52 protein-coding genes and 1 tRNA gene (1 of these 53 running past the window's edge) are annotated in these 48,122 nt (G+C 63.6%); 20 read left to right on the forward strand and 33 right to left on the reverse strand.

Annotated features, from left to right (window positions below; translation table 11 throughout):
- The 3 genes from CH305_RS01860 to CH305_RS01870 form a co-directional block, all read left to right on the forward strand.
- Positions 1–133, forward strand: partial view of a peptide chain release factor 3 gene (locus tag CH305_RS01860; RefSeq protein WP_249305014.1) — the 3' end only. 1,502 nt of this gene lie to the left of the window's left edge; 133 of the gene's 1,635 nt are visible here — the last part of the coding sequence; its start codon lies off the left edge, out of view; it ends in the stop codon at positions 131–133.
- A 6-nt stretch (positions 134–139) separates the two neighbouring features.
- The gene (gene pnuC / locus CH305_RS01865) at positions 140–793 is read left to right on the forward strand and encodes a nicotinamide riboside transporter PnuC (RefSeq protein ID WP_094608285.1); all 654 of its coding nucleotides are present in this window, start codon (positions 140–142) and stop codon (positions 791–793) included.
- A 146-nt stretch (positions 794–939) separates the two neighbouring features.
- On the forward strand, positions 940–1,605 hold the full coding sequence (locus tag CH305_RS01870) for a hypothetical protein (protein WP_032404894.1): 666 nt from the start codon (positions 940–942) through the stop codon (positions 1,603–1,605).
- A 10-nt stretch (positions 1,606–1,615) separates the two neighbouring features.
- On the opposite strand, the gene CH305_RS01875 is transcribed toward CH305_RS01870, so the two are convergent.
- The 4 genes from CH305_RS01875 to CH305_RS01890 form a co-directional block, all read right to left on the reverse strand.
- The gene (locus CH305_RS01875; RefSeq protein WP_094702322.1) at positions 1,616–2,629 is read right to left on the reverse strand and encodes an enoyl-CoA hydratase/isomerase family protein; all 1,014 of its coding nucleotides are present in this window, start codon (positions 2,627–2,629) and stop codon (positions 1,616–1,618) included.
- A gap of 34 nt (positions 2,630–2,663) precedes the next feature.
- Positions 2,664–3,347 (reverse strand): DUF4166 domain-containing protein, encoded by a 684-nt coding sequence (locus CH305_RS01880; protein WP_032377272.1) that lies wholly within the window; start codon positions 3,345–3,347, stop codon positions 2,664–2,666.
- 112 nt (positions 3,348–3,459) lie between these two features.
- Entirely contained in the window at positions 3,460–5,256 is a 1,797-nt protein-coding gene (locus CH305_RS01885; RefSeq protein WP_032377273.1) for an ABC-F family ATP-binding cassette domain-containing protein, read from the reverse strand.
- Positions 5,256–6,191, reverse strand: a complete 936-nt coding sequence (locus tag CH305_RS01890) for a 4-(cytidine 5'-diphospho)-2-C-methyl-D-erythritol kinase (RefSeq protein WP_032404895.1) — start codon at positions 6,189–6,191, stop codon at positions 5,256–5,258. Before CH305_RS01890 ends, CH305_RS01885 begins: the two co-directional genes overlap by 1 nt.
- Positions 6,192–6,286: 95 nt before the next feature.
- Between CH305_RS01890 and CH305_RS01895 the strand changes: the two genes are divergently transcribed.
- The 3 genes from CH305_RS01895 to CH305_RS01905 all read left to right on the forward strand — a co-directional run bounded on the left by CH305_RS01895 (position 6,287) and on the right by CH305_RS01905 (position 8,709).
- Complete coding sequence (locus CH305_RS01895) at positions 6,287–7,276, forward strand: YafY family protein (protein ID WP_032377274.1); 990 nt, start codon at positions 6,287–6,289, stop codon at positions 7,274–7,276.
- A gap of 12 nt (positions 7,277–7,288) precedes the next feature.
- Complete coding sequence (locus CH305_RS01900; RefSeq protein WP_094702324.1) at positions 7,289–8,104, forward strand: DNA/RNA non-specific endonuclease; 816 nt, start codon at positions 7,289–7,291, stop codon at positions 8,102–8,104.
- A 101-nt stretch (positions 8,105–8,205) separates the two neighbouring features.
- A complete protein-coding gene (locus CH305_RS01905) occupies positions 8,206–8,709 on the forward strand; it encodes a hypothetical protein (protein ID WP_094702326.1) in 504 nt (167 codons plus the stop codon).
- 3 nt (positions 8,710–8,712) lie between these two features.
- Here the strand turns inward: CH305_RS01905 and rsmA are convergent, their stop codons facing one another.
- The 3 genes from rsmA to CH305_RS01920 all read right to left on the reverse strand — a co-directional run bounded on the left by rsmA (position 8,713) and on the right by CH305_RS01920 (position 11,663).
- Entirely contained in the window at positions 8,713–9,588 is an 876-nt protein-coding gene (gene rsmA / locus CH305_RS01910; RefSeq protein WP_094702328.1) for a 16S rRNA (adenine(1518)-N(6)/adenine(1519)-N(6))-dimethyltransferase RsmA, read from the reverse strand.
- Between the two features lie 18 nt (positions 9,589–9,606).
- Positions 9,607–10,734 (reverse strand): resuscitation-promoting factor, encoded by a 1,128-nt coding sequence (locus CH305_RS01915; protein ID WP_094702395.1) that lies wholly within the window; start codon positions 10,732–10,734, stop codon positions 9,607–9,609.
- Positions 10,735–10,835: 101 nt separating this feature from the next.
- A complete protein-coding gene (locus CH305_RS01920; protein WP_037155180.1) occupies positions 10,836–11,663 on the reverse strand; it encodes a TatD family hydrolase in 828 nt (275 codons plus the stop codon).
- 21 nt (positions 11,664–11,684) lie between these two features.
- On the opposite strand from CH305_RS01920, the gene metG reads away from it, so the two are divergent.
- A complete protein-coding gene (gene metG / locus CH305_RS01925; RefSeq protein ID WP_094702330.1) occupies positions 11,685–13,229 on the forward strand; it encodes a methionine--tRNA ligase in 1,545 nt (514 codons plus the stop codon).
- 65 nt (positions 13,230–13,294) lie between these two features.
- On the opposite strand, the gene CH305_RS01930 is transcribed toward metG, so the two are convergent.
- A complete protein-coding gene (locus CH305_RS01930; RefSeq protein ID WP_037156045.1) occupies positions 13,295–14,674 on the reverse strand; it encodes a wax ester/triacylglycerol synthase family O-acyltransferase in 1,380 nt (459 codons plus the stop codon).
- A gap of 171 nt (positions 14,675–14,845) precedes the next feature.
- Here CH305_RS01930 and CH305_RS01935 point away from each other — a divergent pair, with 171 nt between their 5' ends.
- Together CH305_RS01935 and CH305_RS01940 are read left to right on the forward strand one after the other, a co-directional pair.
- Complete coding sequence (locus CH305_RS01935; protein WP_094702332.1) at positions 14,846–15,865, forward strand: alpha/beta hydrolase; 1,020 nt, start codon at positions 14,846–14,848, stop codon at positions 15,863–15,865.
- Between the two features lie 14 nt (positions 15,866–15,879).
- Positions 15,880–16,308, forward strand: a complete 429-nt coding sequence (locus CH305_RS01940) for an SRPBCC family protein (protein WP_094608293.1) — start codon at positions 15,880–15,882, stop codon at positions 16,306–16,308.
- 4 nt (positions 16,309–16,312) lie between these two features.
- On the opposite strand, the gene rsmI is transcribed toward CH305_RS01940, so the two are convergent.
- Positions 16,313–17,137 (reverse strand): 16S rRNA (cytidine(1402)-2'-O)-methyltransferase, encoded by an 825-nt coding sequence (gene rsmI, locus CH305_RS01945; protein ID WP_256983458.1) that lies wholly within the window; start codon positions 17,135–17,137, stop codon positions 16,313–16,315.
- Positions 17,138–17,244: 107 nt separating this feature from the next.
- Here rsmI and CH305_RS01950 point away from each other — a divergent pair, with 107 nt between their 5' ends.
- A complete protein-coding gene (locus CH305_RS01950; RefSeq protein WP_094702397.1) occupies positions 17,245–18,756 on the forward strand; it encodes a dolichyl-phosphate-mannose--protein mannosyltransferase in 1,512 nt (503 codons plus the stop codon).
- Positions 18,757–18,780: 24 nt separating this feature from the next.
- On the opposite strand, the gene CH305_RS01955 is transcribed toward CH305_RS01950, so the two are convergent.
- From CH305_RS01955 to CH305_RS01965, 3 genes are all read right to left on the reverse strand, one after another.
- Positions 18,781–19,203, reverse strand: a complete 423-nt coding sequence (locus CH305_RS01955) for a DoxX family protein (protein WP_032377283.1) — start codon at positions 19,201–19,203, stop codon at positions 18,781–18,783.
- Between the two features lie 66 nt (positions 19,204–19,269).
- Positions 19,270–19,638, reverse strand: a complete 369-nt coding sequence (locus tag CH305_RS01960; protein WP_032404298.1) for a GntR family transcriptional regulator — start codon at positions 19,636–19,638, stop codon at positions 19,270–19,272.
- A gap of 10 nt (positions 19,639–19,648) precedes the next feature.
- On the reverse strand, positions 19,649–20,317 hold the full coding sequence (locus tag CH305_RS01965) for an SDR family oxidoreductase (RefSeq protein ID WP_032404299.1): 669 nt from the start codon (positions 20,315–20,317) through the stop codon (positions 19,649–19,651).
- Between the two features lie 62 nt (positions 20,318–20,379).
- Between CH305_RS01965 and arsC the strand changes: the two genes are divergently transcribed.
- Both arsC and soxR read left to right on the forward strand, forming a co-directional pair.
- Complete coding sequence (gene arsC / locus CH305_RS01970; protein WP_094702336.1) at positions 20,380–20,763, forward strand: arsenate reductase (glutaredoxin); 384 nt, start codon at positions 20,380–20,382, stop codon at positions 20,761–20,763.
- A 61-nt stretch (positions 20,764–20,824) separates the two neighbouring features.
- Positions 20,825–21,325, forward strand: a complete 501-nt coding sequence (gene soxR, locus CH305_RS01975) for a redox-sensitive transcriptional activator SoxR (protein WP_080730484.1) — start codon at positions 20,825–20,827, stop codon at positions 21,323–21,325.
- Here soxR and CH305_RS01980 read toward each other — a convergent pair.
- The 6 genes from CH305_RS01980 to CH305_RS02000 form a co-directional block, all read right to left on the reverse strand.
- On the reverse strand, positions 21,241–22,143 hold the full coding sequence (locus CH305_RS01980) for an SDR family oxidoreductase (RefSeq protein WP_094702338.1): 903 nt from the start codon (positions 22,141–22,143) through the stop codon (positions 21,241–21,243). The genes soxR and CH305_RS01980 overlap by 85 nt on opposite strands.
- Positions 22,144–22,217: 74 nt before the next feature.
- Positions 22,218–22,388, reverse strand: a complete 171-nt coding sequence (locus tag CH305_RS28880; RefSeq protein WP_165430185.1) for a hypothetical protein — start codon at positions 22,386–22,388, stop codon at positions 22,218–22,220.
- A 74-nt stretch (positions 22,389–22,462) separates the two neighbouring features.
- Positions 22,463–23,137, reverse strand: a complete 675-nt coding sequence (locus tag CH305_RS01985; protein WP_032404301.1) for a ScbR family autoregulator-binding transcription factor — start codon at positions 23,135–23,137, stop codon at positions 22,463–22,465.
- A gap of 188 nt (positions 23,138–23,325) precedes the next feature.
- On the reverse strand, positions 23,326–23,760 hold the full coding sequence (locus CH305_RS01990; RefSeq protein WP_242640307.1) for an effector binding domain-containing protein: 435 nt from the start codon (positions 23,758–23,760) through the stop codon (positions 23,326–23,328).
- Positions 23,757–24,212 carry a GyrI-like domain-containing protein gene (locus tag CH305_RS01995; protein WP_032377291.1) on the reverse strand — a complete coding sequence of 152 codons (456 nt, stop codon included), beginning with the start codon at positions 24,210–24,212 and terminating at the stop codon, positions 23,757–23,759. Before CH305_RS01995 ends, CH305_RS01990 begins: the two co-directional genes overlap by 4 nt.
- A 140-nt stretch (positions 24,213–24,352) precedes the next feature.
- On the reverse strand, positions 24,353–25,552 hold the full coding sequence (locus CH305_RS02000) for an MFS transporter (RefSeq protein ID WP_094702340.1): 1,200 nt from the start codon (positions 25,550–25,552) through the stop codon (positions 24,353–24,355).
- An 85-nt stretch (positions 25,553–25,637) separates the two neighbouring features.
- Between CH305_RS02000 and CH305_RS02005 the strand changes: the two genes are divergently transcribed.
- The gene (locus CH305_RS02005) at positions 25,638–26,528 is read left to right on the forward strand and encodes a LysR family transcriptional regulator (RefSeq protein WP_094702342.1); all 891 of its coding nucleotides are present in this window, start codon (positions 25,638–25,640) and stop codon (positions 26,526–26,528) included.
- A 129-nt stretch (positions 26,529–26,657) separates the two neighbouring features.
- On the opposite strand, the gene CH305_RS02010 is transcribed toward CH305_RS02005, so the two are convergent.
- The 7 genes from CH305_RS02010 to CH305_RS02040 form a co-directional block, all read right to left on the reverse strand.
- Positions 26,658–27,539 (reverse strand): glycosyltransferase family 2 protein, encoded by an 882-nt coding sequence (locus CH305_RS02010; protein WP_179278148.1) that lies wholly within the window; start codon positions 27,537–27,539, stop codon positions 26,658–26,660.
- Between the two features lie 241 nt (positions 27,540–27,780).
- Positions 27,781–28,317 carry a DapH/DapD/GlmU-related protein gene (locus CH305_RS02015; protein WP_052058785.1) on the reverse strand — a complete coding sequence of 179 codons (537 nt, stop codon included), beginning with the start codon at positions 28,315–28,317 and terminating at the stop codon, positions 27,781–27,783.
- A 125-nt stretch (positions 28,318–28,442) separates the two neighbouring features.
- A tRNA-Ala gene (locus tag CH305_RS02020) sits at positions 28,443–28,515 on the reverse strand.
- A gap of 55 nt (positions 28,516–28,570) precedes the next feature.
- Entirely contained in the window at positions 28,571–29,440 is an 870-nt protein-coding gene (glpR, locus tag CH305_RS02025; RefSeq protein ID WP_094702346.1) for a gephyrin-like molybdotransferase receptor GlpR, read from the reverse strand.
- Between the two features lie 145 nt (positions 29,441–29,585).
- Complete coding sequence (locus CH305_RS02030) at positions 29,586–30,233, reverse strand: GNAT family N-acetyltransferase (protein WP_032404305.1); 648 nt, start codon at positions 30,231–30,233, stop codon at positions 29,586–29,588.
- A 72-nt stretch (positions 30,234–30,305) separates the two neighbouring features.
- Positions 30,306–31,565, reverse strand: coding sequence for a gephyrin-like molybdotransferase Glp (gene glp, locus CH305_RS02035; RefSeq protein WP_032377296.1), 1,260 nt, complete (start codon positions 31,563–31,565; stop codon positions 30,306–30,308).
- 33 nt (positions 31,566–31,598) lie between these two features.
- Entirely contained in the window at positions 31,599–32,552 is a 954-nt protein-coding gene (locus CH305_RS02040; protein WP_032377297.1) for a UTP--glucose-1-phosphate uridylyltransferase, read from the reverse strand.
- 107 nt (positions 32,553–32,659) lie between these two features.
- Between CH305_RS02040 and CH305_RS02045 the strand changes: the two genes are divergently transcribed.
- The 4 genes from CH305_RS02045 to mscL all read left to right on the forward strand — a co-directional run bounded on the left by CH305_RS02045 (position 32,660) and on the right by mscL (position 35,027).
- Positions 32,660–33,256, forward strand: a complete 597-nt coding sequence (locus CH305_RS02045; protein WP_094702348.1) for a 5-formyltetrahydrofolate cyclo-ligase — start codon at positions 32,660–32,662, stop codon at positions 33,254–33,256.
- Between the two features lie 143 nt (positions 33,257–33,399).
- Complete coding sequence (locus CH305_RS02050; RefSeq protein ID WP_032377299.1) at positions 33,400–33,756, forward strand: FmdB family zinc ribbon protein; 357 nt, start codon at positions 33,400–33,402, stop codon at positions 33,754–33,756.
- Positions 33,757–33,844: 88 nt separating this feature from the next.
- Positions 33,845–34,507 carry an SAF domain-containing protein gene (locus CH305_RS02055; RefSeq protein ID WP_032404307.1) on the forward strand — a complete coding sequence of 221 codons (663 nt, stop codon included), beginning with the start codon at positions 33,845–33,847 and terminating at the stop codon, positions 34,505–34,507.
- 43 nt (positions 34,508–34,550) lie between these two features.
- Complete coding sequence (mscL, locus tag CH305_RS02060; RefSeq protein ID WP_094608298.1) at positions 34,551–35,027, forward strand: large conductance mechanosensitive channel protein MscL; 477 nt, start codon at positions 34,551–34,553, stop codon at positions 35,025–35,027.
- A gap of 128 nt (positions 35,028–35,155) precedes the next feature.
- Here mscL and CH305_RS02065 read toward each other — a convergent pair whose 3' ends face one another.
- From CH305_RS02065 to CH305_RS02100, 7 genes are all read right to left on the reverse strand, one after another.
- The gene (locus tag CH305_RS02065) at positions 35,156–35,599 is read right to left on the reverse strand and encodes a hypothetical protein (protein WP_094702350.1); all 444 of its coding nucleotides are present in this window, start codon (positions 35,597–35,599) and stop codon (positions 35,156–35,158) included.
- A 146-nt stretch (positions 35,600–35,745) separates the two neighbouring features.
- Complete coding sequence (locus CH305_RS02070) at positions 35,746–36,546, reverse strand: MspA family porin (RefSeq protein WP_094608301.1); 801 nt, start codon at positions 36,544–36,546, stop codon at positions 35,746–35,748.
- Between the two features lie 772 nt (positions 36,547–37,318).
- Complete coding sequence (locus CH305_RS02080) at positions 37,319–37,816, reverse strand: molybdenum cofactor biosynthesis protein B (protein WP_032377304.1); 498 nt, start codon at positions 37,814–37,816, stop codon at positions 37,319–37,321.
- A gap of 89 nt (positions 37,817–37,905) precedes the next feature.
- Complete coding sequence (locus tag CH305_RS02085) at positions 37,906–39,465, reverse strand: S1C family serine protease (RefSeq protein ID WP_094702354.1); 1,560 nt, start codon at positions 39,463–39,465, stop codon at positions 37,906–37,908.
- A gap of 102 nt (positions 39,466–39,567) precedes the next feature.
- Positions 39,568–41,037 carry a HAMP domain-containing sensor histidine kinase gene (locus CH305_RS02090; protein WP_032404311.1) on the reverse strand — a complete coding sequence of 490 codons (1,470 nt, stop codon included), beginning with the start codon at positions 41,035–41,037 and terminating at the stop codon, positions 39,568–39,570.
- Positions 41,037–41,723, reverse strand: a complete 687-nt coding sequence (locus CH305_RS02095; RefSeq protein ID WP_032377306.1) for a response regulator transcription factor — start codon at positions 41,721–41,723, stop codon at positions 41,037–41,039. The genes CH305_RS02090 and CH305_RS02095 overlap by 1 nt, the downstream gene beginning before the upstream one ends.
- A 55-nt stretch (positions 41,724–41,778) precedes the next feature.
- Complete coding sequence (locus CH305_RS02100) at positions 41,779–42,393, reverse strand: trimeric intracellular cation channel family protein (RefSeq protein WP_032404313.1); 615 nt, start codon at positions 42,391–42,393, stop codon at positions 41,779–41,781.
- Between the two features lie 111 nt (positions 42,394–42,504).
- Between CH305_RS02100 and CH305_RS02105 the strand changes: the two genes are divergently transcribed.
- Positions 42,505–42,786 carry a PASTA domain-containing protein gene (locus CH305_RS02105; RefSeq protein ID WP_032404314.1) on the forward strand — a complete coding sequence of 94 codons (282 nt, stop codon included), beginning with the start codon at positions 42,505–42,507 and terminating at the stop codon, positions 42,784–42,786.
- Between the two features lie 150 nt (positions 42,787–42,936).
- On the forward strand, positions 42,937–43,953 hold the full coding sequence (corA, locus tag CH305_RS02110) for a magnesium/cobalt transporter CorA (RefSeq protein ID WP_037175428.1): 1,017 nt from the start codon (positions 42,937–42,939) through the stop codon (positions 43,951–43,953).
- A 64-nt stretch (positions 43,954–44,017) separates the two neighbouring features.
- Here corA and CH305_RS02115 read toward each other — a convergent pair whose 3' ends face one another.
- The gene (locus CH305_RS02115; protein WP_094702356.1) at positions 44,018–45,736 is read right to left on the reverse strand and encodes a metallophosphoesterase; all 1,719 of its coding nucleotides are present in this window, start codon (positions 45,734–45,736) and stop codon (positions 44,018–44,020) included.
- A gap of 536 nt (positions 45,737–46,272) precedes the next feature.
- Here CH305_RS02115 and CH305_RS02120 point away from each other — a divergent pair.
- Positions 46,273–48,084: a hypothetical protein gene (locus CH305_RS02120; RefSeq protein ID WP_094702358.1), complete on the forward strand. Its 1,812-nt coding sequence runs from the start codon at positions 46,273–46,275 to the stop codon at positions 48,082–48,084.
- Positions 48,085–48,122: the final 38 nt, after the last annotated feature.

The raw sequence follows: 48,122 nt of genomic DNA on the forward strand, positions 1-48,122 counted from the left end.
TGGGGTCGAAATCTTCACCCGGACGGACGGGGCCCTGCTGGCACTCGTCAGCGACAAATGGCGCTTGCAGTACATCCAGAAGGAAATGCCGGAGTTGACCCTCGAACCGCTCGTCGCCGCGGGCGATCAGTAGCACCTTGTGCTGATCGATCTGCTCGATGCCGAATTCAGCGTGTTCGGCCACCCCGTGCTGTGGCGTGAGGTGGTCGGCAACGGCTTCGGGCTGCTCTCGGCCATCGGTGGGATGCGACGCGTCGTGTGGGCGTGGCCGGTGGGCATCATCGGAAACGCGTTGCTGTTCACCGTGTTTCTGGGCGGCGTGTTCCATACACCGCAGGCACTCGATCTCTACGGCCAAGCCGGACGCCAGCTGATGTTCATCGCCGTGAGTGTCTACGGGCTGGTGCGCTGGATGCGAGATTCCAAGCGATCGGGGGCCGCTGTGCTCCCGCGGTGGGGTACTGCGCGAGAACGGACCGCCATGCTCGTGGTCGCGGTCGTCGGCACGGTGGTGTTCGCGCAGCTCTTCGGCTATCTCGGCTCGTTCGGCAAATGGGCCGACGCGTGGATCTTCACCGGATCGATGCTGGCCACCTTCGGAATGGCGCGCGGACTCACAGAGTTCTGGCTGATCTGGATCGCGGTGGACGTAGTAGGGGTACCGCTGCTCGTCGTCGCCGGTTTCTACCCGTCCGCGGCTCTCTACGTGGTGTACGCCGCGTTCGTCGCCTGGGGTTTTGCCGTGTGGTTCAGGATCCAGAACAAATACATCGGTCGAAAAATAGCGTCTTAAACAATCGTGATGCTACTCTCAGTGTGTCCGAACAAACTTAGAGTACGTTTTGGCGTGCTCGACGCCGAGTGAGTCGTCCTGATCGATATCCGATCGTGACATCTCGGCACCGAGTCACCTGGGAACACGATGAAGTGGAAGACGACATGACGACACAGGGATCGAACTACCCATTGGCCGGGATCAAGGTCGGTGGCGCTCCTGCGCATCGTTTGGCGACGCCGCCGAAGTCCGGCTCCACTTCGCCCACCAGTGCCCGCACCGATTCTTCGGCGGCAGCGCCCGCCGAGAAGGCGGTCGAGGCCGCAACCACCGAGAAATCGGCCGAAGCGGCCACGCCCACCGAGAAGGCGTCCGCAACAACGCCTGCACCAGCAACGTCGTCCGTTACGGATTCAGCGACCCCCCGCGCGGATCGACGTCGTCCAGAGAAGCCCGCCACGGAATCGAACGAGGTTGAAGTGACTACAAGCGATCAGATCTCAGAACACGGCCTGCCCACCAACGGCCGCTCCACGTCTCACGGATCGACCGGCTCCACGCCGACGCTCGGGCGTGGCCAGGCTCCCGACCGTCGTACCGCCATGGGCGTCGCCTCGGTACGCATCGCAGGCCGGCTGACCCAGAACGAGCTCGGCAGCCGCACCGGCGACATCCGCACCCCCGATACCTCGGTCGGCCCCGACGAGCTGCTGCAGCTTCTCGGCGAATACCTCGTCTCGGGTGGCCTGCAGAACCCCGAGATCCACGTGCGTTCCAACGGCCAGACCATCGTGCTGGACCTGCAGAACCCGGCCAAGGGTTACCGCTGAACCCAGACGGTCACAACAGCTGCTGGAAGACCTCTGGTCGCACCATTTCGAGTACCAGAGGCTTCCACTGCGGTGCACGGTCCTTGTCGACCAACACCGCGCGTACACCCTCGGCGAAATCCGGCTCGGTGATGATCCAGGTAGCCATTCGCAACTCGCGGTCCAGGCATTCCCGCAACGTGCTGTCTGCTCCGCGCGCAATCAGCGCGTCGGTGGCCATCAGGGACGTCGGAGACAACGTCGCCAGCTGAGTCTTCGTTGTGCGCGACCACGGTGTATCGCACTCGAGTGCGTCGATGATGTCGACGAGAGACTCCTTCTCGAACACCGCCGCCACCGCCTCCGCGTCGAACGACAGCTCCGTCGACGACGGTGCCATGGTGTGACGCTCCAGCGCTTCGTGAATATCGGTGCCGGCGAGGATGTCGGCCTTCAGCTCGTCCACCACCTCGCTCGGGCAGAAGTGCGTGGCCAATCCGAGTGCGAGAGCGTCCGATCCGGTGATGCGCGTACCCGTGAGCGCCAGGTAACGCCCGACACGACCGGGCAGCCGCGACAGAAAATAGCTCGACCCCACATCCGGCACGAAGCCGATCGCCGTCTCCGGCATGGCCAGCACCGCGTTCTCGGTGACGATGCGGATGCTGCCGTGAATCGAGATACCCAGACCTCCGCCAAAGGCCGCGGCCTCGATGACGGCGATGTACGGCTTGGGGTAGTTCGCGATCAGTTCGTCGAGATCGTACTCGGCCGCGAAGTACTGCGGACCGGCGTCGTGGTCGCCGTCGACGACTGCCTGCCGAATCGCCTTGATATCTCCGCCCGCGCAGAACGCCCGCGGCGAACCGCTCGTCACCAGAACCGACGCGACAGCATCGGCGTCTCGCCACGCATCGAGAGCGTCTCGGATGCCCTGGATCATGGCACCGTTCAACGAGTTCAGAGCCTCCGGCCGATTCAGGACGATATGTCCGACCCCGCCGGACACCTCGGCTTCGACAACGGCCACAGTTGACTCCTTCATACGCGCATCGTTCGACGCGTAACAGTAGCGCGCGCTACTCGCGAGACTCCACCGATCGCGGGCGCGCGTCACCGGGGATGTCGGCAGGTCGACACGGCCTCTCCTCTGCGGTGAACCATCCGCGATACAGAAACAACTGGCCGAGCACCGGACTCTGCACCTTGATCTCGATGCGATGCCGCTCCTCGGCTGCGTCCCACCACTCCCGACCGATCGTCAGTGCCGACGCCACCTTCGGCAACTTCGGTGCCAGCGGGCCGAGCAGGAATCTCGGCACTTCGCTCTCGAGTATCAGACCGCCCTCGTCGTCGACCTCACACCTGGTGTGCACCACCATGTCCGAGGAGAACCCCAGATAGTCCAGGGCATACGCGTCGGATTCCGCCGAGGAGACCATCACCGAGTTCATCCCCTGCGGATGGCCGACGAAGGCGAAACGGCGCACGAAAGACAGTGTCTCGCGGCCCAATTCGTCGACATACGCGTAGTTGGCGATGGTGAACGGCACGTCCTTGCCCACACCGGCGGGGAACAGTCCACGCTTGCGGCCGGCCCACAGCAACGGCGGCGGCACCAGCCGAGAGTGCGTCATCTCCTCCATCACGCCAACCCCGAATTGGGCGAGATGGTCCGAGGACTTCAATCCGAAGCGCCACTGAACCTTGGGATGCAGACGGGAGAAATCCGAACCGAGTACTTCCGCGACCACCGATGCCATGTGTCCAGTATGCGCATCGGGCACGTGAGCGAAACTTCGTAGTGGGCTACGAGCCAACTATTACCCCGGGTCGTTCCGCAGGCTCCACTCCTGCCACATGCGGCGGAGCCGCTCACTCCAACTCGGCGGCCAGTTCCATCCACCGTTCCTCGGCAACGTCCTTGTCCGCAAGAACCTGCTTGAGCTCGGTGTCGAGAGCGACGAGCTTGCTCTGCTCGGTGGACGCGTCGACTAGTTCTGCGTGCAGCTCGACCTCACGCTTGGAGAGCCGAAGGACGAGCTTCTCGAGCTTGCTGAGTTCCTTGCGGGCTGCGCGCTCCGAGGCCGCATCACGGGTTGCCTTGCGCGGTGCCCCGCCGGTGGTCAACGAGTCCGGCGTCGCGTCGGCGGCGAGGACGGCCCGCCTACGCAGGTACTCCTCGATGCCGCCGGGAAGGTTGGTGAGCTTGCCGTCGCCGAACAGTGCCCACGTCGAGTCACAGATGCGCTCGATCAGGTACCGGTCGTGACTGATGACGACGAGCGTGCCCGCCCAGCCGTCCAGGATGTCCTCGAGCTGCTGCAGGGTGTCGATGTCCAGATCGTTGGTGGGCTCGTCGAGCAACAGCACGTTGGGCTCGGCCATCAGAACTCGCGTCAACTGCAGGCGGCGACGTTCGCCACCGGACAGATCTCCGACCGGTGTGCGCTGGCGAGCGGGGGTGAAGCCCAGCCTTTCCGCGAGCTGCCCAGCAGAAATCTCCTTGTCGCCCAACGTGATCCGCTCGGCCACTTCCTTGACCGCGTCGAGGACACGCAGTTTCTTGGGTAAGTCGTCCAATTCCTGCTTCAGCCAACCGATCTTGACGGTCTGGCCCTGGATGCGCTTGCCCGCGGCGGGCTGCAGTTCACCGGCGAGCGTGCGGAGCATCGTCGTCTTACCCGAACCGTTGACGCCGACCAGACCGACGCGCTCGCCGGGAGCCAGACGCCACGTGAAGTCCTTGACCAACTCCCGGCCGTCGGGAGTTTCCAGGCGCGCGTCCTCGAGTTCGATGACCACCTTGCCCAGCCGACGCTGCGCGAAGGAGGACAGTGCTACGGAGTCACGAGGCGGCGGTACATCGGCGATCAATGCCTCCGCAGCCTCGATGCGGTACTTCGGCTTGGACGTTCGCGCAGGAGCACCGCGGCGCAGCCATGCAAGTTCCTTGCGGGCGAGGTTGCGACGCCGCTCCTCGGATGCGTCGGCCTGACGGGACCGTTCGGCCCGCGCGAAGACCCAATCGTTGTAGCCACCCTCGTAGGTTTCGATACCACCCCCGACGACCTCCCACGTCTGATTGGCGACGGTATCGAGGAACCACCGATCGTGAGTGACCACGACGAGTGCGCTGCGACGCGACACCAGGTGCGCAGCGAGCCATTGCACTCCTTCGACGTCCAGGTGGTTGGTGGGCTCGTCGAGCACGAGCAAGTCCAGGTCCTGCACGAGCGCCGCAGCCAGCGCGACGCGACGCCGCTCGCCGCCCGACAGATTGTCGATCGACGCGTCGAGCCCGGAGCTGCCGACCGGTCCGAGATCGGCAATGCCGATGCCCGTCAGGATGTTGCGCACCCGAGAATCACCGGCCCATTCGTGCTCGGCCATTCCGAGTGGGTCGAGCACCACCTGGCCGACGGTCGACCCGGGCGGAAGCACGCCACGCTGAGTGACGACGGCCATCCGCAGGCCGTTGACTCGGCTGACGCGTCCCGAATCGGGCGGTTCGAGACCGGCCAAAACCTCGAGTGTGGTGGTCTTGCCACCGCCGTTGAGGCCCACCATGCCGATGCGCTCGCCCTCCTGTACACCGAGGGAGACGCCGTCGAGCAGCGGCTTGACGCCGAAGGACTTGCTGACGTTTTCGAGATTGACGAGATTGACCATCAGGAAAAACCAATCGATTCATTAGTGACAACACGAGCGCCGGGAACCGGCCCACTCGCAACACGGACGGTGCGGCACACGCCGGCACCGGACAGTTCAGCGCTCACCGACACCGCCGCGTCGGCGTCGGCGCACAGAAACGCACACGTGGGGCCCGAGCCCGAGACGATGCCCGCCAACGCCCCGGCCGTGACCCCCGCTCGAAGGGTGCGACGCAGCTGTGGCATCAGCGACACCGCAGCAGCCTGCAGATCGTTGCCGAGCAACGGTGCGAGTGCTCGCGCATCACCGGACGTGAGCGCGTGCATCAGATCCTCGGTGCCACCGAGGCGAGGCGGACTGCCCTTGGCACGCAACTCGTCGAGCTCGTTGTACACCGCGGGCGTCTGCAGACCGCCCTTGGCCAACGCCAGTACCCAGTGAAAGCTGTTGCGCGAGAGCACCGGAAGCAACTTCTCACCGCGTCCCGTTCCCACCGCGGTGCCGCCGTGCAACGAGAACGGCACGTCGCTACCGAGTTCGGCCGCAATCTCGTCCAGCTCGTCGCGAGAGAGATCCAGATGCCACATCGCATTGAGCGCCACCAGCGTCGCGGCGGCATCGGCGCTTCCGCCTGCCATGCCTCCGGCCACCGGGATGCCCTTGTCGATCGTGATCTCCACCGACGGCTCACGCCCGACTCGACGCCCCAGCAACACCGCGGCCTTCCACACCAGATTCCGCGAATCGGTGGGAACCACCTTCGCGTCGTCGCCGCGCACCCGAACCGAGAGCGACGTGGCCGGAATCACCGACAGCTCGTCGGACAGCGAGAGCGCCTGGAACACCGTCGTCAACTCGTGAAAGCCATCGGGACGCAGGTCACCGACCGCGAGATGCAGGTTCACCTTCGACGGGGCCCGAACGACAACGGGTGTGGGAACGACAGACAGCACGAGTAACCACAGTAGTGGAGAAACAGCGGCCGAGTTCACCACCAGGGTTTTGCATGCGGACCGAACATGTCCGCATTGCGTGGCATCGTGTGAGCATGAAAGAAACCTCGGCACGGCTGCTGCGGTTGCTGTCCCTGCTCCAGACCCGTCGCGATTGGGCGGGCGCGGAGCTGGCGGAGCGGCTCGATGTCACCCCACGAACGCTGCGACGCGATGTGGACAAGCTGCGCGATATCGGTTACCCGGTCAATGCGACGCCGGGGGTGGGCGGCGGCTATCAGCTCGGCCCCGGTGCCGAGATGCCGCCGCTACTGCTCGACGACGACGAGGCACTGGCGGTGGCGTTCGGGTTGCAGTCCGCCGCCGGTGGGTCGGTGGCAGGCATCGGCGAGGCGTCGCTGCGGGCACTGACGAAGCTGCGGCAGGTGATGCCGTCGCGCATCCGGCATCGGCTCGACGCGCTGCGAATCGACGTGGTGGAACAGACGCCGCGTTCGGCGGTGGACGCCTCGGTGCTGTCGACGGTGGCGGCGGTGTGTCACGGGCACGAGCGGCTGCGATTCGATTACCGCAAGCACGACGGTTCCGAGTCCAGACGTGAGGTGGAACCGTACAGTCTGGTGCGGGCAGGGGCACGCTGGTATCTGCTGGGATGGGATGTGCTGCGGGAGGATTGGCGATCGTATCGAGTGGATCGCCTGATTCCGAAGATTCCGACAGGTCCTCGGTTCACCCCGCGAGAGTTGCCTGCAGGCGGGGCGGCCGCGTTCGTCTCGAAGGGAATCGATCGCGCGTTCACGCAGGTGCAGGCGAGGATCGCACTGCATGCACCGATCGAGACTATCGCTCCGATGATCGACGAACAATGGGGCGCAATCGAATCCATCGACGAGCACACCTGCGCGGTGGTGCTGTCCGGCGATTCGCTGCCGTCGATCGCGCGATGGCTGGCGGCGTTCGACACCGATTTCACCGTGCTCGATCCACCGGAACTACGTGAGGAATGCCGAGTCGTGGCAGAGCGACACGCGAGACTGACCGACCGGTACCTCGCGGCGGTTCACTCTCCGGTAACCGACACGTGAGTCAATGGACCGATGACGACACCATTCGGTTTCGACCCGAAGTTCCTGGCCGACATCGACGTTCCGTTGCCCGATCGCGCGGGTGTGGTGGTACTGCCGTACACCCACTTCTCGGTGTCCATCGACCCCGACCGACGCCTCGCCGCGGTCACCGGTGTCAACATCGACGGGGCCAGCTTGAAGGATGTCGAACGGGGCGACGACTGGCGATTGGACGACCGCCTGCCGCCGTCGCAGCAGGCCGGTAACGAGCTGTACTCCAACAACGACCTCGATCGCGGACACCTGGTTCGCAGGCGAGACCCGGTGTGGGGTGAGCTGTCGGTGGCCACCCGCGCCAACGAGGACACCTTTCACTACACGGTGTGCGCTCCGCAGACGGCCACGCTGAACCAATCGAAGACACTGTGGCTCGGGCTCGAAGATTACGTTCTGGGCTACGCAGAGCAATACGGCCGACGTCTTTCGGTGTTCAGCGGCTGCGTATTCGCCGACGACGATCCCATCTACCGCGGTATCAACATTCCGCGGCGGTTCTTCAAAATCGCTGTGTGGTCGCAGGATTCGAATCCTGCATGCACCGGCTACGTGCTGGACCAGTCGCCGTCTCTCGACCCGATCCTCGACAAACCGCTGCGACTCGAGACCGATCCCCCGCCCCTCGGCCCTTACCGGACATACCAGGTTCCGGTGGCCGACATCGCGTCGGCGACCGGTCTCGAGCTGGACCCTCTGATCGAAGCCGATCGTTACGCACCGGTGGCCGCGGCCCGCGGTGCGGCGTCGAGGTGGACCGAGCTGACGCGACTGTCGGACATCCACCTCTGAACGAACCACTTGGTTCGATACGGAATCGTGACGCGCAGCGACGCGGAATGCCAATAGCATTGCTCAGCATCTGACGAGGCGTCGACGAACAGGGGTTCGACATGCGAAGACGATGGACGACGGCACTGGTGGCGCTGGCGATGACGGTGACAGCGCTGTTCGTCTCGAGTGGCACGGCGGCGGCGGCACCGCATTCCCATCTCACGACCGTGTCCATCCCGAGCGCGTACCCCTGGGAAGCGCCGTACTCGCTCGAGGTCAACGGTTACAGCGGCCTTCGATCCGACTACGGCGGGCCGTATCACGCATTCCTGGCGATCACCGCGCAGCCGCCGACCACCGACCCGATCTACAGCCAGAACTGGCGTTTTCTGTCGTTCGCTTCGCACACCGAAGTGCAGTGGCGCAACACGACGACCGGCGCCTCGGGCGTCGCACACGAGGACAGAACCGCGAGGTATCCGTGGGGTGAGGCGTACATCGACACCGGCCTCGGGTGGGTCGAGTACACGATCACGCTCACCTCGGGAGCATTGATTCAGCAGCTCAATCCGCAGCGGGTCACGTCGTCCGGCGCACTCGAAGTGACCCTGAACCCGTTCTGACGGTCAGGCTTCGGTAGCGGCCAAACGGACGAAGGCTGCGGCGTCGATGGTCTCGCCGCGTGCCGTCGGGTCGATTCCGGCCTCGCGAAGTCGCCGTTCGGCGGCGACCGGGGAGCCTGCCCACCCCGCCAGGGCTGCTCGTAAAGTCTTGCGCCGCTGCGCGAATGCGGCATCGACCACGGAGAAGACAGCCTTGCGATGCGCGGTGTCCGTCGGCCACGGTGGTTCGGCATACCGATCGATGCGAACCAGGCCCGACTCGACTTTGGGGACTGGCCAGAACACCGAACGACCCACTGCTCCTGCCCTTTTGACGTCACCGAAGAATCTGGCCTTGACGCTGGGGATGCCGTAGATCTTGCTTCCCGGCACCGCGGCCAGTCGATCGGCCACCTCGGCCTGGACCATCACCACAGCCACCCGAAGACTCGGCAGTTCCGAGAACAGATGGATCAGCACGGGAACGGCGACGTTGTACGGAAGATTGGCCACCAAGGCGGTCGGCTCCCCGGCAATCTCCGCGGCGCGGATACGAAGGGCGTCGGCCTCGATGACCGTCAGGCGGTCGGCCAGAGTCGGGGCCCGGTCGGCCACCGTGATCGGCAGACGGGTCGCAAGCTTGGGGTCGATCTCGACGGCGATGACGGCCTCGGCGACATCGAGCAGCGCGAGTGTCAGCGATCCGAGGCCGGGGCCGACCTCGAGCACCGTGTCCTGTGGGCCGACTCCGGCGGAGGCGACGATGCGTCGGACGGTGTTGGCGTCGTGCACGAAGTTCTGGCCGAGCTGCTTGGTGGGCCGTACATCGAGCTCGGCGGCCAACGAGCGGACCTCGGCAGGACCGAGCAGAGCCGCAGATCCCCTCACATGTTCGGACACGGGCGAAACTCTACGTGACTAGCGATAACCCAGACGCGAGGTGCAGGCAGGCCATGCGCCCCAACCCTGGGACTTCTGTGTCACCGATGCGATGGCGATCTGCTCCTCGCGGGTGGCGAGATCGGCGCGCGGAGCGTACTTGAGGCCGCCCTGGCGTTCCCACGTGTTCTGGTCGAACTGCACGCCGCCGTAGAAACCGTTGCCGGTGTTGATCGCCCAGTTCCCGGTTGCCTCGCACTGGGCAAGCGCGTCCCAGATCGCCCCGTTCTCCACCGGCGGCACCTCGGTACCGGGCTTGGCTCCGACGCGAACCGTCTTCGGCTGCGCTGGCACCTTGACCACTTCGTCGACCTTCTCGCGGCCGACCTCGACACCGTTGACCATGTTGATCTTCCAGGTGATGTCGGAGACACCAGGAGCGCCGGGATTCTCGACGACGGTCTTGCTCATGTTCATCGTCGGATCCTCGATGCGCTGCTCGGGAGCGTCGACGTCGGTGGTCTCGAACTTGGTCACGGTCCGATCGCGCGTCACGACGATCTCTGCGCCGTCGGTGACGGTGGCGTCCGGATCCGGGGTGACGGTATCGGCCTCTTCCAGCGGCTTGCCCGCTGCTTCGAGGAATTCACGCACGGTCGGTGCGGCCAGAGTGACCGGGGTGACCGGGGATCCGCCGTCGACCAGCGAGACCTGCTTGGGGAGAGCCACATCGAGCTCGGTTCCGTCGAGGGGCAGTCGCTCGGATCTGGACGCGGACACGTGCACGTCCTCGGCCAACCCGGTCTGCTGCAGCGCCTCGTCGACGGTCAGGGCGGTGGTCCAGATGTCCTCGGGCTTGCCGTCCACGTTCAGCGTGATCTCACGGGCGCGGCGCAGCACCACGGTGTCGCCGTCGTTGAGCCCGGAGTCCGGGGCGGGAACAACCAGATCCTTGTCCGACGGCGCGTAGCCGGCGTCGACCAGGGCGCTGTTGACGTCGGTCTTCATCGTGCTCAGCGAAATCATGTCGCCGTCGACGTCGATGGTCACGGTCTTGTGACGGCTCACGGCCATCACGCCACCGGCGACGAGCGTCATCAACAGGGCCGCGATGACCAGGTAGAGCGTGGTCGAACGGGCGGAGTTGAGACGTCTGATAGTCGACAAGTTTCGTATTCCTGGCGGTTGCGAGCGTGACTCGGTACGCGAAACGCCGAGTTCGGTCACGGTACGGTAACGAATTAGTACCCGCGCCGCAACTTCAGCTGCTACAGGCCGTACACCCGCTCGGCATTGGCAGTCGCGTGCGCCGCCAGCTCTGCCGGATCCTGATCGCGAACTTCGGCCAAGGCCCTGGCGGTGTACGGCAGGCAGTACGGCTCGTTCGGTGCGCCGCGGAACGGATGTGGGGTGAGGAACGGTGCGTCTGTCTCCACCAGCACCAACTCGTCGGGCACCAGCACCGCGGCTTCGCGCAGGGCATGCGCGTTCTTGAAGCTGACCGTCCCGGAGAAGCTGAGGACGTAGCCGGCGTCGACGCAGGCCGTCGCGGTCTCGGGACCGCCCGAGAAGCAGTGGAAGATCACCGTCTCGGGGGCACCCTCCGATCTCAGAACTGCCAGCAGGTCCTCGTCTGCCTCACGGTTGTGAATCATCAGGGGTTTGCCCACGCGCTTCGCGAGATCGATGTGCCAGCGAAATCCCTCGTGCTGCTCGGCCACCGTCGCGCAACCGTCGAGCTTGCCGGGCCAGTAGTAGTCCAGCCCGGTCTCACCGACGGCAACCACGCGCAGATCGGATGCCAGTCGCTCGATCTCGGCCTTGGCGGCGTCGTCGAGCACATTCGCGCGGGTGGGGTGAATGGCCACCGCGGCCCATACCCGCGGATCCCAGGACGCAGCGTCGACGGCGAAGCGCGCGGCCTCGAGATCGTCGGCGATGGTGACCACGCGGGTGACGCCGACGGACTCGGCCTTGTCCACGATCGCGGCCACACTCGCCGCGTCGGTCGCGCCGCACGCATCGAGGTGGGTGTGCGCGTCGACGAGGGTGCCGACGGGCTCGGGCAACGGTGGTGCGGGACGGTCTCTACTCACGATCGTTAGAGTAGGCGCACCATGACTGCGCCAGCTGATGCCTCACGGCCACCCTTCTACGTCACCACGGCGATCGCGTACCCCAACGGCGCTCCCCACATCGGGCACGCCTACGAGTACATCGCCACCGACGCCATCGCACGCTTCAAGCGCCTCGACGGTTACGACGTGCGATTCCTGACGGGAACCGACGAGCACGGCCTGAAAATGCAGCAGACTGCCCAGACCGAGGGCGTCGACGTTCGCGAACTCGCCGCACGCAACTCCGATGCGTTCCAGGCCGCTCAGGATCTACTGAAGATCTCGTATGGTCGCTTCATCCGCACCACCGACGCCGACCACCACGCCGCCAGCCAGGAACTGTGGAAGCGGATGGAGGCGAACGGCGACATCTACCTGGACTCGTACTCCGGGTGGTACTCGGTGCGCGACGAGGCGTTCTACACCGAGGCCGAAACGACTCTCGGCGAGGACGGCTCCCGCGTCGCGACGGAGACGAACACGCCCGTCGAGTGGACCGAGGAATCGTCGTACTTCTTCCGGCTCTCGCAGTACCAGGACAAGCTCCTCGCGCTGTACGACGCGTCGCCGGACTTCATTGCGCCCAACACGCGCCGAAACGAGATCGTGAATTTCGTCAAGGGCGGTCTGCGCGACCTCTCGATCTCGCGAACCACGTTCGACTGGGGTGTACCGGTTCCCGGCGATCCCGCGCACGTGATGTACGTCTGGGTCGACGCACTGACCAACTACCTCACCGGAGCCGGCTATCCCGACATCGAGTCGGAGTCGTACCGGAAGTTCTGGCCGGCCGATCTGCACATCATCGGCAAGGACATCACCCGCTTCCACACCGTCTACTGGCCTGCGTTCCTGATGTCCGCGGGTATCGAGCTACCCAAGCGGGTGTTCGTGCACGGATTCTTGAACGTCAAGGGCGAGAAGATGTCCAAGTCTCTCGGCAATGTTCTGGACCCTAAGTCGTTGGTGGAGAACTACGGTCTCGATCCGGTGCGCTTCTTCTTCCTGCGCGAGGTCTCGTTCGGTCAGGACGGCAGCTACAGCCACGAGGCCATCGTCGCTCGCGTCAACGCCGATCTGTCCAACGAACTCGGCAACCTCGCGCAGCGTTCGCTGACGATGGTCGCGAAGAATCTGGAAGGAAAGCTCCCGACGCCGGGCGACTTCACCGCCGAGGACGAGGCGATGCTGGCTCGCGCGGATGCGCTGCTGGAGATCTGCCGACGCGAATTCGATGTGCAGGCAATCCATTCCGCGCTCGAAGCGATCTGGTCGGTACTCGGTGAGACCAACCGCTACTTCTCGCTGCAGCAGCCGTGGGTGCTACGCAAGACCGATCCCGATCGCATGGCCACCGTGCTGTACGTGACGATCGAGGTGCTACGCATCGTGAGCATCCTGGCGCAGCCCGTCATGCCAGATTCCGCGTCGCGCATCCTCGACCTGCTCGGTGCGTCGAACCGCGATTTTGCCGATGTGGCAACACGTTCGGTACCCGGCACGGCACTACCGACCCCGACGCCGGTGTTCCCCAAGTACGAGTAGAGCCTTCGGCAGTGGTGCGATCATGTGCCGCCCAGGGCACTTAACCGCACCACTGCCGCAGGCACTCACAAGGTCTTTTCGAGCTCCTCCAGCGTGTTCTCCAGATGCGTCAGCATGCGCTGCAGGTGCGGCACACTGCGTCGGCACCCGATGAGTCCGAAGTTCAGCGAGTCGCCGTTGCTGGCGACGGTGATGTTGAGCGCCTGCCCGTCGGCCACGATCGAGGCCGGGTAGATGCCGTCGAGTTTCGCGCCGTTCCAGTACAGATCCTCCTTGGACCCCGGCACGTTGGAGATGATGACGTTGAACGGCGGCGGGGTGTAATCGACGAATCCCGGCACCGGACCGAACAGCAACGGGGCCATGGTGATTGCGCCGACGGTGAGCGCTTCGAGCGTGTTGAGCTCGCTCATCATCTGCTTGCCCTTGACGGTCGAATCCTTGATCCGCTCCAGCCGCACGATCGGATCGGATTCGTCGGTTGCCAGATTGCACAGGATCACCGTCACCGAGTTACCGGCATCCCTGTCGTCCCCCTCCTTGCGCAGCGACACCGGAACCATCGCGATCAACGGCTCCTCGGGCAAGGCGTTCTGATCGATGAGGTACGCGCGCAGCGCTCCCGCGCACATCGCGAGCACCATGTCGTTGAGCGTCGCGTCGAGTGCGGTACCCACCGTGCGGATGCGCTCGATCGACCAACTCTCGGCGGCGAATCGGCGGGCCCCACCGATGGGCACGTTGAACATCGTCCGCGGCGCTTGTAACGGCAGCTGCGCTCCTTCCTTCTTCAACGCACGCAAGCCGATGCGGGCCGTAGCGGGCGCGAAATCGACCAAGTCCCCGACGATCTTGCGGCCCACCGAGAGTCCACTGCTCAGCTGCGCCAATCGCCCGGACTGCTCCTCGGCGACCTGCTTCTTGCGCCGACCGAACAGCGACGGGTCCCAGGTGGCGACCCCACTTCGATCGTCCGGGTCCGTGCTGAGAGTCCGCTGCATCAGCTTCAACGCGCTCACTCCGTCGACCAGCGAGTGATGCACCTTGGTGTACAGCGCAATTCGACCGTCGGCCAAACCCTCGATGATGTGTAGTTCCCACATCGGCCGATAGCGATCCAGCGGTGCGCTGTGGTTGAGCGAGAGGAACTGGAACAGTTCCCGAATGCGTCCGGGTGCCGGCAGCACCGTACGGCGAACGTGGTACTCGAAGTCGACGTCCTGATCGAATGCCCAGGCCAGATTGCCCATGATCTGCACGGGCCGCGCTGGGCGCTTTCGGAAGAGCTCGTGCACCTCGCCGGAGGTGAACTTGCGGTGCACTTCCTCGGCGAACTCGTGCGGATCGCCGGGCGGCACGAACAACTCCAAACCGCCCACGTGCATCGGGTGCTCCCGTGACTCGGCGATCAGAAACATCGATTCCGTGATGGGCATGAGTGCCATGAGCTGTCCCTTTTCCATTTGTTTTCGGTCACGGTACGGCACCGAATGTGACTCAGAACACGACCTTACGTCCGGTCACGAAAAGCTACCCGCTATTGTCCGTTACCAGGGGTTCCAAATAGAGCGGGGTTCCAACGCACGGCGCACACGCTCCGCGCAACGACAACGGGGATGGAGGCGACGGCTATGAATCCGGCGCTCACCGTAGTGAAATCGACCGATCCGGCGGCCACCGCACGCCGACGCGACATCCGCGGCGCGAGCCTGCAGTCGCAGATCCTGTCCAAGTACCTGCAGTTCACCGTCCGCCCGTTTCTGACCGTGTGGGCGCAGGCCCCCTCTCTTCCGTGGCCGATGGGGCTGGTCGACTACGCCGGTCTGCTCGTCCCGCAGATCAGCGGCACCACGCGCAGCCGCGTCATGCTGGCCGAGTGCGAAGCCGAGTGGATCCGCGCCGAGGGAACCGGAAGCGATCGCGTGGTCCTGTACCTGCACGGCGGCGCGTTCGTCTGCTGCGGCCTGCGTACCCATCGCCGGATGACCTCACGGGTCTCCAGGCAGGTCGACGGATCGGTGTTGTCGGTGAACTACCGGATGATGCCGCGCAATCCGATCACCCATGCGGTCGAGGACGGCGTGGACGCGTACCGCTTCCTTCTCGATTCCGGTTACCGCCCGGAGCAGATCATCCTGGGCGGCGATTCGGCCGGCGGGTATCTCGCGTTCATGGTCACCCTGGCGCTGCGTACCGTCGGCCTGCCCGCACCCGCGGGAATCTTCACCATGTCCCCGCTGACCGATATGGACCCCACCGGCAAACTCGACCACGAGAACGCGTCGAAGTGTTCGGTGTTTCCGTCCAACGCGGTTCCCGCACTGACCGCACTGGCCGATCGCGTCGACGCGCGCATCGTCGTCGAGGGGCAAAGGGGTCCGCGGGTCTCACCCGTCGACGGCGACCTCACCGGCCTGCCGCCGGTGTTGATTCAGGTCGGTTCGACCGAAATGGTCTATGCCGACGCAGAACTCATGGCTCGGCGTCTCGCGGTCGCCGGAGTCGACTGCGAACTTCAGGTGTACGAGGATCAGGTCCACGTGTTCCAGGCGGCCGATTTCGTCCCCGAAGCCCGACGCGCGCTACGCGCCATCGGCGAGTTCGCCCGGAACGTCAGCTCCCGTACAGAAAGCTGAGATACCTTCTCCCCATGGCAGTCACAGTGAACAAGTCCGTCGACATCGACGCCGACGCAGCGACAATTCTCGACGTTCTCGCGGACGTCGAAGGCATCCCCTCGTGGTCTCCGGTACACAAGAAGTGCGAGGTGGTCGATCGCTTCGAGGACGGCAAGCCGAACCACGTCAAGATGAACGTCTCGATCATCGGTGTCAACGACGAGCAGTTGGTCGCGTACACCTGGAGCGAGAACGAAGTGTCGTGGACCTTGGTGGACAGCACTCAGCAGAAGGCCCAGGACGGCCGGTACACGTTGACGCCCAAGGACAACGGCACCCACGTCGAGTTCGAGTTGACGGTCGATCCGAAGATTCCGCTACCTGGCTTCCTGGTGAAGAAGGGAACCAAGACGATCCTCGAGGCAGCCACCGAAGGTCTGCGTCAGCAAGTGGTGGGCTGACCCGCTACTGCTCTTTCCGCGCAGCGAGTACGGCCTCGTAGACCTCACGCTTGGAGACGCCGTCGACCGCCACCTGGGCGCAGGCGTCTTTCAACCGCATGCCCGACGCCACCAGGGTTTCCACCTCGGCCACGAGATCCTCGGGCTCCTCGGCGACGGCGACCGCTCCTTCGAGTACGACGGTGATCTCGCCGCGCACTCCGCCCCTCGCCCAGTCGAGCAACTCCCCCAGGCCGCCGCGTCGGACCTCCTCGTAGGTCTTGGTGAGCTCCCGGCACACCGCGGCGCGGCGATCGGGACCGAGTACGTGCACGGCATCCTCGAGACACGCGACGAGGCGATGTGGGGCCTCGAAGAAGACGATGGCCCGCGGTTCGGCGAGCACCGACTGGAAGTAGGTGCGTCGCTGGCCTTGCTTACGCGGCGCGAAACCGTCGAAGCAGAACCGTTCGACCGGCAGACCCGACAACGCGAGCGCAGTCGTGACGGCCGACGGACCGGGCAGACAGGTCACCGGCAGATCGGCATCGACGCACGCTGCCACGAGGCGGTAGCCGGGATCGCTCACCGACGGCATCCCGGCGTCGGTCACCAGCAGCACCGTCTTGCCCTCGGCCACGGCCTCGACCAGCGCCGGCAGCCGAGCCGTCTCGACCTGGTCGTAGAAACTGACCACGCGCCCTGCGATCACCACGCCGAGCGAGGACGCGAGTTGTTTGGTGCGCCGGGTGTCCTCGGCGGCGACGACATCGGCACTGCCGAGGGCATCACGCAGGCGCTGCGAGGCATCACCGACGTCGCCCATCGGGGTGGCGGCAAGGATGAGCATGACTCCAGTGTCCCGCATGCAGTGCGGCGGCCTGTCATGCACCGCGGATCAACGCCTACGATCGGTACGTGACCTTGCTGACCTCTGAGCGCTCCGGCGACCGGTCGATGGTCAGTCCCGGGCCCACGGTTGCCGCGCGCGACTGGTTCCACGACACCGATGCCAGGCGCGGCTGGATCGTCACCCTCGTCATCACCGCCGTCTGCGCGATCACGCGATTCACGATGCTGCGCTACCCCACCGACGCGGGGACCCCGGTCTTCGACGAAAAGCACTACGCCCCGCAGGGCTATCAGGTACTCACCGGCGGCGGGCTGGAGGACAATCCGGCGTACGGCCTGGTGGTGCATCCACCGGTCGGCAAACAGCTGATCGCCGTCGGAGAAGCGCTCTTCGGTTACAACGGGTGGGGTTGGCGTTTCTCGTCGGCCGTGGCCGGAACTCTGTTGGTGCTGTTGGTGATTCGAATCGTGCGACGCCTCGCACGGTCGACGCTGGTCGGTGCGATTGCCGGGATCCTCCTGATCGTCGACGGGGTCACCTTCGTCAGCAGCCGGATCGGCATGCTGGACATCTTTCTCGCGCTGTTCGTCACCGCGGCACTGGGCTGCTTGATCGTCGACCGCGACGACATGCGACAACGGTTGTCGAGAGTTCGTGACGAGGGCCGAATGGACGCGAGTGCGCTCGGTCCGCGAATGGGTGTGCGATGGTGGCGATTCGGAGCCGGCATCATGCTGGGGCTCGCCTGCGGCACCAAGTGGTCCGGCCTGTACTTCATTGCGTTCTTCGGATTGCTGAGTGTGGCATTCGATGTGGCCGCACGTCGCTCGTACGGCGTCGGGCGCCCCTGGCGGGGAACGGCATTGCGTGACATCGGGCCTGCGCTCTACGCCTTGGTCGTCGTTCCGATCGCGGTGTATCTGATGACCTGGTGGGCATGGCTGACCTCCGAGACGGGCGTCTACCGGCACGAGGTCGGCAGCGGCATCGGCGCCGGCGGGCCGTTCTCGTTCGTGCCCGAAGCCCTGCGGTCACTGTGGTACTACAGCGGCAGTGTGCTGCAATTCCATGAGGGACTGACCAATTCGGCCGGCAACCGGCATCCGTGGGAATCGAAGCCGTGGACGTGGCCGATGGGCCTTCGTCCGATGCTCTACTACTTCGCCGACGGCGAGAGCGTGTCCGGCTGCTCGGCGTCCTCGTGCGTGAAGGCGATCATGCTGATCGGCACGCCCGCGATGTGGTGGCTGGCGTTGCCGATGCTCGCCTGGGTGATCTGGTCGGTGTTCGTTCGGCGCGACTGGCGTTACGCAGCAGTGCTTGTCGGCTACTCCGCAGCACTGCTGCCCTGGTTCACCACACTGGACCGGCAGATGTACTACTTCTACGCGGTAGCGCTCGCCCCGTTCATGGTGATGGGCTTCGCGTTGGTGCTGGGCGACATCATCGGCAAGGCAACAGCGTCAGCGGAACGGCGAGGTACCGGGCTACTGCTGGTGGCCCTGTACCTCGCCGTGGTGATCGCGAATTTCGTCTGGCTGTGGCCGATCCTCACCGCGATGCCGATCACGCCGCAGATGTGGCAGAAACAACTGTGGTTACCGAGTTGGCGCTGACCGACGATTGCCGCTCGATACGGATCAGCGGAGAATTGCCGTCTTGCCTTTGGTGAGTCCGTCGATGCTGACGCGGCCGGCACCGAATGCGGCCAGCAGCAACGCGCCGACACCGAGGGCGACGACGAGCTCGTAGCCGTTGTCTGCGGCGAACACACCGTGCTCGAAGTGAACGAAGACAGCGGCACCGAGCATGTCGAGGAAGAGCAGCAGGCCGGCGATGGGGGTGAAGATGCCCAGCACCAGGGCACCGCCGCCGATGAGTTCTACGAATGTGGCGAAGTATGCGGACGCCGTGGGGAGCGGGACGTTCATCATCTCGAAGCTGGCCGCGGCACCGTCGAGACCGTAGGTGTTCAACTTCTGCCAGCCGTGAGCGATGAAGACGACTCCCAGACCGATGCGGGCTACGAGGGCGACGGCGTCGCGGACGAGGGTGGAGTTCATTGTGCATCCTTCTGACACGACTACATGGGCCGCACCACGATGTCAGAAGTATGTTGAAGCGTCAACTTAGTGGTCGTTCGCACCCCTGAGCGCTGATTCGAGGAACGATCGAGCCTGGTCGTCGTCCAGGCCGATGGAACGGACCGTCTTGACGAATTCCGTCGCCGCTCGGGCCGCGATATCGCGTGAGGGATCGCCGCCCGATGCGACGAAGGAACCCGATCGTCCGCGTGTCTCGATGACGCCTTGCTGCTCGAGCTCTCGGTATGTCTTCGCTACCGTGTTCGGAGCGATCTTCAGCTCCTCGGCAAGGCCACGAACCGTCGGAATCTTGGTACCGGCAATCAGATCTCCCGACCGCACCAGCCCGAGAATCTGCATCCTCAACTGCTCGAACACCGGTGTCGTGTTCGACGGATCGATATGAACGCGCACAGTCCGTGCCTCAACCGACCGCGTCGACAGCGTCGATGATGGACGTCGAACCGGACGTCAACATCAATGTCTTGTGTACTGCTCCACCGGTATCGAGCAGCTGCGCGATCACGGCGGCCACATCGGCACGCGTCACCTCACCCGATTCGAGAGGTGGCTCGGTGAGCGATACCGAGTTCGTGGGATCTTCGTCCGTCAATTTGCCCGGACGCAGAATGGTCCAGTCGAGACCGGACCTGGCCGAAACATTCTCTTCTGCAGCAGTTTTGGCGTTGATGTAGGCCTTCCAGCCATCGTCCAAGTCCTCTGCCACCGGCTCTCCCGCACCGAACGAGCTGATCAGCACGTAGCGGCGAACACCGGCCTTCTCGGCCGCGTCGGCCAGCAACACCGCGCCCGCGCGATCGACGGTGTCCTTGCGCTCCGGGCCGCTGTTGGGTCCGGCACCCGCCGCGAACACCACTCCGTCGGCACCGTCGAGAACGGCCGCCAACTCGTCGACGGACGCGGACTCGAGATCGATCACCTGCGGCAGCGCGCCGAGTGCTGTGACGGCATCGACGTGGTCGCCGTTGCGAATCAACGACACCGCACGATCTCCGTGCGCCGTGAGTACCTGCGTCAGATGCTGGGCGATCTGGCCGTGCCCACCTGCAATGACAATCCGCTTGTCGGTCATAACCACTCCCGTTCCTGGCCTGAATCTGTCGGCTTGGCTACCCGCGTGGCAAGATCGCAAACATGACCGTCCCTGGGGAGAGGAGCCTGCGGAACGACCCATCAGGCTCGGCAACCATCTACCACAATCCGCGGTGCAATACCTCGCGCACTGCGTTGAAATTGATCGAGGAAGCGGGCGTCACCCCGCGAGTGGTCCGATACCTCGAGTCACCGCCCACCGAGGACGAGCTCCGTACCTTGCTCGCCGACGCCGGTCTCGAACCCCGGCAGGCCGTTCGCACCCGCGAGAGCATCTACAAGGAATTGGGCCTCGGATCCGCAACCGACGATACGTTGATCGCCGCGATGATCGAGCATCCGATTCTCATCGAACGCCCGATTGTTGTGACCGAGAAGGGAACCGTTCTGGCGCGGCCCGCCGACAAGGTACACACAGTTCTCTGATCTTCGTGGCCTCGGTGAGCAGGTCGCGCAGGAAGGCAAGACCTGAAGTAATGTCGAGGTCGTGCCGATGCCCGAGTGGAACGTTCGTGAGCTGACTCCAGGCCAACTCTCCGAGCGCAGTGGCGTTGCCGTGTCTGCGCTCCACTTCTACGAGAAACAGGGGCTGATCACCAGCCGCCGAACCACGGGCAATCAGCGCAGGTTCCACCGCGAGACCTTGCGACGCGTGGCGTTCATCCGTATCTCACAGAAGGTCGGAATTCCGCTGGCCGAGATCCGGCAGGCACTGAGCGAGCTTCCGGACGAACGGACGCCGACGCGCGAGGACTGGGCCCGCCTCTCGACGCGGTGGCATCGCGAACTCGATTCTCGGATAGAACAATTGACCAGGCTGCGCGACAACCTGACCGGGTGTATCGGCTGCGGATGTCTATCTCTTGCCGGCTGTGCTCTGGCCAATCCACACGACGAGCTGTCTCATTCGGGTCCGGGTGCGCGCACGCTCGACGTCGATTTCGACGACCCCTCCACGCGACGCGGCACCAGCAACTTCGAAAATTGATCGTTGGCGCGCTGCAGCACGAACTCGTAGGGCGGCGCGAACTTGCGGGCCATCCAGTAACCGAACCTGATGTCGTTGGAGGAGTACACGAGGTACTTGCGCTTGGCGATTCCGGTGAGGATGGCATCGGCGACCACGGACGGTTCGACGGCACGCTTCTCGAATCGATGCTGCAACTTCTGTACACGCGGATCGTCCCGGTCGACGCCGGCAATCTGAAGTGTGTTCACCAGACCGGTTTTGACGCCGCCCGGAACGACAAGGCTGACGCCGATTCCATGGCGCTTGAGGTCGTATTTGAGTACCTCGGACACTCCGCGCAGGCCGTATTTGCTTGCGCTGTATGCAGCGTGCCACGGAAGAGGAATCAATCCGGCCGCGGACGAGACGTTGACCAGATGACCGCCGCGTCCGGCCTCGACCATGGGCGGCAGAAACTTCTCGATGATGTGAATCGGCCCCATGAGATTGACGTCGACCATCGACTTCCAGTGCCGGTGCTCGAGGTTCTCGACGGTTCCCCACGCCGAGATGCCGGCGATGTTCATCACGACGTCGAGGCTGCCGAACTCGGCATGGATGTCGTCCGCAAACGCGGTGACCGCCTCGAAATCGGACACATCGAAGGGCAGCGAGTGGCTGACGGTACCGCCCGCGCGACCGACCATGTCCACCGTATCGGCCAATCCTGGGCCGTTGATGTCGGTGAGGAAGAGCTCCGCACCCACCTCTGCGGCAGCGATGGCCGTCGCCCGACCGATTCCGCTGCCCGCGCCCGTGATCAACGTCTTTTTGCCGCGCAGATCGTATGTAGCCATCGAAGCCTGTATCCCCCACCGGTTGCCACGTTCAGTTCGATTTCGACCCTACGCGGTGACGACCGACAGGGTTGTCACAATCTTTGCGACATCTCGTCTCGGTAGTCGGCAATGGTGTGCTCGATACGCGCAGCGTCGTCGTCCGCACCGCGTTTGCGCGCGTCGTCCGCGCGCTGCTGCAAAGTGCCGATCGCTTTCCGCAGTTCGTTGTCCGACATTCTCGATTTCTGGGCAGTGTGTTCCATGTCACACAGTGTGCCCGGCGCGCAGAAGCCCGGCAAGCACTACCCGATCACGAAATTTTTCGGTACGAAACTTCTCAGACGGTGACGGATGCGGAAGTGATGTTCTCGCGCACGAAACTGGACAGACTCCGTGCTGCGAACTCACGGAAATAGGCGAGCTTGTCGGCGGGCACGAGCGATGGGAGCACGGTGTTCCATACCTTTTCCATCCGTGCGGGTGCGTCTTCGAGACGTGACTGCGCCTCGGACACCATCAAGACTCCGGCGAGCATCTCGCACACCAGCAATGCCGCGTTGCCCGCATCCAGGTGATCGGCAACGTCGCCGTGCTCGATCGCCCGCTCGAAAAGATGCTCGAAGATGTTTCCCCACGTGCCGAACACACTGCCACGCGCAGTGTCGGAACCGTCGATCTCCATCTGCAACCGGTACATGACTCGAACCAAAGGATCCGACGCCGCAAGCTCGAGCACGGAGTACGAGATTCCGATGACGGATTCGAGCGCCGGGCTACGACTGTCGACCAGGCCTGCACACGCGGTTGACACCCGCTCGTGGCCTTCGTCGACGATCGCGCGGGCCAACTCTTCCTTGGACGCGAAGTGGAAGTACAACGCCCCTTTGGTCACGCCGGACTGCGCGGAAACCTGACTGAGGGTGGCATTTGCGTGCCCCACCTCGAGAAAGAGATCTGCCGCGGCGCGTAGTGCTGCTGCGCGCGTTGCTTCTGCTCTGAGTTGTCTCACCATGTTGCTGCACCCCTGCTCTGTCGACCTTGCGATGACATCGACGCCCTGTCCACGCTGCCTGCCCGTCGACCGACGGCGTGAGAGCCGAATTGACGACGCCCAATCGGGCCGACTGCGTTCGACAATAGTAACCGGTTCGATGGTGACTTTGTGATTCGAAAGTGACTATTGCGTGAAGAAGGTTCCGTTTACAAAACTATTGAAATGAAAAGTTCCACTTCTCCAGATTTTGTAACGACTTCTACTTCCTCTTTGTATGCCCGAAAAATTAGCCCGGACGCCACACAGTCATCGACCTGAGCCCACACGTCCTCGACAGGGTCTGCCAAAGAACCACTCGGCGTGAATACTGCAAACACACCGGTCGGTATTGAAACGAACACATCCCCCGCATCGACGTCAGCAGGAGAATCGACCGAAACAGCGACGACTGCATTGACCGTGCCGTGCGGATCCGGCACGTAGACCGTGCTCACTTCGTTCGCGCCGATATGCTTCTCGCGCACACGATCTCGCAAGAATCGCATCCACTCGCTACCGCTGGATTCGGCACCGGCGTCCACTCTCGGCGCTACCAATCCACTGAACAGTTCCGCACTGCGCGCTGTCACTCGAAAGCTCACGACGAACCACCGGGCACCGTGATCGCCAGATAGAGATCGATTTTGTATGCGTGCGGATAGCACTCGTAATCGCCGGTGAACGATCGCACTATCTCACCCTGTTCCTCCGCATGATCGATCTGAGTCCACAGTCGAGTGAGAACCTCGGGGAAATACCCCACTGCAGAAAATCGTGCATATTTCGCGGCAGGGACTTTCGCGACGAGATGTCCTCGCGCAACTTGACCCAGCGAGGAACACAGATAACCGACTATCTGTGTGTTGTAAGAGCCGATACCGGGGGCGAAGTCGGTGTAAATGGAAGCCAACGGTCCCGACGTGTCCTGATTGAGCACCGCCGACCAGGCCTGATCCAAAGCGGGGTCGTTGAGCCTGCCCAGTGCCCGTTTGGGGCTGCGAACTGGAAGACCGGCAACCCACGTTTCGGGGAGGTCGACGATCTCGAACGACATTCGTACTCCCAAAGAGAAGTTGCAGGGGCAGATCCTGTGCTCGGAACCGGTCCGGTCGAGGATATCGCCCGTCAATCTACCGGCCCGACGGGCAGGTAGATCGTCGATCGATCAACCATACCGTCAGCCCGTTTCGACTGCTAACCAACTTCTGCACGCACAGCCGATGCTTCGGGCGCTCTCAGGTGTCGGGCCGCCAGTACCGCGACGACCAGCCCGAAGCCGCCGACACTCAGCCATGGCAGCAGGGCGATCGCGGACGCCGCGAAGGTGCCACCGACGAATCCGCCTGCAGCGATGGCGAGGTTGACCAGCGCGACGTTGAGTGTCGCGGCGAACCCCCCGCCCAGTGCCACAACCGCAGTGGTCACGATCGGAAGCGCGGCCATCTGCGCGGCACCCCACACCGCCAGCGCGGGAAACACCACCGCCGCGGAGCCACCGGACAGTGCGAGCGCGGCCACCGCGACCATCGCGATCACTGCCAGCACGGTCACCCAGAACGTATCGGCACGTCCTCCCAGGTAACCCCCGATGGCATTGCCCAGCAAGCCCGCTACGCCGAATACTCCCAGCCCCATCGAAATGCCGCCGGATCCCATTCCGGCCGACTGTTCGAGGTAGACCCCGAGGTAAGGAAAGAAGAAGTTGGACACGAGCAGAATTCCGACGGCCACTCCCAGTAAGCCGAGAACGCCGGGCACGGTGACCACCCGGAGTTGGTGCATGCCCCCACGTACTCCCGACCCCTCGATTCGACGCGGCAGAACGGTCCACAGACCCGCTGCCAGCACCGCTCCGAGCACGGCCAGCGCCACGAACACTGCACGCCAGCCAGCAACCCCGCCGAGATACGTACCGATCGGTGCCCCGAGGAACATCGCGCTCATCAGACCCCCGAAGACCAGAGATACGGCCTTTCCGCGCGCCTCAGGCGCAACGAAGGTGGTGACGGTACTGACGGCCACGCCGAGCGCGACCCCCTGCGTCGCCGCAGACGCGATGCGTCCGATCAGAAGCAGCGGCAGTCCGGGCGCTGCTGCCGCAACCAGATTCGCCGCCGCGAATACGAACAGAAGCGCGGTCAGCAGTGCGCGTGGATGACGGTGCGCCAGGGCGAGGCCCAGTGGGATGGCGAGAATTCCGACCGAGAGCGCATACAGAGTGACGGTGAGCCCGGCGGCACCGACGGTGGTGTCCAGATCCCGGGCCAGCTGAGGAACGAGTCCGATGGCCACGAACTCTGCTGTTCCGATCACGAATGCGACCGCGGCGAGCAACAGGACAGGGGGCGACAGCAGAGATCGCTGCTGCACATGGGCATACACGGTGGACGTCATGTCGACGACGCTAGAACCGAATCGGTATAGGATCAAAGACGAATTTGCAGTGCACTGTATAGACAAACGCTATAGGAGCCGGCGAATGAGTATCCGCCAGTACGAATACGCACTCGCCGTGGCCGAGGAGGGGTCGGTGACCGCGGCGGCCGAGAAGCTCCGCGTCGCTCAGCCGTCGATATCGCAACAGATCAGGTCGCTGGAGAAGGAACTCGGCGTGGAACTGTTCGTCAGGACTTCCCGCGGACTGAGCCTCACCGTTGCCGGACGCGCCTTCGTCAAGGAGGCATCGATCGCGGTGTCCGCCGCTCGCCGCGCTCGCGCTGCCGCAACGGCCTGCTCCGGCACGGTTGCCGGCGAGCTGGTCGTCGTCGTCGAGACCGGACTGGGGATGTGCCAACTCCCGCGAGCCATCGGAGAGTTGCGGCGACGGTATCCCCGCCTCGAGGTGACCCTGTACGAGGAGTCGGACCCCCAGGCCATCGACCGCTTGGTGCGCACCGGCGAGGCAGACCTGGTGCTGTCCAGCGACTACGGCCACTACGACCCCGACGCCACGGTCATCGGCGACGAATCGTATGTCGTCGTACTGTCCGAAGGACATCCGCTGTTGACCAGGAAAGTACTGACGCTGAAGGAACTGGCGTGTCAGCCGTGGGTTCGACTTCGACGGGGCAGTGCTCGCGACGACGTCATCACGCACGCACTTCGCTCGCACTCGTTGTCCGTATCGACGGTCGCGCGCGCATCCCAACTGGCCACTGCGGTCAAGCTGGCTTCGGAAGGTCTGGGCGTCACACTGATACCGGCCTCAGCCGTCCCACCGGGATACGGGCACCTTGCGCGCCCACTCGATCCGCCGGTGTCGCATGCCGTTCGCGCAAGCGTCCGCTCGCCCTCCGGTCCCGCCGAGTCTGCGTTGCTCGACTATCTGGGCCACGAGAATTGGTGCGGCCTCGACCTCGTCCACGCCTGAGACCGACAATTTCATCGCCCTGATTTTCGGACGAAACGGGCTTTGTAGATATTGCCCCACGGTTTATCGATAGCCGAACAATCGACGACTTATTACATTGCTGTTATTCACCGTCGAGCAACCGAGAATTCACTTCCCGGAGGCAGCCGCAAATCGATCTTCGCGAACGGCGGACAGATGCCGGTCGGGTGTATCGCTCGAGTCGGAATACGAAACCGGGAGAATGCGCGAATCGCATGTGGACAACATGCGCGTCAGCGGCCAATGAACAGTGTGCAGGATCATATCCGCGACCAACAAACGACGTAGCGACTTACCCGCCAGGCTGTGGAACGCCCAGGTCCGATAGGAACTGAGTACATAGTGGCGGTATTCGAGTGGCGGTGTGAGCAGTCGACGCCCCGATACCTCGACACACATCGTCTTGATCTGTGCGATGTGCAGCCCGACGCGGTAGAGGCACAGCGAAAGATCGATGTCCTCGTGCAGGTCGGTTCGCAAACTCACGCGGTGACGGGCCGCCTCCCAGGCAGAGCGACGAATGGCGAAGTTGTTGCCGGACGCTGCAGATACCCGCAGCTCATCGGGCTTTCGCTTGGTCGTGTACTTGACGAAGGCCCGGTAAGGAGCAGCCCAGGGCGAGTCGTAGAGAAAGATCGGTCCGGTCACCGCGGCGTAGTCCAGCCGTCGATCGAAGAAGTCCAGAATCGATTTCGCCCAGTCTGAGCCGACGTGGGTGTCGGCATCGATGCGTCCGATGATCGATCCGCTCGCGTGATCGAATCCGGCATTTCGTGCATGCACGACTCCCCGCTCGCACTCGGCCACGAGTTTCACCATCGGAAATCGACGTCGGCGGTCGAGCACGATTGCGGCGGTGTCATCGGTGGAGTTGTTGTCGACGACGATGATTTCGTGAATGTGTTCTTGCTGCTCGAGCAGTGCATCCAAGCATTCACCCAAGTGGGCGGACTCGTTGAATGCAGGAACAACGATCGAAAGAGTGTTCACCCGTGCCAACCCCTGACGAATTGTTTTGGCAATCGTGTGGCTCGATTCGATTGCAGAATTCGTTAGTCCCGAAATACGAGCCGCGGACGGATCTGATGCTACCTCACTATTGCTGGAAGATAATTCGTCGATTTATGCTTGATAAACAATATTAATTACGACTGAAGATCACCGAACATACTTCGATTCACCCGAATAACGATGAAACGGGTAATCAGCCGGTTCAACCGTAGTGAGCCGACTAATCGTTCAGGCTTCGGATTCGTCTCGCCGGACTGCCCACGTAGACCCCGTCGGGATCACAGTCCTTGGTCACCAGAGAGTCGGCACCGATGATGCAGCCCGAGCCGACGCGGACCCCCGGCATGATGACGGCACTGGAGCCCACCCAGGTTCCCGATCCGATCGTCACCGGTCTGCCCACCAAGCGCCCTGCCCGTCGAGTCGGAGCGCCCACCTCGTGCGTGCTGGTCAACACGCGTACATGATCGGAAAGGAAGACCCCGTCACCGATATCGATGTTCGCCACCGTGTCGAAGTAGCAGCCGTAATTGACGAATACACCGGCACCCAGACGAAGCACGCCTCGCCCCTGGACCATCTGACCGCCGTAGACGAGCGCCTGGGCACCTCCCCGCACACGCGCTCCCCGTAGCGCACGTCCGCGGAGAATCGCGGGCAGAAGCGGGCAGTTGGCCAACGCCACCACGGCCGACTGCCGCACCTGGAACACAGCCCAGAGGACGTCGTCGGCTACGTATCCTCGCCAACCGCGCATGAAGCAAAACCTTAGCTGTGCGCACTGAGCCGACCGAGCGGCACACGCCGATCGCAACAAGCGGCGGCTGATACGAAAACAGGCCCGATCGACAGTGTCGACCGGGCCTGTAATCCATTGCGGTGTGGAGCTGAGGGGAATCGAACCCCTGACCTTCTCGATGCGAACGAGACGCGCTACCAACTGCGCCACAGCCCCTTTGCCGTCATCGAGACCGGCTGGGTAACTCTAGCAAAGCCGTGTCGGACAGCTGCTACGCGCCCTGCGCCCGGCGCAAGTTCCGATCGTCGTCACGGCTGGCCTGGAACGGCTCGTCGTAGTGGTCGAGATGTTCGAACTCGGGATCCTCGTCGTCGATCTCGAGCACAACTGCACCGGGTCGACGCAGTCGCTGCGGGACGAGCTCGAGCTCTTCGTCGGTCTCCGACTCCACCCCGAGCCGGGACCGACCCATTCGGGTGAGCCGACGCCGGCGCACCTCCTCCTCGATCTGCACCTGCCTACGCAGGTAGTACAGGTATCCGACGAGGACTGCGACGGACAGACCGCACAGCCACCAGATCGTCGGAGAAATGATGAACGCCAATGCGGCTGTGGTGATCGCGGCGAAAACCAGACCCAGTACGGCGCGCTGCCGGAAGGCATACCGCGCAGCGCGGGCGATCGCGTCCGCCTCGGGATCGAAACCGCCGCGGCCGCGTCGGCGAGGCACGAAGTCGTCGTCGACGACGCCGGGCTCGTGCGCGGCTGATCTCTCGCGCGCTCGTTCCTGAACCGGTGCGTCGCGTTCGAGATCGTTCTCTGCTGCGTGAGTGTCCATCGGGTCCTCCGCGGTACCGGGTAGATCGGGTGAGTCGATACGAACAGTCGCCAGTGTCGGGCCGAAGATCTCACGGGCAGGCGCGGAGACTCGAAGGTCGTCCTCCGGCCGCCAGTCAGGATCGCTGCGGTGGCCGGTCGCTGGGCCGCGCTGCTTTCGCTTGGTGCCACCCCGATGCAGCACGCGCGTGGCGAGCGCCGCGTCCGTGGTCTGCATGACCTGGGGACGCTTGGTCATCAGCATGGGAAGAAGAACGAAGAGCCAGACGGCCACGAGACCGATCCAGATGATCGAGTTCGGCATCGGCGATGTTCTCCTCCCTTGGGCAACGGCGACAGTCGTGACGACATCAGGCTATGGGGAGGAGGTGCAAGAACCACGCAGACGCGCCGACCCGAATTACACTCCTGTCACTTTGACAACAGGAGCGCCATCTTCTCGGGCGAAATCAGGCCCATGCGGCCCGTCCCGAACGAACCAATCGATCGACGACAGTTCCCTGTACTTCACCGGAGGTGATGGCCACGAGCTTGTGATCGCGCCATTCACCGTCGACGTCGAGGTACTTGTAGAGCAGACCTTCTTCGCGGAACCCGACATTGCGCAGCACGGCCTGGCTGGCGAGGTTTTCCGGTCGCACCGTCGCTTCGACGCGATGGAGTCCGACGGGGCCGAAGCAGTGGTCGAGTCCGAGCGCGAGTGCTGCCGTAGCGACGCCCTTACCGTTGACGTCCTTGGACACCCAGTAGCCGATCCATGCGGACCGCAATGCGCCGCGAACGATGTTTCCGGTGGTGATCTGACCACAGAATTCGCCGTCGACCTCGATGACCATGGGCAGCATGTGCCCTTTGCGAGCCTCGGACTTGAGGCCCGAACACAGGGTGGGCCAGGACGAGATGTGATGCCGTGAATTCCAGCTGCCCTCGCCGCTGGGTTCCCAGGGCTCGAGGTGCGCGCGATCTTCGGTGCGAATCCGGCTCCAGGCTGCCGCGTCTCGCATCCGTACCGGGCGTACCGTCACGGTTCCGCCGGCCACTCTCACAGGACCTAATTTCGCCGGCCAACCTGGGTGGCTCGACCACGTTCGCGGCATCCGTCGATGGTATGCGCTACGCGCAGTGGCGTGGTTATGTGCCCTCCGCGGCGCTTGAACGTGCCACTGGCGTCAGCCACGTTGAGCGAGGAACGAGACCTTCACTTCTTCGCCGGTGCGGATTTCGGTGACCTCGGGATCGATGACGACCAGGCAGTTTGCCTCGGCGAGGGTCGCGAGGAGATGCGACGACGACCCCGGCGCGCCCCCGAGCGCCTGAACCAGATACTCGCCCGTGCCCTCGTCGCGCATGAGTTGGCCCCGAAGAAATCCTTTGCGGTCCTCGATCGAGGTGATCGGCGCTACGGTTCGCGCCGTGACGGTCCGACGCATCGGCTGTCGTCGACCGAGCGCGATGCGAATCAACGGACGCACCATCACCTCGAACACCACCAGCGCACTGACGGGGTTCGCCGGCAGCAAGAAGGTGGGTACTTCGTCGCGTCCGAGTTGGCCGAACCCCTGCACCGACCCGGGGTGCATGGCGACTCGTTCGACCTCCATGTCGCCGAGCTCACCGAGAGCTTCTCGCACACCGTCCGACGCGCCGCCGCCCACTGCACCGGCGATGACGACGATCTCGGATCGGATCAATTGGCCCTCGACCACCTCGCGCAGACGCTTGGGATCGGTACTGACGATCCCGACGCGGTTGACGTCGGCTCCGGCGTCGCGCGCTGCGGCGGCGAGTGCGTAGGAGTTGACGTCGTACACCTGTCCGGGCCCGGGGGTCCGATCGGTGTCGACCAGTTCACCGCCCACGGAGATCACCGACAGCCGGGGACGCGGATGCACCAGCACCTTGTCGCGGCCGACCGCTGCGAGCAATCCGACCTGAGCGGCACCGATGATCGTGCCTGCGCGGACCGCCACGTCACCGGGCTGTACGTCGTCGCCGATCTTGCGGACGTAGTCACCCGAGCGCACCGGACGGAACACTTTGACGCGGGCTCGACCGCTGTCGGTGCGATCCAGCGGCAGCACCGCATCGGCCAGGGTGGGCAGTGGCGCGCCGGTGTCGACTCGTACTGCCTGGCGCGGTTGCAACCGGATGGGTTGACGTGATCCGGCCGAGACCTCGCCGACGACGGGCAGGGTCAGGTCGATGCGCTCGTCTTCCTCGTTACGCAGATCCGTACCGGCGGCTGCCACATCCACGCTGCGCACTGCGTAGCCGTCGATCGCCGCCTGATCGAAACCGGGAAGAGGACGCTCGGTGACCACTTCCTCGGCACACAGCAGGCCCTGTGCTTCCGAGATGGCGACCCGAACAGGCCGTGGAGCCACCGCCGCGGCGGTCACTCTGGTCTGCTGATCTTCGACCGAGCGCATCTGGCCCTTCCTCTATGGCATCGACCCGCGATGCTATTCGTACGTTGTCAGTTCCGGTGCCCAGCTGTCGCTCAAGCGTTCGTTCAGCCATTCGCGCAGCGCCGGACCGTAGTCGTCACGTTGTAGAGCAAAGTCAACCGCAGCGCGCAGGTATCCCCCGGGATTTCCGAGGTCGTGTCTCGATCCACGGTGCACCACCACGTGCACGGGATGGCCTTCTTCGATGAGAAGCGCGATGGCATCGGTGAGCTGCAGCTCGCCGCCGGCACCGGGCTTTATCCGTCGCAGAGCGTCGAAGATCGCGCGGTCGAGCAGGTACCGGCCCGCTGCAGCCAGGTTGGACGGGGCGTCCTCCTGCTTGGGCTTTTCGACCATACCGGTGACCTTGAGGACGTTCGGGTTGACCGCGTCGGGCACGATCTCGACTGAGAAGACGCCGTAGGAGGAAACCTTGTCGTCTGGAACCTCGATGGCACACAGCACCGAGCCGCCGCGCTTGGCGCGCACGCGAGCCATGACGTCGAGCACACCCCGCGGCATCACCAGATCGTCGGGAAGAAGAACTGCGACCGAATCCTCGTCGTCGTCGAGGGCTTCTTCGGCACAGGCGACGGCATGCCCCAGTCCGAGAGGTTCGTGCTGGATGACCGACTGCACGTCGAGGAGTTTGGGGGCGACGCGCACCTTTTCGAGCATTTCGAGCTTGCCGCTCGCTTCGAGCTTCTTTTCCAGAACGAGGTCCTCGACGAAGTGGGCGACGACACCGTCCTTGCCGGGTGAGGTGACGATGACCAACCGCTGTGCACCGGAATCCGCCGCTTCTCCGGCGACGAGTTCGATACCTGGTGTGTCGACGACCGGAAGCAGTTCCTTCGGAACGGTTTTCGTGGCCGGCAGGAACCGGGTGCCCATGCCTGCGGCAGGAACGATGGCCGTGCGGAAATGCACAGGCGTGGCGGCGGTCGTCGCGGTAACGGCTTCTGTCATGGTGCTCACCCTATCCATGGTTTCTGGTGATCTGCTCGCCGTGTGCTGCGTTCTACCTCCGAGTGCATATCGTTGATCGACTGCACACGAAGGGTGAGTGAACCGTTGTGAACGTTCCCGAATTCTCGGAGAACACGCCCAAGGATCGGTGGCGGGCGCATGTCCTCGCCGAACGCCGACTGCTCGACGATGCGCAGCGCGCGGTGGAGTCCTCCGCACTCTGCCATGTCGTGGCCGAGTTGGCGGCCGAACACCCGTCGGTGGCCGCGTACGTGCCGGTCGGCCGGGAGCCGGGTTCGATCGAGATGCTCGACGCGATGGCCGCGGCCGGCTCGACAGTCTTGCTTCCGAGTGCGCACGAGCCGGGACCGCTGCGCTGGGTGACGTACTCCGGGAGCGAATCGCTGGTGGCCGCACCCTTCAGCCTGCTCGAACCGTCCGGACCGGTCCTCGATCCCGATGCTGTGTCGGCCTGTTCGCTGGTGCTGATTCCGGCGCTGGCAGTCGATCGGCGTGGCGTCAGACTCGGACGCGGCGCGGGGTTCTACGACCGAACACTCGACCTGTGCGGACCCGACGCGATGCTGGTCGCGGTGGTGCGCGACAGCGAAGTGGTGGATCGACTACCGGACGAGCCACACGACCGAAGGGTGACGCACGCGTTGACCCCCGGCGGCGGACTCGTACGCTTGGGTACGGAATAACGTTCCGATTCGATTGGTTGGCACTCCTGACTGTAGAGTGCTAATGCTCTCCCAGTTTCGACGAACAGATAAGACACCGGCGGTGTTCGGCCTCGGCTCGCAGAGCAGCCAATCTCCTCGGTGACCAGCGCGGAGGAATCACGATGCCCACTTACTCATACGCATGCACCGAGTGCGACAACCGCTTCGACATCGTCCAGTCCTTCACCGACGACACGTTGACGGTGTGCCCGGCATGCTCCGGCAAGCTTCGAAAGCTGTTCAATTCCGTCGGCATCGTCTTCAAGGGCAGCGGCTTCTACCGCACCGACAGTCGCGGTGGCTCGAGCACCTCGAGCGAGGGCGCAGGCGAGAAGAAGTCCGATGCCGCCGCCGCGAAGTCGGATTCGAAGTCCGAGTCCAAGTCCGACTCCAAGCCGGCCGAAAAGAAATCTTCCGATTCGTCGTCGTCGAGCTCCTCGTCTTCGTCGTCCACCACGAAAGCTGCTGCAAGCCAGTAGATTTCCGCTTCATCCACAGGCCGGGCCGTTATCCACAGCCCGGCCTTTTCGGCGTTCGAAGTGCCCTCGTCGGCGATAGCGTTCCAGCATGACCGCTCGTAAGAACCGACTCGACTCGACTCTGCTCGATCGCATCACCCTGCGGCCGGCGTGGGTCGGCTCCCCGAAGTTCCGGCGGGTGGCGGCAGGCGCATTGGTGGCACTTGCAGCAGTCTTGTTCGTCGACGACGCCGCCGGCGACGACCGAGTCGAAGTGATCACCGCAGGACGCGATCTGACACCCGGGACGGTGCTCACCCCAGCCGATGTGGTCGTCAGCGACTGGGATTCAGCCAGTGTTCCCGAGGGCGCACTGATCGATACGGGTGCGGTGGACGGCCAGACGCTCACCGGGCCGGTACGAGCGGGCGAATTGCTCACCGACGTACGCCTACTCGGATCTCGGACCGCCACGACGGCACTGGGCACCGAGGCACGCGTCGTACCGGTGCATCTCGCGGACGCCGGAGTGAGTGACCTGTTGCGTGAAGGTGATCAGGTCGACGTGTTGACCGTCGAGGTACAGGAAGACCCGAACGCCGTCCCCGCCGCCCGGGTGCTGGCATCTGGTGCCGTGGTCGTACTCGTCTCCGCCGACGCCGGGGGCAGCAGACAGCGAGATCGCGTGGTGCTGCTGGCGTTACCGACCGACGATGCGACGACGGTGGCCGCCGCGTCGTTGGTCAGCGCGCTCACCGTCACGCTGCACTAACGTTTCTCGAGACAGAACAAACCGAACGTTGGGAGAAGGGCTCATGCTCAAGGGCTTCAAGGACTTTTTACTGCGCGGCAACGTCGTGGATCTCGCAGTCGCGGTCGTCGTCGGTGCAGCATTCACGGCCATCGTCACCGCATTCACCACCAACATCATCAACCCCCTCGTCGCCGCCCTCGGTGGCAGCAACGAATACGGGTTCGGCTTCAACATCACGTCGTCCCCGGAATCGTTCGTCAATGTCGGCGCGGTCATCACAGCGATCATCAACTTCATCATCATCGCGGCGGTTGTCTACTTCGTGCTGATCCTGCCGGTGAACACCGCGAAGAAGCGCTTCGTCAGCCAGCCGGAGAAGGAACTGAGCGACGTCGACGTGCTGGTGCAGATTCGCGACATCCTCGCGGGCGGAACCGCAGCGGGACAGAAACTTTCGACGGCCGCCGACACCACCGGCGGTAGCGGAGAAGCAATCGATTCCTCCTCCCCCGACCTCGGGAAGCACTCGAAGGACTGACATCTCTCGCCCGCTCGTGGCGGACCCCGATCGAATGAATGTGCCAGTCACGCACTCTGAGTGCGTGACTGGCACATTCATTCGTTGGTGGGGTCGTGATGGAACTGGCTGAGAGGGCTGTCAGGCGCTCAGTTGGAGAACGTCGACAGCGGAAGCGCGTCGAGGGTGATCGTCGTGCCGTCCGTCTCGCATGCAGACTTCACTGCTGCACCGTTGTCGACGAAGGCCTTACCGGATTCGCTGTCGGTGGTCGAGAGTTCGAGTGTGTCCGCCGGCAGTCCATCGCTGAAGGTCGTCAGCGAGCTCGCGACATCGCCTGATGCGGTGCCGGGCAACGCTTTCAGCTTGTCGACTGCGGCCTGCTTGTCTGCAGTCCACTTGTCGATGTTCTCTGCTGATCCTGGTCCCGCTGCAACCAGTCCCACGAAGGCGTTGTGGTCGGTGGCGAAGGTGTTGCAGACGTCGATGTTCTCGCCGGAGGCCGCTGGCTCGTCGCTGCTACAACCGGCGGCGAGGCCGAGAGCAAGGATCGCTCCCGCGGCGACGACTGTGAAACGGGCTTTCGAGTGCATCTTCGGTTCAGTGCCTCTCTGTATACGTCGAACTACTTCTGTGCAGAACATAGTTCAGGCCCGTACGGAGTGATCCGTACGGGCCTGAACTTGTCTCGAATTTCAGCAGGTGACGTTACGTCACCGAGCTACAACCGATTCGGAAATCAGTTGAGGCGAACCGGGACGCCGTAGGTGATGGCCGTGTCGCCCGTTGCGCTGGTCAGCGAAACGTACGGACGGATGGTGACGTTGCCCAGGATGCCGGTGGCGGTGCCGTGCAGGTTCGCGACCTGGATGGATCCGCTGGTGCCTGCTGCGTCACCCTCGGAAGAGGTGATGTCGGCCTCTTCGTTCTTGAGTGCATATGCGCTCTCGGACTGGACGACGCCGGGGCCGTTGGTCAGTGCGATGGTGCCGGTGGCCTGCGGGATCAACTGAACGCCGACGTCGAGGCCGCTGGTGGAGGTGCCCTTGCCGCCGAGATCGACAGTCGGTCCGGCCAGAAGCTCTCCGGTAACCGGGTCGGTCGGCCCTACGAGCGGGATGTTCCCCGTAACCGAGGACTCGTTACCCGAGCCGAGGTTGAACTCTGCCGAAGGCGAGGACCAAGAGACCTCGACGCCACCGTTGAGGCTCAGCGGGTAGCCGATCTGGTAGCCGATCTTGAGGGTGCCCTCGAAGTCGTCGGCCGTGGGGCCCTGGACATCCCAGCTGGCCCGACCGTTGGCGAACCACTCGCGGGTGAGCGGGTTGCCGTCGAGCGGAGCAACACCGTTGATGAAGGTGTCGGACAGCGTCACCGTGACGGTGTTGCCGTCGCCGTCGACGATCGAGTTGGAGCTGTCGACAGCGGCGGAAGCGGTTCCGGTACCGAGCACCAGGCCGACTACCGAAGCGCTGGCAGCAACTGCGACGCTCATGGACTTGAGTCCCCGGCTGCGCCGCGACTTCTGGATCTCCGTCATTTATTCCTCATCATGTTCAGTCCCAGCGCGGTGTCGCACGGGGAAGCTTGTGGCTTTCACCCTCGAACTAGATCGCACGCAACGGTGTGTGCGAGCCCGAGCCGGATGGAGCCGTGAAGGCCACATCCTCGTTCAACAGTTCCGAGATGAAGGGCGCGGCACCGGTTGGTCCCACGCCCTGATCCTTGGAAGCTGAGGGGAACATTAGAGGAGATGCCTGACCGTGACAATCCCTACGATCGGCCGCCAAACGTTGCCGACTCGTGATGTGTTTCGACGGCGTGAACAACTTTCACAGCAGTGTTAGCGATAACCCAAGTCACAGCATCTCTCGGAGGCGTCGAACTGTTACATCCGCCTCATTCGGATAAACCGACCCTGATGTGGGAATACTCCGGCTGAGGCTTGTCCTGATCGGCCGAATAGTCCGGTCTGCTCGACGTCCGCTACGCCCGTTTTGGGCCTTGCCGTCCGAAGCTACCAACGGGTAGCTCGCTAACGCTAGGTAAACGAGTAACTAACAGACCTGTCATTCCTGCCAAGAAAATGTGTCGTGGATCACATCAAAAGTAATGAGGTGGTCGCTGCTGCTTCAACCATTCGTCCGACTGCGAATCGCTCGACTCCGCATCCGGACCGTCGTGTCGCTCGTCCCCAGTCGTCTCGGGGAGTACTTCGCCGAAGATGCGAGCGAGCCGGGCCCGTTCTGCTCGGGCCCGGCTCGCTTGGTCTTCGGCCGATCGATCGTCGTTCGGCTCGTTCATCGGCGTCGCTACGCGTCCAGCCCCGACAGCTCGGCTATGACCTGGCTCGCCAGCGGCGTCAGCGTGGCCATGCCGTCGCGAATAGCTGCCCGCGACGACGCCAGGTTGACCACCAGGGTGCTGCCGGACACCCCGACCAAGCCTCTCGACAGGCCCGCGTCCAGCGAGCCTGCTGCCAGACCCGACGAACGCAGCGCCTCGCTGATACCCGGAATCTCACGATCGAGCACCTCGGCGGTGACATCGGGGGTCACGTCGCGCGGCGAGACGCCCGTGCCGCCGATCGACACCACCAGATCGACTCCACCGATCACCGCTGTGTTGAGGGCATTTCGCACGTCTACTTCGTCGGCAGTCACTGCGACAACGCCGTCGACGAGAAACCCTGCCTCGGTCAACAGTTCGGTGACGAGAGGTCCCGTCGAATCCTTCTCGGTGCTGTGCGCAGTCCGGTCATCCACGATGACGACCAACGCGCGCCCTGCCAGTGGTGCGTCGAGTTCCATACCGCTCACCGTAGTAGTAAGGCCTCCACCCGGCTCACGCTGTGCATAAATCGTTGCAACCGTCCCGTGCCTGCCCGCTTCCCGCAACATCAGCGACCGCCCGGGAAGGACGGGATCTGGAAGGGCAACTGCTGTTCCTGCTGCTGGGTCTGAGGCTGCTGCTGGGCCGCGGCCGGATCCGCCGTTCCGAGCGTCACCTTCGCCGTCTTCTCGCTACCACCGTCCGTGTAGGTGACGGTGACGGAGTCTCCGGGGGCGTGCGAGCGGACCGCCGCGATCAACGCGTCACCGCTCGAGATGATGCGATCGTCCAGCTTGGTGATGACCGCGCCCTTCGGAATTCCTGCTGACGCCGCCGGACCCCCCTCGGTGGCCTCGACGACGGTCGCGCCGTTGGCATCGTCCTTCGACGGCACCTGAACCCCGATCATGGCCTGGGTCGCCTTGCCTGTGGTGGTCAGCTCGTCGGCGATGCGCTTCGCCTGATCCACCGGGATTGCGAACCCGAGCCCGATCGAGCCGCTCTGCGTACCGGATCCCTCGCTTCCGCCGAGTGTGGCGATTGCGGTGTTGATACCGATCAGCTGGCCATCGGTGTTGACGAGCGCGCCGCCGGAGTTGCCCGGGTTGATCGCAGCGTCGGTCTGGATGGCGTCGATCACAGAGTTCTGATTGCCGGACTCACCGGAAGTCGACACCGGCCGGTTGAGTGACGACACGATGCCGGTGGTGACGGTGCCCGCCAATCCGAGGGGTGAACCGATCGCGACAACCTGCTGTCCCACTTCGAGATTCGACGACGAACCGAGTTCGATGGGTGTCAGATCGGTTTTGCCCTCGGCCTTGATGACGGCCATGTCCGACACCGAGTCGGCACCGACGATCGTGGCGTCGGCCACCGAGCCGTCCGAGAATGCAACGGTGAGTTTGCCGTTGGCGCCTGCGCCCGTCGCAACGTGGTTGTTGGTGAGGATCAAGCCGTCGCTGCTGAGGATGACGCCCGAGCCCTCACCCTCTTCCTGCGAACCCTTGACCTGAATCTGCACCACACTCGGGAGCACCTTGTTCGCGACGGCCTGAACGGAGCCGTCAGGGAAGTTCGCGGCAGGTTGCGCGGCTGTGACAGTCGAGTTCAACGAATTGCTGACTGCGCCACCGTTGCCGTTGGCGTTGTTGGTCGCAATCGCACCGACCGCGCCGCCGATTCCGCCACCGACCAGAACGAGAGCGATGGCTCCGGCCACCAGCGCCGAGCGACCGGGCCGGGTCTTCACAGCGCCGTGCGTCGAATTCGACTGCGGTGCAACGTGCTGCGGCTGGGCATGAGCCTGCGTGGACGCCTGGGGATGGCCCTGCTGGCCGTACGGCCCGTAGCCGGGCTGGTAGGCCCCCTGTCCGTAGCCGGCGTACTGCTGCGGGTAGCCCTGCTGCGGCGGTTGCGACCCTGCGTTGTGGGGTTCGTTCTGCTGGGACGGGAACTGCTGCGTCGGGTGCTGCTGAGCGGAATCCTGCTGAGCCGGATTCTGCTGTGTCGGATGCTGCTGTGTCGAGTAGTTCTGCTCGTCGCCGCCCGAAGCCCGGTTTACCGGATGCTGCTCGGACCCGGCACCCTGTCCGGGCTGTTCGGATTCGTTACGGTCGTCACTCATCGTTGCTGCTTCCTTCAGTAGAGACCTCGACATCCGAGGTCCGCCCGCCTTCTTGCTACTCACTGTGCAGGGCGGTACTGAGAGCGCGCTGAGACCCGGCTATCAGTTTGCCGAGAGTGTGTGGGGATCCGGGGCACCTTCGCCTGGCAGCACGATCCGAATGAGCGCACCGCCGCGTTCGGATACCTCGACCCCGATGGTGCCGCCGTGCTTGACGACCACCTGTCGCACGATGGCAAGCCCCAGGCCACTTCCGGGCATCGAGCGCGACGCCGTGGAGCGGTAGAAGCGCTCGAACACCAATTCGCGATCTTCCTCGGGGATGCCCGGGCCCGCGTCGTCCACCGTCAACTCGAGCAGACCATCACCGATCTGCCGCATAGCGATTCGTACTTCCCCGCCGCTCGGACTCCACTTCGCTGCGTTGTCCAGCACGTTCAGCACTGCCCGCGACAGTCCCGCTTGGTCGCCGTAGACGAACCACGGCATCAGCGTTGCCTCGAAGTCGATTTCGTTGCGGCGTCGGCGTGCTCGTTCGAGGCTGCGTTCGACGGCATCGGCAAGGTCGACGCGCTCGAACACCGTCTCCGGTGCGTCCTCACGCGCCAGATCGACCAGATCTCCTACCAGCGTCGACAGTTCCTGAATCTGCGCCACCACATCGGTTCGCAGTTCGGCCATGTCCTCGTCCGGAATGGACGGTGCACCGGGGCGACCGGCCGCGATCAGCAACTCCATGTTGGTCCGAAGCGATGTCAAGGGTGTGCGAAGTTCGTGGCCTGCGTCGGCGACCAATCTGCTCTGCCTGCCGCGAGATTCGGCGAGCGCCCGGAGCATCGTGTTGAAACTCTCTGTCAAACGGGCCAATTCGTCGTCACCGGTTACCGGGATCGGCGTCAGATCATCGGTACGCGCCACTCGTTCGGCCGCGGCTGTCAATCGAGCAATCGGCCGTAAACCGGTGCGGCCCACGGCCATGCCTGCGCCGGCAGCCAACACCACGCCGCAGCCACCCACGATGAGCAGAACCCACGCCAGACGATCGAGCACTTCTCCGGTGGGCAGCAGTCGCTGCGCGACGACGAGGGTGCTGCCATCCTCGGTGCGGATGGCCAACACTCGCTGATCGTCGAGCGTTCGCAGCGAGGATTCCTGATCTCCGCGCACCACGGCGAGTTCGGCGTCGCCGATCGGAACCTTCGGCCCGGGAGGGTTGTAGCTCGACATGTCCGGATAGATCAACGCCACGCTCACATCAGTGCTGTACAGCGTGGCACCGGCAACGAAGCGAGGATCGTACGAAACCAGGGTCGACTCCGCCAAAGCCGATGCACGAGAACGCAATTGCGTGTCCACATCGCCGTACAACGCCCGCGACACGACCGTGTACGCGGCAATGGCCATGACCGCGACCGCAATTGCCACGACCGAGGCGGCCAGCAGCGTCACCCGCCAGCGCAACGACACCGACCGAGTCAGAGGAGTCGGCGGCCGCATTGCTGTCGGCGGCCGCATCGCGGTGGGCGAGCTTCCGCCGACGTCGGCCGTCTTGCGTCCGAACGGAGCGACCATCACGGGGGCGTTTCGCGTAGGACGTATCCGACACCGCGAACGGTGTGGATCAGCCGCGACTCCCCCTCGGCCTCGGTCTTACGGCGCAGATAGCCGACATACACCTCGAGCGCGTTGCCCGACGTCGGAAAGTCGTAGCCCCAGACTTCCTCGAGGATTCGACTTCTGGTGAGGACTCGGCGTGGATTGGTCATCAGCATCTCGAGCAACGAGAATTCGGTTCGGGTGAGGCTGATGGAGCGTTCGGCACGCGAGACCTCCCGGGTGACCGGGTCCAGAGACAGGTCCGCGAACGTCATGGTCTCCGAGTCGATGCCCGCCTCCATCGCGGTGCGCCGTAGCAACGCTCGCAGACGGGCCAGTAGTTCTTCGAGCGCGAACGGCTTGGGGAGGTAATCGTCGGCCCCCGCATCGAGACCGGCGACGCGCTCGGACACAGAATCCCGAGCCGTCAGCACGAGAATCGGCAGGTCGTCGCCGACACTGCGCAATCGCCTGCATACTTCGAGGCCGTCGAGCCGAGGCATCATCACGTCGAGTACCAGCGCATCGGGCCGCCCCGCCGCTACCTGCTCGAGCGCGTCGAGCCCGTCGACAGCCAGGTCCACGGTGTACCCGTTGAACGTCAGCGACCTGCGCAACGACTCACGCACCGCTCGATCGTCGTCGACCACCAATATCCGCATTCGTACAGTTTGTCCTGGTCGACTGAGATCTGTCTGAGAGGGGTACCTACTCCGCCTAGAGCACCGGAAGGTTCCGTGCGAGCGGGAGGTTCCACTTCCGCCACAGCGCAAGCAGACGCAACCCAGTCGCAAGCACTGTTCCCACTACCAGTCCCACGTTCTCCGGCAGTGCCAGAACATCGGCCAGCACGACCGCCGACGCGCCGAGCAACGCAGGCAGGGCGTACAGATCCCGATGCAGCAGCAGGGGCACTTCATTGACCAATACGTCTCGGATCACCCCGCCGGCCACCGCCGTCGTGGTCCCGATAAGGGCTCCCGACAGGGCGCTCCCGCCGGAGGCCAACGCGATCGTCGCACCGGTCGACGCGAACAGTCCCATCCCGAAGGCGTCGAGCACGAGAACGCCGCGTCGCACCTTGCCCATCTGTCGATGAGCAACGAAGACGACCAACGACGCACAGAAGCCGACGGTGATGTTCGGCCACGTGTCCAACGACGTCGGAGGGTGGATTCCGAGAAGCAGATCACGAATGATCCCACCGCCGATACCCGTCGTGATGCCGACGACGCAGACCCCGAAAAGGTCCAGTCGGCGATGCACTCCGACCAGGGCACCCGACGCGGCGAACACCGCGATACCGATCAGGCCCAACACGTCGAGAAGCATCGGATCAGCATGTCACGGCACTGACAGGGTTTTGACAGCAACATCCGAGCGCAACCACAGGACCGACGAGCACATTCGAGTCGTCACCGATTCCAACCTCAGGAGCACGTCATGCGTATCGGATTCAAGAAGACCGTTGCCACAATCGCCGTAGCCGGTGCCCTCTCACTCGGCGGCGGTGCCATCGCCCAGGCCGCGCCGGACCGGGCCACGATCCCTGCTGTCGCAGGGACCTCGGAATCGGACGCCCTGCAGGCGCTCTCGGATGCCGGCTTCACCAACGTCACCACCGACTACGACCGCCCCGACGCCACCGTGATCGGAACGAATTTCCAGGCCGGAGCCAAGGTCAGCGAAAACGCGTCCATTCTGGTGATCGTCGGCAACGGCTAGCTCGACGGCAACAGGATCGAAGTCGGACGGCCACTGCTCCAGGGCACGTGCGTTACATGCACTTGCTGCTGCGTCGCTTCACTGTTTCAGGCGATAGTCTCGATCGAGTGCCGTCCGGCACGTCTGTTTCTCGAACCGAGGTGACCCGAAGTGCCGATCGTCGACAACGCCGTCTACGTGGAGGGGAAGCGAACCGCTAATCCCGAAAGCCTCGATATCACTTTCGAGTGCATGCGAGATCGCCACGGAATGGCATGGATTGGTCTCTACCGACCCGAACTCAGCGAAATCAACGCTGTGGCAAACGAGTTCGGGCTTCATCGGCTGGCCGTCGAGGATGCCATTGCGGCCCATCAACGACCGAAGCTCGAACGGTACGCCGAGCAGCTCTTCGTCGTACTGCGCCCAGCCAGGTACATCGACGAGACCGAAAAGGTCGAATTCGGCGAATTGCACATTTTCCTCGGCGCGGATTTTGTGGTCACCATTCGCCACGCCGAATCGCCCGAACTCGGCAAAGTGCGGCACCGGCTCGAAGAATCCCCGGAATTGCTCGGACTCGGGCCCGAAGCGATCCTGTACGGCATCCTCGATCAAGTCGTCGACGAATACGTTCCCGTCATCAAGGGGTTGCAAACCGACATCGACGAGATCGAGGATCAACTGTTCACCGGCGATCCGAGTGTGTCGCGTCGAATCTATTCGCTGTTGCGTGAGGTATCCGAATTCGATCGTGCTGCAAAGCCTTTGGTCGAGATGATCGAATCGCTCAAGCGCGGTTCGGACAAGTATCACGTCGACGTCGAATTGCAACGCAATCTTCGCGACGTGCTGGACCACGCGATCCGCATCTCGGACCGCATCGAGGCGTTCCGGTCCAATCTGCAGAACGCTATGACCGTGCACTCCACCATGGTGGCGCAGCAGCAGAACGAAGAAATGCGCAACATGACTCAGGTCAGCCTGGAACAGAACGAACAGGTCAAGCGCATCTCATCCTGGGGTGCAATACTTTTCGCGCCCTCGCTGATCGCCGCCATCTACGGCATGAACTTCGACGACATGCCCGAGTTGAAATGGCAGTTCGGCTACCCACTCGCGCTGGTCGCCATGGTGATCTGTTCCAGCGCGCTGTACGTGGTGTTCAAACGCCAGAAGTGGTTGTAGAGCGGCTTCGCCGCATGTGAGTGGAACTTCGTAGCAGGGGTCGAAGTTCCACTCACCTGGGCACTCAGGAGGAGCCGAACCTCGGGCCGATCGGGATGTCGCGGGTGAACGTCAACCTGTCGAACTCGTTGCCGTATTCGTCGATGGCACCGATGATCATCTTGCTGGGCGTGATCCCCGGAATACCCGGCACCACATCGACTCTGACGAACGAGTAGTTGAGGAACCGCACCCGAGACCAGGTGATGGACTCGGCCGACTTGGTGCCGTCCGGTGCCCACACGTAGCTGTTCGGAACTGCCGTGTCGGGGAGCTCGTGACCCCGATAGCTGACGCCTTCGCCGTCCTGGAACGTGTATCGGGGACGACCGCCCCCGCCGACGGTGTAATACACGGTGCCGTCCGTCTTTCCACTGACTGTCGCGTTGTCCCCGGCGACCCGCGTCGCGCGATTGCCACGGATGGGGTCGGTGCGCTCGAAGACGTGATTGTGGGCCTGGAGCACCACATCCACCTCGTACTTGTCGAACAGCGCTACCCAGGCGTCGCGCACACCGCCGTCGCTCGCGTGGGTGGACGTCGTCGAGTACGCGCAGTGATGGAAGAAGCAGACGATGAAGTCGATGTTCGGATCGGCACGGTATTTCGCGAGAGTCTGCTCCACCCAGGTGTTCTGGGCTCCCCCGCTGTACCCGGTATTGGCCTTGATCTCGTAGCTCACGTCGTTCGCGTCGAGCGAGAGAACGGCCATGTTGCCGTAGACGAACGAGTAGGCCGACGGACATCCCTTGGGCCCGGTGGTCGGCTGATCGAGCCGCGCCGCGTGACCGCCGTATCCGTTGGGGCTGTACAGCGCTTCCATGTCGTGATTGCCGGTGGCGAACAACCACGGAGCGGTGGACGCGCTCGCCTCGATCGCCTGGAAGTAGCCGTCCCAGACGAAGGGGTTGAACTTGTCGAACCCCTTCGGCGGCGTCTGGCCGTGCTTGGCGAACTGCGGCGGCAGACCGGCACCGGACGGATCGGCGTACGCGATATCACCGGCGAGGATGTGGAAGTCCGGGTGCGAGGCCTCGATCTGCCGATTGATGTTGCGCGCATGCTTGACCGACGGTTCGTTGTCCGCCTTGTAGTACTGGTCGTCGTAGTCGCCGGCGACCAGACCTGCTGGCTGCGAGGGGGTTTCGTCAACACCCTGATCGCCCATCATCGTGAACCGAAACGGTGCGATGCGGCCGGACGGTAGCGCCGGAGACGCGCTGCGGATATCGCTCACGAAGCCGTCGGCGGTGCGCCAGCGGTAGTAGTGCGGTAACTTCGGCGTCAGATTGTCGACGGGCACATGCACGTAGTACTGCTCCGCCGACAGAATTCCGCCGTCGGTCTGCGGTACCTGACTGATCAGATTGCGTACCTCGGCCGACGTCGTCGCACCGAGAGCAGGCGTGGGGCCGTGGTCGAGAAAGACGCCGGTGAGCCCGGGGTTCCGAGAGAGCTGAGCCGAGAACCGCAGCTGCGTCGCCGGATCGTTTCCGAATCCCATATGCCTACCGGCCACCGCCAGCGGAGCGTCCTGCGCATAGGCGGTGCGCGCGAACACCGAATTCCCGACGCCTACCGCGGCTGCCGTCGCGGCGGCTCCCACCAGGAAGTTTCGACGACTGACCGGGTGTCGTCGCAGGAACGACCGATGCCAATCGTGCTGTTCGGCCATGGTCATGTTCTCGGCGAGCGTGCCCGGGATTCCGGTTGCGACAGTCTCGCCTGCGGGATTGAGCGTCATGCATCGATCGTGACCGCAGAGCCCCTCGAACGCTGAACAGAACCGAGCTCTACGGGTGAACAAAAGGAGAACACCGATGCACAACGGGACGAACGAGGACAATCCCGTCGGGCCGACACCTCAAAATCTACGTTCCAAGCTCGCATCGGGAGGGAGGTCGTCAACGAGGCCGAGAAAGTGAGACTGAGACCGGCAGAAAGTCACAAGACAAGCTTCGCCAACGGACAACCCGGGGTGAAGCTTGCTCGCGCAGACCGACGGTTCACCAACACGCGTTACGTCACCGCATTGAAAATTACGGACAATCTTCGTTCAATCAGCGTATATCCGGCCGCTTCACCCGTCCGTATCGTTCTGGCGAGCCATGCTCGCCTCCAGAGCATCTTCGAACAAGTCGGAGCCACATGACATATCGGAGTGGGCGGGCAAGAAGACTTGCCGCCACCATCGCCAGTTCTCTCGTTCTCGTCGTCGCATTAACTGCTTGCGATCCGGTAGGTACAGGATCAGCAGGTGGCACCACGACGGTCCCCCCAGTGACGACAACCACCACGGAACCTGCCGGCCCAACCGACCCGACCGATACCCCCGTCACCACCGATCCGCCCATAACCACCGATCCCAGCCAGCCGGCGGAGCAATTCGATCCAATCGATCCCGACGCACCGAGCGACTGGGCTCCAGCAGAACCGCTGACCACGAAGATTGTGCCGCGTCCGGAGACTGTAGTCGCGCAACCGGGTACCGTTCTGTCCATCACTGGTGATCCCTCGATCAGCCAAGTTGTGGTGCTCGCACCGGACCAGCAGGTACCAGAGATCGGCGGATTCTTGGCAGTCGATATCGATCAGGACAATCCCCTGGGCGCACTCGGTCGAGTGGTGGCCATCAACCAGACTCCGGGTGGCGCAACAGCGGTCACGATCGAGCCGGCACTGTTGGATGAGGCTTACGAAGTCTTCCAGGTCAATTCGACCTATTCCATGGCCGACGCTGTCCAGTTCGAGTCCGGGTCTGGAGCCGATGGAGCAGCACCGGAACCGGAGAGCCGGCGGGGTCCCGCGATCCCCGCAAGCTTGAACAAGCTGATGGACACGTCGATGTTCGAGTGCAACGGTGACAAGACCGGGCTCACTCTCAGCAATGAACTAACTCTGGCCGATCTGCGGGTCACCATCCAATTCGACATGGCTAGCCGGTACTTCCGGACTGTCGTGGACCTGGAGCCGAAGACCGTTCTGAGTCTCCAGGTCGCAGGCGTCTTGAGCTGCAACGTGAAGCCCGAGAGGATGCCGCGCGTACGTATCCCGATCGCAGCGGTATTCGGCGTCAACTTCAAACCAGCGGTGTCTTTCTCATTCAAGTCTGGGCTCAATGTCACGGCAACCAATTCTGTAGTTGCCTCGGAGGGCGTTGAGTTCAGCAACGGTCGATCGAGATCGGTACATCGTGCTCCGATTTGGGAGACATCGATTGATTTCGCACTTGCAGGCAAGGCGTCGACTTTCGTCGGACTCTCTGGAGCCTTCGACATGGGTGGCCGCGCAACTGCCGGGATCGAAGTCGGTCCCGAAATTTCCTTCGAGGTGAACACCACGGGTCTCTGCCTCGACACGTCGGGCGGTGTCAAAGTCGGTGGTGTGCTTGACCTGGACCTTGTCTTGTTCAGGTGGCATCAAGAACTCACGCTATTGCGACTTGGTGACAGACTTCTGGTCACTAGATGCTCGGACGACCCCACCGGACCGCCGACGACGTCGGCTCCAGTCACCACCACACCGCCGACGACTACCCCACCTCTAGGCGTTCTCGTTCCAGGGTCTTTGACCAATCTTCAGATCGATCAAAATTTGCGATGCAGTGTCATTTCGCCGACTGACGGAAGATCCGTGTACTACGGCGGAAATTCTTGTGGCACGGCAGCCTTCATAAACGGCATCGCTTATGGTGTGGTCGGTCCCGCTTTTACACTGGTGAGCGGACCGACATCGACGGGCGACGGGTCGGGCGGAAACCCGCAAATCATTCGAACCACCGTGGCCGCGGGCGACACGGGTGTGCAGCTCGAACAAGTCGATACCTTCGTCGAAGGAAGTGGTTCCTACAACACGACGATCAACGTCCGCAATACTCTCGCGGAACCTGTCGACGTGAAGCTGTATCGAGCTGCGGACTGCTATCTGGGCCAATCGGACTTTGGAACCGGGCAGATTTCCTCTGATTCTGTTTCCTGCGTCGCAAACAACAATCGCCGCATCAGCTGGACCGATCTCACGGGCGGCGCAAGTGTCAATGGCCAGGTTGATGTCCCCGCTGGTGGCCAGGTGAAAGTCCCCGGTCCGTGTTGATGTTTCCGGTTTGTCAGGGGCTGTCCTTTCGGTGTTGT

The sequence above is a fragment of the Rhodococcus sp. 15-649-2-2 genome (assembly GCF_002258645.1).
Classification (GTDB): Bacteria; Actinomycetota; Actinomycetes; order Mycobacteriales; family Mycobacteriaceae; genus Rhodococcoides.

Excerpts from the sequence above, each read along its gene's own strand:
- CH305_RS01870 (WP_032404894.1), top strand. The coding sequence starts at position 940 with ATGACGACACAGGGATCGAACTACCCATTGGCCGGGATCAAGGTCGGT.
- CH305_RS01875 (WP_094702322.1), bottom strand. The coding sequence starts at position 2,629 with ATGAAGGAGTCAACTGTGGCCGTTGTCGAAGCCGAGGTGTCCGGCGGG.
- CH305_RS01880 (WP_032377272.1), bottom strand. The coding sequence starts at position 3,347 with ATGGCATCGGTGGTCGCGGAAGTACTCGGTTCGGATTTCTCCCGTCTG.
- CH305_RS01885 (WP_032377273.1), bottom strand. The coding sequence starts at position 5,256 with ATGGTCAATCTCGTCAATCTCGAAAACGTCAGCAAGTCCTTCGGCGTC.
- CH305_RS01895 (WP_032377274.1), top strand. The coding sequence starts at position 6,287 with ATGAAAGAAACCTCGGCACGGCTGCTGCGGTTGCTGTCCCTGCTCCAG.
- CH305_RS01900 (WP_094702324.1), top strand. The coding sequence starts at position 7,289 with ATGACGACACCATTCGGTTTCGACCCGAAGTTCCTGGCCGACATCGAC.
- CH305_RS01905 (WP_094702326.1), top strand. The coding sequence starts at position 8,206 with ATGCGAAGACGATGGACGACGGCACTGGTGGCGCTGGCGATGACGGTG.
- metG (WP_094702330.1), top strand. The coding sequence starts at position 11,685 with ATGACTGCGCCAGCTGATGCCTCACGGCCACCCTTCTACGTCACCACG.
- CH305_RS01930 (WP_037156045.1), bottom strand. The coding sequence starts at position 14,674 with ATGGCACTCATGCCCATCACGGAATCGATGTTTCTGATCGCCGAGTCA.
- CH305_RS01935 (WP_094702332.1), top strand. The coding sequence starts at position 14,846 with ATGGAGGCGACGGCTATGAATCCGGCGCTCACCGTAGTGAAATCGACC.
- CH305_RS01940 (WP_094608293.1), top strand. The coding sequence starts at position 15,880 with ATGGCAGTCACAGTGAACAAGTCCGTCGACATCGACGCCGACGCAGCG.
- rsmI (WP_256983458.1), bottom strand. The coding sequence starts at position 17,137 with ATGCTCATCCTTGCCGCCACCCCGATGGGCGACGTCGGTGATGCCTCG.
- CH305_RS01950 (WP_094702397.1), top strand. The coding sequence starts at position 17,245 with ATGGTCAGTCCCGGGCCCACGGTTGCCGCGCGCGACTGGTTCCACGAC.
- CH305_RS01955 (WP_032377283.1), bottom strand. The coding sequence starts at position 19,203 with ATGAACTCCACCCTCGTCCGCGACGCCGTCGCCCTCGTAGCCCGCATC.
- CH305_RS01965 (WP_032404299.1), bottom strand. The coding sequence starts at position 20,317 with ATGACCGACAAGCGGATTGTCATTGCAGGTGGGCACGGCCAGATCGCC.
- arsC (WP_094702336.1), top strand. The coding sequence starts at position 20,380 with ATGACCGTCCCTGGGGAGAGGAGCCTGCGGAACGACCCATCAGGCTCG.
- CH305_RS01980 (WP_094702338.1), bottom strand. The coding sequence starts at position 22,143 with ATGGCTACATACGATCTGCGCGGCAAAAAGACGTTGATCACGGGCGCG.
- CH305_RS28880 (WP_165430185.1), bottom strand. The coding sequence starts at position 22,388 with ATGGAACACACTGCCCAGAAATCGAGAATGTCGGACAACGAACTGCGG.
- CH305_RS01985 (WP_032404301.1), bottom strand. The coding sequence starts at position 23,137 with ATGGTGAGACAACTCAGAGCAGAAGCAACGCGCGCAGCAGCACTACGC.
- CH305_RS01995 (WP_032377291.1), bottom strand. The coding sequence starts at position 24,212 with ATGTCGTTCGAGATCGTCGACCTCCCCGAAACGTGGGTTGCCGGTCTT.
- CH305_RS02000 (WP_094702340.1), bottom strand. The coding sequence starts at position 25,552 with ATGACGTCCACCGTGTATGCCCATGTGCAGCAGCGATCTCTGCTGTCG.
- CH305_RS02005 (WP_094702342.1), top strand. The coding sequence starts at position 25,638 with ATGAGTATCCGCCAGTACGAATACGCACTCGCCGTGGCCGAGGAGGGG.
- CH305_RS02015 (WP_052058785.1), bottom strand. The coding sequence starts at position 28,317 with ATGCGCGGTTGGCGAGGATACGTAGCCGACGACGTCCTCTGGGCTGTG.
- glpR (WP_094702346.1), bottom strand. The coding sequence starts at position 29,440 with ATGCCGAACTCGATCATCTGGATCGGTCTCGTGGCCGTCTGGCTCTTC.
- CH305_RS02030 (WP_032404305.1), bottom strand. The coding sequence starts at position 30,233 with ATGCCGCGAACGTGGTCGAGCCACCCAGGTTGGCCGGCGAAATTAGGT.
- glp (WP_032377296.1), bottom strand. The coding sequence starts at position 31,565 with ATGCGCTCGGTCGAAGATCAGCAGACCAGAGTGACCGCCGCGGCGGTG.
- CH305_RS02040 (WP_032377297.1), bottom strand. The coding sequence starts at position 32,552 with ATGACAGAAGCCGTTACCGCGACGACCGCCGCCACGCCTGTGCATTTC.
- CH305_RS02050 (WP_032377299.1), top strand. The coding sequence starts at position 33,400 with ATGCCCACTTACTCATACGCATGCACCGAGTGCGACAACCGCTTCGAC.
- CH305_RS02055 (WP_032404307.1), top strand. The coding sequence starts at position 33,845 with ATGACCGCTCGTAAGAACCGACTCGACTCGACTCTGCTCGATCGCATC.
- mscL (WP_094608298.1), top strand. The coding sequence starts at position 34,551 with ATGCTCAAGGGCTTCAAGGACTTTTTACTGCGCGGCAACGTCGTGGAT.
- CH305_RS02065 (WP_094702350.1), bottom strand. The coding sequence starts at position 35,599 with ATGCACTCGAAAGCCCGTTTCACAGTCGTCGCCGCGGGAGCGATCCTT.
- CH305_RS02070 (WP_094608301.1), bottom strand. The coding sequence starts at position 36,546 with ATGACGGAGATCCAGAAGTCGCGGCGCAGCCGGGGACTCAAGTCCATG.
- CH305_RS02080 (WP_032377304.1), bottom strand. The coding sequence starts at position 37,816 with ATGGAACTCGACGCACCACTGGCAGGGCGCGCGTTGGTCGTCATCGTG.
- CH305_RS02085 (WP_094702354.1), bottom strand. The coding sequence starts at position 39,465 with ATGAGTGACGACCGTAACGAATCCGAACAGCCCGGACAGGGTGCCGGG.
- CH305_RS02090 (WP_032404311.1), bottom strand. The coding sequence starts at position 41,037 with ATGGTCGCTCCGTTCGGACGCAAGACGGCCGACGTCGGCGGAAGCTCG.
- CH305_RS02095 (WP_032377306.1), bottom strand. The coding sequence starts at position 41,723 with ATGCGGATATTGGTGGTCGACGACGATCGAGCGGTGCGTGAGTCGTTG.
- CH305_RS02100 (WP_032404313.1), bottom strand. The coding sequence starts at position 42,393 with ATGCTTCTCGACGTGTTGGGCCTGATCGGTATCGCGGTGTTCGCCGCG.
- CH305_RS02105 (WP_032404314.1), top strand. The coding sequence starts at position 42,505 with ATGCGTATCGGATTCAAGAAGACCGTTGCCACAATCGCCGTAGCCGGT.
- CH305_RS02115 (WP_094702356.1), bottom strand. The coding sequence starts at position 45,736 with ATGACGCTCAATCCCGCAGGCGAGACTGTCGCAACCGGAATCCCGGGC.